Origin of the sequence: Phaeodactylibacter sp. (assembly GCF_040219495.1) — a bacterium.
In the GTDB taxonomy this organism is placed as follows: Bacteria; Bacteroidota; Bacteroidia; order Chitinophagales; family Saprospiraceae; genus Phaeodactylibacter.
The window spans coordinates 1-57,671 of the sequence record NZ_JAVJSK010000020.1 but is presented as its reverse complement, the minus strand read 5'-3'; the positions used below and the strand labels follow the sequence as shown (position 1 = coordinate 57,671).

Sequence of the window (57,671 nt, the reverse complement as noted above, 5' to 3'; positions counted from 1 at the left end):
CAATACCCTGACTCATTTCCAGCAGAGTAGAAAGCATAATCGTAGCATCAGCATCGTGAATGCCCTTGGTGTAGCCCTCGGCGTAGCGCTGCCCGGCGGCCTTAGTTACGAGCGGTAGCAGTGCCTCTGTTTTAACAGGCCAGTCCGGATGCTCCCGGTACAATTGGTAAGCCAGGTACTCGCTGCGGCAGACCTCCGGGTTTTCCGAAATCAGGCTTTGCTGCCAGACGGCTTGGGTGTGCAACAGCGCCTCGTCCTCAATCGGCTCATAAAAGTTGGTGCCGGTGAGGTGGTACAGCAATTGCCCGTCGTCCTGCACCACAGTCAGCTCCAGCGGCTGCACATTTACGGAGAAGCGGTGCTGCCCGAGACGGATGATGTTCTCGCCCTCCTCGAAAAGCTCCTTACGGTCGCGCAGGCTGCGCAGGGTATCTTCCTTCAGCGTTTTCAGTTGGGTCTGCACAGCATTGGCCTTGTTGCTGTCGTCCAGCTCCTGCAGTTGGCGGATGAGGCCGCGTACTTTTTCCACCATCAGGTCGGCAGCGAAGAAGCTGTTGACCTCGGCTTCCTCCTTAAAGGCAGCGGCGCGCTTTTGCATGCCGGCCAGGATGCGGTCGGCGGCTTTCGCCAAATTAGCGGTACGGCTGTTGCGCGCTTCCACCAGGCTGTTCTTGCGGCTCTCCAGGGCGGCGTAGACCTCTTCCCGCTTGACGGACAGCTCAGTGACAAAGGCATCGACCTCCGCGAATTTCCCTTCCAGCTCTTCCAGCTGTACCATCAGCCTGGTGAGGTAGTCGTCGCACTTCTCCGGCGTATCGGCCAGGTCGAGGTAGTTGATGATGCTCTGATCCAGCAGCTTGAGCTGTGCATCGAACTCGGCTTTGGACTCCTGCGTACGGAACTGCTTCCCGCGCTGCTTCACCGCTGCTTTATGCTGATTGAGCAAAGTAAACAGGGCAGAGATGCCGTCAATAATACGGGTGGTCTGCGTGGCGTCTTCGATTTTGAGGTTGCTGACGATCTCGATGAGCAATTCCAGCGCTTGCCCGATCTTATCAAAGACGGCCTCGAGTTCTTCGGCCTGCCGGGCCGTTTCCAACTGTGGAATATGCGCTGCTTCGGCCTCAATCTGCTTGCGATAAGGCTGTAGCGCATTGTCTTCCAACAAGAAGGTTATACAGTCTTCTGCCAGTTGCGACTGTGCTTTTTGGGCTTGCTCTTCTAAAGCGTCGACCTGCTCCAGGTCGGCATACCGTAGTTCACGCATTCCGGCGATTTCCCCCCGCAGTGCCCGTAGCCCGCCCAGATTGTCCACAAAGTCCTCAATGCTATCAAAGGAGGCACGGCGGATGTTGTCGAAGCGGGCTTGGGAGGCTTGAGCTACGCGCTCCATTTCGGCTTTGTCGCGGCGCTCGGCGCTCCGTTTTTTCTCATACTCTTCGATGGCGGTGTTGGCGGTCTGCCGTAGTGTTTTTAAGGGTTCGTCAATCTGAAAGGCATCAGGCTGATCGATCCAGTAGTAGCGGTCGAGCACATCGGTGGTGCGCTTTACCAGCTCATCGTAGAGGTTGGCGTAGGCGTCTTCTTTTCCCGTGAGAGTGAGGACCTCCTGGCACTCGGCCATGGCGCGCACGATGTCTTTGTTGCCTACTTTGTACAGGTAGGCGTCGGTATGCCCGGAAGGGATGGCCTCACCTTCCAGAAAGGGCGTTTGCCAAATCTGCAGCACGTGGTGCTTGGTGGGCTCTTCCTCGGCTTTGAAATAGACCAGCTCCCCGTTCGGGAACAAGGTGAAGCCCTGGCAGAGAATGGGCGTAGCGACTTCCTGACTGATGATGTTGTAGTGCAGCAGCAGGTAGGTGCCGCTGTCCGCTCCGTAGAATACAAACAGGAAGTCCTCCCCATTGGGCGAAGCAACCCGCTTTTTGAACAGCAGCCCGGTCGGAGAGTGGTCGAAAAGCTTGTACTCCCCCGTTTGCAGGTAGTAGCCATTGGCAAAGATGAGGCCCTGCTGATCGGGGAGCAGCACGCCGGAGTCCGCCAGGGCAGCTACGCGCTCTACGGTCTGCATCTTCTCGTTGAAGACGAAGTAGCGGTAGTCTTCCTGATAAGGCTTGATGCGCAAGGCGATAAGATGGCCCAGATCGGCGTAGGCAAATTCCGCATCATCCAGGGTTTGGTCTTTGTACTCCACGGCCTCCTGATAGATGCCGCGGCCATCATCGGTATTGTCCTCTACCTTGATGGTCAGGTCGCCTCCGGTCGTCTCCACAAAGACACGGTCGAGGATAGAGACATGCGGGTGCCGTCCGTGGCGCTGCTCATCCCGGCCGGCCTGCTGCCAGCGGAATTCGTATTGGTTAGGGAAGCGCACCTCCTGATCGGAGCGGTTGTCCACATACTGCAGGCCATCGTCCGTGCGCAACCACTTGAAGGCTTTGAAGTCAGGGCTGCCCGGCTTGAGTTGGAAGACCATGTAGAGGTAGCGGCCCCGCTGTGCAAAGCGGGCGAAGCAGGCCTCTTTATAGTAGCGGTACAGGTTCAGGAAGTCGGTTTGGAAGCCCTCGTTTTGGAGGAGAGAAAAGTCCTGTGCTTCAAAACCCTTACCGGTAAAACGGTACACGCTAAATACATCCGGCAGTGCGATACCGCTACGTAGCCCGAGGTGTACGTTGTAGCCCAGGATGCAGTGCTCGCCTACCGCCACGATATCGCGCGCCGTACAGTAATTGCCGGTCGTGATGCGGTCGTTGGCAATCAGTGCGCTCTCCACCGCGCCGAAGACGTCCTTACGGGCGGTATTGAGCTGCTGTAGCCGGTTGCGCAGCTCGTCGGCTTGCTGCTGCAGGCGGTTGCGGATGATATCGTAGGTGGTGGTTTGCGTCATTGCTTTGAGGTTTTGTTGGTTTGGAATGGGACTTGGGGATGAGGCTGAGGTTAAGGCTGAGGTTGAGGTTGAGGCGAGCGGTGACGTGTACGCCTGGCACGGCAGCTAGCTGCCGCGGCTGGAGAACATGCCGTGTATGCCTCAACCTTATCCTCAACCTCAACCTCCCCCGGCCTACTCTAGAGCAATTGCCCCGCACTAAGCCCCCCCAGCCCCAACTCCTCCACTTTGGTGGTCAGGCGCTTGAGCAGGCTTTTCTCCTCCACGTTGCCGGACTGCTCGCCGAGGCGCAGCAGCAGAGCGGTGAGGGTGAGGTCCTTGATGTCGTCCATCGTCAGGCCGGCACGGCGGATGAGGCTGCCCAGTTGGGAGAGCAGGCCATCACCATTTGAGCCGGATGCTGGCAGCAGGTTTTGGCTGAGGTTGCTCAGGTGGCTGCTGTTGTTGATCAAACCGTCGATACTCTTGCCCCGCTGTACGGAGTTGAGGATACTGTTGACAAACTGCATTTCACCGCCTACGATGTCGATGTTGGCGTGCTTCATGGCCTCACCGAGGACGCCTGCCTGTGCGTTAGCGATATCCTTGGAGACATTGATATTGGCCAGCTGAATCTCCTTGTCGGTTTCCAGTCGGATCTTGAACTCCTCGTGCTCGCGGCCCACACCGTCCAGCTCTTTCATAGCGTTTGCTTTCTGCTCAATGCCCTTGGCTTCGGCAGCAAACTTCAGCTCCAGCACACGGGCATCAGCCTGTCCTTTCTCGTCGGCTACTTCGGCCTCGGCACGGCCCTGCTTGCGCAGTGCTTCGGCTTTAGCTTCAATGCCGATGGCTTCGGCCTGAGCTTTGCGCTCCAACACGCTGGCTTCCAGTTTGCCTTCCAGCTCCCTGGCTTTTGCTTTGGCCTCGATCACCTGTGCTTCCGACAATCCGATAGTGGCTTCTTCGGCGGCAGTTGCTTCGGCCTGAATCTTGCGGGCTTCGGCTTCCTTCTCAGCGGCATTTTTCTGCGCCTCGGCGTCGATCAGGAGCTTCTCGGCCTGCATTTCGGCGGCGAGCTTAGCTGCTTCAGCATTCTTCTGCTGCTCAATCACGGTGGCTTCGCCTTTGGCCTGCGCCTGAATGACTTCCTTCTGCCGCAAGCGCTCGGCCTCAGCCAGTACCTTGGTGTCTTTGATGATCTCTTCCTGCTCGACCACCTTCTTCTCCACCATGATGCGGTCGCGGATGACGTCCTGAATGTTCTTCTTCTCTTCTTCCACCGCGCGCTGCTTCTCGATTTCGGCCAGGGTGACAATCTTCTCGCGCTCGGTGCGCTCCAGCATACGGTCTTTCTCTACGCGCTCCTGCTCGATGGCTTCGGTCCGCTCCTTGTTTTTCAGGGCGACAATCACCTGCCGCATACGGTTTTCTTCGGCGACCTGAAGCTCCTCCTCCGTTTTGATGCGGACCATTTCGGAACGCAGGCGCTCTTCTTCATTGATTTTGGCGATTTCGGCGGTTTCCCGGGCTCTGATGTTGGCCACTTCCCGCTTCTGCCGCTCTTCTTTCTCGATGAGTTGGCGCTCGTATTCCAGTATAGCTTCCTTGGCTTCCGCATTCTGCTCGGTGATGGTCTTCTCCTCCTCACGGCGGATGAAGTTGGCTTTCACCTTCTGCTGTGCGGTCAGCTCGGTGATCTTTTTGATACCCTCGGCATCGAGGATGTTGTTTTCCTTAAGGTAGCTGATGTCGGTCTGCTCCAGGTAGTCGATGGAAGCATCCTCCAGGATGTAGCCATTGAGGTTGAGCCCGATGGCGTTCTGTATTTCAGAGTTGAATTTCTCGCGGCTGTCGTAGAGCTCCACAAAGTCGAAGCGCTTACCTACCGTTTTGATGGCTTCTGAGAATTTGGCTTCAAACAGCTCCCGCAGGGTGGCGGTATCTGAGGCCCGCTCACAGCCGATAGACTGTGCGACCTTTTTGATGTCAGCCACTTCTTTATTGATACGCACAAAGAAAACGACTTTGGTGTCCGCGCGGATATTGTCTTTGCAGATCAGGCCATCTTCCTTCATGCGGCTGATTTCGATGGTGCGCACGGAGAGGTCCATCACTTCGTGCATCTGAATACCAGGCACTACAATGATGCCGTTTTCGATGGCGACTTTGGTGCCGCCTACGCCAGTACGGATGATGGCTTTGCCCTGTGGCACTTTCTTGTACCAGCTAATGAGCATGACGATGAGGCCGAAGACCACCAACAGGCTGATGCCCAGTACGGTCCAGCCCAATGGGCCGGCCAGGTTTTGGAGTAAGATCATGGATTGAGAATTTAAGGGTTTGTCAATTTATGTGTTCAGGAGCAGCGTACTGCGCCGTGTATGTTGTGATTACAGAAGGGGTTCGTCTTCCGGATAGGGCCGTATGAGGTAGTGGCTGCCATCAGGGGCAGTACGGGAGACCACCCCCTTGGCCCCGCTTGGCAGTTGCAGTTCAGGCGTTGCTGTTTTGACATAGATGAGTAGCTCGTCGTCTTCTACCTGTACCCGGGCCTGCCCCATTTGCGTAAAGCTGGCCGGCAGGATCAGCTCACAGGCTTGCCCGATGTAGTCCATGGGTTGTGCTTCCTTGCTGATTTGCTCAAAGATCGGCACAAATGGCGTTGTAACCACTTTGGACACCAGTAGCCCAATGAACAAGATGGGGACGGCAGTGGCCAGCGCGTAGGCAGGGCTGTAATGCCCCAGATAGTGGTTGCCCAAAATGGCGAGTACCCAGGCAGTAAGCACCGTCGCGGTGAGGACCAGCATAAAGGGCACACGCCCGAAGTTGAAAAAATGCAAGGCCCCGGCGAACCAGCCGCTCATACCGCCTGCGTCTACATCGGTATCGATATCGGCGTCTACATCAAGATCAACCTCCGCATCGACATCAAAGTCGAAAGCGCTGAGGTCTACTGCCCCGAGTATGACCGACAGCCAGTACAGGATGACGAGGCCTAGCAGCAAAGTGAAGGGCAGGTTGACGCCCGCTATTGCAGCATTCAGAAGGTCTTGCATTGGCAAAGGTTTTTAAGCTTGCAGCGGGGGCACAGCAAGCAAGGGTTATACAGTAATTTGTTGATGTTGTGTCGGGGAGGCGCTAGCGCGGAGCGTTGCTCGGTTGGCTAATCCTCAGTATATCATTTCAGGAATGGGTACTTTCTTACCCTGTTATTCTGAATACGATCTTAAAATGTGTTAAAATTCACTGATTCTTCCATTTTCCTCGTCGAAGCTGTACAGAATTCCGACGAAAATGAGCTGTGGCGAGGGTAACCACTTAGCTGCTGTTCAAATATGCAGGGCTACTGGAGATTACTTAACTTTACATTTATGAAGCGATTTTTCAACACAGCGGGCTTGTGTGATCCCCGGAAGCACTATATGGTGGATCCTTTTCGGGGGCTATTTGATGGGTTAACCGGCTGCTTCTGACCTTCCTGCAAAGGGTAGTGAACGGCGGTGGCCGGATTGAGCGGGAAATGGCCACTGGCAATGACCGCACAGACCTGGCTGTTTTTTGGAAAGGCCAGCTGGTCCCCATTGAGTTGAAAATTCGCTACGATAGCTATACCTTGTCCGATGGTCTGCGCCAACTCGGCCGCTACATGGACAAGCTGGGTCAACAGCACGGCTATCTCATGATCTTTGAGGCCAAGCCCTACATCCATTGAGCAGCCTTGGGAGGAACGCATTCGGCGAGAGGAGCAGGAGTATGAGCAGAAGGCGATTACGGTGCTTTGGATGTAGGTCGTTTTTTTTAGTGCAGCTGGCAGGCCGCTATAGTCCTCCAGGTCAGGATAACTACATAAACACAGAATAGAAGATTAGAAAATCAATGGCTAAAAAGAAAGCAGAAAAGAAGCAGAAGAAGCCCAAAAAGGTAAGCTACTACCGGCAGCCGGAAGAAATGACCCTCCGGGACTGGCAGGTCAACCTTAGAAAGCAATATGGCAAAGAGCAGGCTTTTCAGTTGGTCAACGAAGGTGAGCACCCGGTCTGGTCCGATTTCACGGTGATCAATCCAGAGCGGAACAGCCACTACCGGGTAGCGCTCAGAGGGCAGGAGCCCGGGGGGAACTTTTGTGAATGCATGGATTTTAAAACTAATGCGCTAGGCACCTGCAAGCATATCGAATGGGCACTTCACAAGCTATACAATACCCATGGCAATAAGCAGCACTTTCGTAAGCCACCGCCAGCCCGCAATTACAGTTCTGTTTATCTGGAGTATGGGGAAGAGCGGCGTTTGCGCCTGCGCCTCGGAGGAGAGGAAGCGGAAGCGCTGCAAAAACTGGCCCAAGACTACTTTGATGAGGCTGGGGTGCTCTATGAGTATGCCTATCCGGATTTTGACCAGTTTTTAGAAAAAGCCCGGGGACTTGCTCCGGCTTTTCGTTGCTATCCGGATGTGCTGGATTTCGTTATTCAAAAGCGGGCTGATACACAGCGGAGCGGCAGGGCTGCAACATTAGCGAAAGCGCCCGGTGGACTCGACGGCCTGGTCCAAACTACCCTATATCCTTATCAGGAGGAAGGCATCCTGTTTGCCTTCAGAGCCGGTCGTTGCCTTATTGCTGATGAGATGGGCCTGGGCAAAACCATTCAGGCGATAGCCGCTGCAGAGCTTTACCGGCGCGAGATGGGCATCAGCAGTGTTTTTATCATTTGTCCTACTTCGCTCAAGTATCAGTGGCGTTCTGAAATCGAACGGTTTACCGGACAGCAGGCACACGTGGTGGAAGGGCCTGCCCACAAACGCAGAGCGCAGTATGACGACTTTGAGCCGGTCTATAAAATACTGACCTATAATGTGGTGGCCAGGGATTACCCTCATCTGAATGCCGCAAATCCGGATTTATTAGTCATTGACGAAGCCCAGCGGATCAAAAACTGGGACACAAAAATTGCCCGGGCAGTAAAGCGGTTGGAAGCACCCTACCGGATCGCACTCACCGGCACCCCTCTGGAAAATAAGTTGGAAGACCTTTATTCTATTGTTCAGTTTCTGGACCAATACCTGATGGGGCCACTTTATTTATTGCTTTACCGGCATCAGGTGAAAGACGAAAACGGCATCGTGCGGGGCTACCGTAACCTGGATGCTATCTACAACAAATTGAATAAGGTGATGATCCGACGCCGAAAGCGGGAAGTACTCAAGCAGTTGCCTCCGCGGCGGGATCAGCAGCTATTGGTGCCGATGACGCCCCGGCAGATGGAAATGCACAACAGTTATGATGCTGACGTAGCACAGTTGGTGGCTAAATGGCAGCGTATGGGCTTTCTCACCGAAAAAGACCGCAGGCGTTTGCTGAGCTGCCTCAATCTCATGCGCATGTCCTGCAACAGTACCTACCTGATTGATCAGCAAACCCGTCACGATACCAAGCTCGACGAGCTGTTTTACATTCTGGAGGAGCACCTTGCAGAAGCAGGCGAAAGCGCGGTGGTGTTTAGCCAATGGGAGCGCATGACACGCCTTGTCGCTCAGGAGCTGGAAGCCCGCGAGATCCCCTTCGCCTATCTGCACGGCAGCATTCCGGGCAGTAAGCGTGGTGCATTGCTGGACCGCTTTCGGGAAGACCCCGAATGCCGGGTGTTCCTGTCGACAGACGCGGGGGGCGTAGGGCTCAACTTGCAGAAAGCCGCGCTTGTCATTAACCTGGACCTGCCCTGGAACCCGGCAGTGCTGGAGCAGCGTATTGGGCGCGTATTCCGCATTGGGCAGGAGCGGCAGGTACAAGTCATCAACCTCATCGCAGAAGGCACCATAGAGCACCGCATGTTACAGACCCTGCAGTTCAAGTCGTCATTGGCGGAAGCCGTTCTGGACACGGCACAGGATAGCGTCTTCATGAGTGACCGCAAGTTTAAGGACTTTATGGAAGAGCTGGAACGCGTGAAAACCGCAAAAATGCCTGATCACGAACCAGCGGAAGCCAGCAGTGACGAAGACCTGGAGAAGGTGTCTGCCAACCGCGGAAGTGAAACGGTAGAGCCCTCCGAAGCTACACTCGAAGCCTGGTGGGAAGATGAAGAACCAACACCGGAACCAACGCCCAAGCCCAGTCAGGGATCGCCTGCACAGGCAAGGCAGCCTCAGTCCTCCTCCGGAGCAGGGCTGTTGTCAGAGGGGCTAAGCTTTCTGGGTCGGCTTTCAGAAACGCTTGCTGATGAGCGGGCGACTCAGGCACTTGTGGATGAAATTGTAGAAAAGGACGAACAAACCGGGCAGTCGTATCTGAAAATCCCGGTAGAGGGTTCTGATGTAGTCAAAAATGCGGCGAAGTTGCTGGGCGGCCTGCTCAGCAAGCTGGGGTAAAAGAGGTAATTATGGCAGACCGGTTTTCGAATATCGAGGAGGTAGGCAGGTTGTTGGAAGAGCACAGGGCAGTCCGGCTTTTGCGCAAAACGCATGCCCCGATGATTGCTGCATTCCTCTGGCGTGCCTTCCGCGAAGAACGCCGGCAGGCCTACGGCAGTCAGGAGCTCAACACGATGTTGTCTGATTTTCTGTTTGCCGCCAATGAAGGGGCAGAAGAGGGAGGGAAACCTTACCCACGGACTGCACGGGCGTACCTGGAAGAATGGACACAGGAAGGCTTCCTGCGGCAGTACTACGAGGTAGGTGCACCGGAGGCTACCTTCGAGCTCACCCCGGCTACGGAGCAAGCCCTGGTTTGGATGGCAGAACTCGACAAGCGCGAGTTTGTCGGCGCTGAATCCAGGCTGTTACAGCTCTTCAACATGTTGCAGGATTTGACCTATGGCAGCTCCACGGATGCACAGGCACGCCTTGATCAACTCCTGGCTCAGCGCCTGGAACTGGACCGGCAAATTATGGAATTGGAAGAAGGCGAAGTCAGCCGTCTTGACCCCACCCGCATGCGCGAACAGCTGGGGCTGATCGAAGAAACCGCAGCCAAGTTGCTGGCAGATTTCCGGCAGATTGAAGAGAACTTCCGGCAGCTCAATACCAAAGCGCGGGAAGAGCAGATCAACCGGCAGCACAGCCGGGGGCAGGTACTGGACGAGATTTTCTCTGCACAGGATGCCATCATGGAGACGGATCAGGGGAAGACCTTCACGGCTTTCTGGGCTTTTTTGATGGACCAGGAGCGGCAGGACCGCCTCGACCAAATGGCGGAGCAGCTGTTTGAGCAGCCGGAGCTGGAAGCCTACCGCGCCTACTCTGTACTTCCGCGCCTTAAAATCCTGCTGGTTGAGGCCGGCGAGCGGGTAGACCGGACCACGACCCGCCTCATAGAACAATTGCGCCGTTTTCTGGCCTCCCGTACTTTTTTGGAAAACCGCCGTGCCGGGCAGGTGATTGAAGAAATTGAGCAGTTGGCTCTACAGGTCAAAAGCCATCCGCCCCCTCAACGCTTCTTTAGCGATATCGCCGGGAAGCCTGCCGTGAACCTCGTGATGGAGCGCCGCCTTTTTCAACCTGCCGATGAGCTTCAGCTGGCAACTGATCAGCCAGTACCGGGCAATGCTATAAAGGTATTGGCAGAGGGGCTCTACAATCAACTCTACATCGATCCGGAGGAGCTGAAGGGGCGAATCCAAAAAATGCTGCGCGGCAAAAAGCAGGTGAGCCTTAAAGAAATAGTGGCGCATACGCCGGTAGAGAAAGGGTTGAGCGAGGTGGTTGCCTATTTCAGCCTGGCTACGCAGTGGGAGCTCAGGCAAAAAGCAGTAGTCAATACCAAACAGCAGGAAAAATTATTTTATGAAAGCGAGGGGCGTACCTATGCCGTAGAGCTGCCCCAAATCTTGTTTCTGAAATGAGTGAACCATCTGTAAAAGCCGAAATCCGTTCCCCGGCGGTCTATCTGCTGAAGGGCATCCTGTACCGGGAGCAGCACCTCGATGCCTGGAACCTCCTCCTGCGATACCGGGAGCGTCTGCGTACCTATTTTGAGGTGCTGGGGCTGGAATTGATCGTTGAGGAAGGGGATGGTTATGCCTATCTGCGCCAGCAACCGGAAGAAGAGGAGGCCGAACCACAGCCCCGCCTGATGACCCGCCGTCGGTTGAGTTATCACCAAACGCTACTCATTGTGCTTTTGCGTAAGCGCCTCCTTGAATTTGAGTCAGAAGGTAGCGAAGTCAGGTTGGTCTTGCGCTACAGCGATATCGCAGAAATGATGCGGCTGTACTGGGATGATACCACCGCCAATGAGCGCAAACAGGAAGATAAGCTCCGGGCCGACATCAAAAAAATGATCAACTTTGGCTTCCTGCAGACCGTGCGGGAAGAAGACCGCTACGAAGTGAGCCGTATCCTGAAAGCCTACGTCCCTATCGAAAAACTGAACGAAATCCTCGGGCAGCTCCAAGCCTACGCTGAAGCCCAAAAAGAATACTGATGCCAGCTCAACCTGAAACACAAATGCCCTCAGCCGGTTACCGCCTGCAACGCCTGGAAGTCCTCAACTGGGGAACCTTCGACAAGCACATTTGGGAAATCAGCCCCAACGGTCAGAATGCCTTGCTTACCGGCGATATTGGTTCCGGAAAATCTACGTTGGTAGATGCCATTACAACCTTACTGGTACCTCAGCAAAAGATCACCTACAACAAAGCTGCCGGAGCAGAAAGCCGGGAACGCAACCTCCTTAGCTACGTCCGGGGTGCTTATAAAAACGAAAAAGTCAATACGGCTAGTAAAGGGCGTGATGTGTACCTGCGGCCCGATAATAAACACCTGACCTTGCTGCTAGCGGTGTTTGCCAACGCGGCTCAAGACGCCTTCGCCACTCTGGCACAGGTGTACTGGATGCAGGACGACAGCGTCAAACGCTTCTATCTGCTGTCAGAGGAGGCTTTGCAGATCGACCCGGACTTCAGCAACTTCGGAACGGATATCCGGCAGCTCAAAAAACAACTGCGCAAGCAGCGGGGTGCAGAGCTGTTCAATAGCTTTAGTGCCTATGCCGACCGCTTCCGGCAGGTTTTTGGCATCCGGCAGCCCGAAGCACTGGACCTGTTTTACCAGACGGTATCTATGAAATCGGTCGGCAACCTCACCGAGTTCGTCCGGGAGCAGATGCTGGGGCAAACCAACATTCAGGAGGACATCAACGAGCTGGTGGCGAAGTATGCCGACCTCACTATGGCTCACCGGTTGGTGGCGCAGGCAAGGCAGCAGCGCGATCTCCTGCAGCCCATGATAGAAGAAGCGGATGAGCGGGAAAAGGTGCTCGAGCAAATCCATCGTCTGGAAGCGCTGCTGGATGAACTACCTGGCTATTTTGCGAAAGCTAAGCTTCAGGCGGCGATCCGCAGCATGGATCGTCTAAAACAAGACTGGGAAACCCTGGAGGCCGAAATTCTTGATTTGCAGCAGCAAGAGCAACAGTCACGGGAAGAGCTCGCCCGGCTGAAGGCAGCCCGCGACAACCTGAGTGTCAATCAGCAGTTGGCTCAAATTAAGCTGAAAATCAAAGAGCAAAGCGCAGAAAGTGAGCGCCGGCGAGCGCAAGCCCGTAAGTACGAAGATCAGCTTACTGAATTGGGCCAATTCCTGGCAGGCAGTCATGGGATTAGCTTAAGCATGCCAACAGCAGTGGCCGGCTTTGTGGAGCAGCAGCACCGCTTCGTAGCCCAACAAGAGCAAGCTTTGGCACAATTGGAGGAGCTGCAGGAAGCCCGCGACCCTTTAGCTGTCCGTATTGACAAGCACCGGGCGCGGCTGGAGGAGCTGGACAAGGAGCTACACTCCCTGCGGCAGCGGCCTACTCAAATCCCGCAGCGCAACCTAAAGCTCCGGCAAAAGCTGCTCACCGGGCTGAACCTGACGGAAGAAGACCTGCCTTTTGCCGGCGAACTCCTACAGGTGCTCCCGGAAGAGGCCCACTGGGAGGGAGCGATCGAGCGGCAACTGCGGGGCTTTGGCCTTAGCCTGCTGGTCCCTGACCAACACTATGAAGCCGTCAGCAATTTCTTGGACCGGAACCATCTCGGGGGCAAACTGGTGTACCTGCGCACTTTGCCACACCGGGGCAGCCAAAATAGTGAGCCGGATGCCAATTCGCTGGTACGGAAAGTACAGATCAAAACCGATACCCCGTTTTACGAATGGCTGGAAATGGAGTTGGCCAACCGGTATGATTACACCTGCTGCAATACGATGGCCGAGTTCCGCCGGGCTGCCCGCGCCCTTACACCGGGTGGCCAAAGCAAGGACAGCCGGGTGCGGCATACCAAAGACGACCGCTATGATGTGAACGACCGGCGGCAATATATTCTGGGCTGGAGCAACAAGCCGAAAATCAAGGCGCTGGAGGAAGAACAACGCGAGGTACAGGGCGAGCTATCAGGCGCACAGGCTGAGCAGAAGGTATTACGCAATACAGAACGGGCTTTGGACGAACAGCGGCGCATACTTGAGCGGCTACTGGAGTGCCCATCATTTGAATCCCTGGATTTTAAGCCGCTTGTCATCCGTATTGCTCAGCTGCAGGAAGAACAACAGCGCCTTGAATCGGGATCGGAAGAATTGAGGGATTTGCAGGCGAAAATCGTGGAGGCGGAAGCGCTCGAACGCAAGTTGCGCGCTCAGGTAGGCAAGCAGTACGAGCGTAAGGGCGTACAAAAGGATACGCTTTCCAAATTGCTGGGTTTAATCACGGCCTTTCTTCAGCAAACCGGGCTACCACCGCTCCCCATAAGCGCGGTGGGCAAAGAAGTGACGAATGAGGTGGCCGGCAGCGTGTTCAATGCCTGTAAAGAGATCACAATACCCGAACCGGAGCCCTCGGCCCAATTGCGAAAGCACCTGCCGGATCTGAGTGGGGCAGAGCCGGCAGAGGCATTGGCAAAAACCGAACAGCAGCTGAGGGATAAAATTGAAGGCAATAAGGGGATGATCCGCAAATTCCGCGATCAGGAAAGCCGGCTGGCGCAGCGCATCGTTCAAAAAATGACCACCTTCAAACAGCAATTCCCCGAAGAAGTAGTGGATGTGGATGCTGATATCCGGTCGGTGGGCGAATTCCGCGAGCGGTATGAGCGGCTGCAAAAGGATGACATCCCCCGGCATGAAGAACGCTTCCGGGAGCTGTTGCGCACCAAGACCATACAAAGCATCCTAATGTTCAAGTCCAAGCTCGATAACTTCGAGCAGGACATCAACCGTAAAATTAACGAAATCAATCAGCACCTGCGGGAGATTGACTACAACCCCGGGCGGTACATCAGTATCTCCAAAGAGCAGGTACATAGTGAAGACATCACTACGTTCAAACAGGATCTACGGGCCTGTCTGTCCAATACTTACGGTGATGTTGCAGACGAAGAGCTGTACACCGAAGAAAAATTTGAGCACGTCAAGCGGCTACTCGACCGCTTTGGTGGTCATACCGAAGAGGATAGCCGCTGGACGAAGAAGGTAACTGATGTAAGGCAATGGTACACCTTTGGTGCCGAAGAGCGCTACCGGGAGACCAATGAGCTGCATGAATATTTCAGTGACTCCTCCGGTAAATCCGGTGGGCAAAAGGAAAAACTGGCCTATACGATCCTAGCTTCCGCCATTGCCTTTCAGTTTGGGCTGGAATGGGGGCGCTCCCGGTCGAGATCCTTCCGCTTTGTCGTAATCGATGAGGCCTTCGGGCGTGGCTCGGATGAGAGTACGAGGTACGGGCTGCAGCTATTCGAGCGGCTCAATTTGCAGTTGCTTATCGTGACGCCTTTGCAAAAAATCAACGTCATCGAAAAGCATATCTCGACGGTGCACTACGTGTCCAACCCCACCGGGCAGTCGTCTATGGTGCGCAATATCAGTATTGCGGAATACCAGGCAGAGAAAGCAGCCCGGGAGAAAGCCGTTAATACTTCAAAGTCATGATTACCGAAAAAGCAGCCCTTCAGCAGCTGGAAAAGTGGTGGCCAAAGGTGTTGCGGGCCGGATTGGAGCAGGTAGATTACTTTCCGCGCTCCCTGAGCCGTATCGGCAAGCCCAAACCAAAGGAGTGGATAGAAAACTTTGATGAGGTACGCTCGAGTCAGGAACAATGGTTAAAGCGCAGCCGCCCCTACAAGCCTAAGGGCTGGAGCCTAAGCTGGGAAGAGCGGGATTACCGCAGCATTGGCCGCAACCGCTTTATCCACAGTATTTATGTGGCAACCCTTGAAGATTATTTGTACTTGCTGAAGCGCGAGCAGGCTTATGCTCAGGTCATGGCAGATGCCGCTATGATCGCCGGAGCAATCCCTGGTCTGCAGCTCTGGTGCATCGCTTCCCCCCTTGATGTGGAAAGCCATCACACCCAATGGAATGAGCTGTTAAAAGTAGTCCGTTACTTCATGGAGGAGCACAGGCCGGGGCAATATTACATCCGGGAGCTGCCCCTGGATATCCCCACCAAGTTTATTGAAACCCATAAACGGCTACTCATCAGCTTGCTGGATGAAGTGCTGCCGGGGTCCCGCATCAATGATCAATTTCGGGGTGTGCGCCATTTTGAACAGCGCTACGGGCTAAAATACCGGCAGCCGATGGTCCGCCTCAGGCTGATGGATGTCTCCCTGGCGGATCAGTATTTCTCCGGGGTACAGGATTTGGCGCTGCCCCTTGATGCACTTGCACAGCTGAAGTTGACAGTGCGTCGGGCCATTATTTTGGAAAACAAGACCAACTATACCAACCTGATGAATTTGCTAACGCTTCCTCAGGCAAAGGAGACGATTGGTATTTTCGGAAGTGGCTTTGGGGTGGGGGCGCTATCGGAAGTGGCCTGGCTATCAGAAGTTGAGCTGTTCTACTGGGGAGACATTGACGCACACGGTCTGCAAATCCTCTCCCGGTTGAGGGCCCACCATCCTCATGTCCGGCCTTTCCTGATGGATGAGCAGACGCTGAAGGTATTCGCGGAATACGTTCATTACGATGCCCCATACAGTCCGGCCGCGAACTTGCCAGGGCTTAATAATAAGGAGAAAGCCTTGTTTGAGGAGCTCAATGCCCGACGGATGAGGCTGGAGCAAGAGCATATTCCCCTGGACTATGTCAAACAGATACTTGAGGCGTTGTTTTAGACTATGTTGGGAATTCGCTTTTGGAGCGAATGTAGTCAAATTTTATTCTGAACAAGGCGGGATGAAGGAGCTTAGCCTGAGTTAAGCGACTGAAGAGCAACGAAGTTCAGGATAAAATTTGGCAAATGCAGCCCAAAGGGTGAAATCCCAACATAGTCTTAATGGTTCTACCCGGTTTTAAGACCACAGTGGTGGAATAATAATTGAGAATCATCTGCCAGGTTATTCTGCATTAATACCGGCTTCTGAAAAAACTGCTATTTTGAGCACCAGTAAATACACCAGGCTCATTATGGCAAAACGGAAAACGAAAAAGCTGTCATCAAAGACGGATAAGATCAAAACCAAGCCTTCCGGCTTTTGGCGCCGCTATGCGCTGCCCGGGCTGCTGTTATTCGCCCTGCCTTTTTTACTGTACGCCACTACGCGTACGTTCGGCTATGTCCTGGACGATGTCCTGGTGTTGTCTGAGAACAACTTCGTGAAAAAGGGACTGGACGGGATCGGCGATATTTTCACAACGGATAGTTTCACCGGCTACCTGGGCGAGCAACAAGAACTGGTAGCCGGCGCCCGCTACCGGCCTTTGTCTATTGCCACCTTTGCGGTGGAGTATGGATGGTACGGTTTGAATCCGGGCAACAGCCACCTGATCAATGTCCTTTTGTACAGTCTGACCGGGCTGCTGATCTTCCGGTTGCTGGCTATCCTGATCCCGGGGAAAAAAGGGCAGGCCTGGTACGAAAGGCTTCCGTTTTGGATTGCGCTGCTGTTTGTGCTCCACCCCATTCATACCGAGGTGGTTGCGAATATCAAGGGTCGGGATGAAATACTGGTGCTGCTGCTTTCCCTTAGCACGTTGTACTACAGCCTCCGCTATGCCAAACAACAGTCCTGGTTTGCGCTGCTGCTATCAGGCGGGCTCTTTTTACTGGCTCTACTAGCCAAGGAAAATGCCGTAACCTTCCTCGCGGTTATTCCGCTGAGTATCTACCTGTTTACCAAAGCTGAACTGAAAACCGTGGCCATTAGTGTGCTGCCGTTATTGCTCTCTTTTGGGCTCTATTTAGGGATCCGGATCAATGCAGTGGGGTATTTGTACAATCCGGATCTGGTGGTTTCGGGCATTATGAACGACCCTTTTATCGGGATTGGCTTTGCCGAAAAGTATGCCACGATCACTTACACCCTTGGGCAATACCTGAAGCTATTGGTTTTTCCGCACCCGCTCACGCACGATTACTACCCTTATCAGGTACCCATTCTCAGCTGGGGGGACTGGCGGGTCCTGGTTTCACTTGCCGCCAATCTGGCACTGTTGGTCTGGGGCATCCGGTCGTTCCGGAAGCGATCCATTCCAGCCTGGAGTATCCTGTTTTACTTTTCTACCCTGTCCATTGTGTCTAATATTGTCATTTCAGTGGGCGCTCCGATGAACGAGCGGTTTGTGTATGTTTCTTCCCTGGGTTTTTGTGTTTTATGGGCCTATCTGTTCCTCATCAAACTACCTGGCTGGCAAAGCCAATATTCATGGATCAAACAAGCAGGGCTGAGCATTTTAGTACTTACCGCCTTAGCCTACGCTGGCAAAACCTACGAACGACTCCCCGCCTGGAAAGACGCCATGAGCCTCAATCGGGCTGCAATTAAAGTGTCAACGAACAGTGCGCGGGCAAACAGTTATATGGCCTATTCCCTGTACCAGCGAGGTCTGCAAGAGCAGGGCGCTCAACAGTTGGCGACCTTCGAAGAGGCGCTCCCACTCGTGAACCGGGCGCTGGAAATCTATCCGGCATATTCTGATGCTTTGACTTGTAAGGGAGGTTTGCTTGGTGGGTTGTATCAGCAGAACAGGGACCTGGATAAGCTGTTGGAAGGGTTCTACGAGATACTAAGTGCCCGACATGTCAACTTCATTGATCAATACATGGTCTACCTGAATGGCCGGGAGGATGGACAGCGACTGGCGCGGTTTTACCATCGGGCGGGGTATGAATTAATGGCTAAGCAGCAGAAGCAATATGCTTTGGCGCTGCAGTACCTGAATTACGGGCTAGAGGTAAGCTCGGACAATGTGACCCTTCTTGAAGATTTGGCAGAAGTTCATGCGCTGGCTGGCAATACCGGGCAGGCACAACAGATGGCGCGGCGGGCATTGCAGCTCAATCCGCAGTCTGAACGGGCGGGGGCCATTGCTCAGTAAGGATCTAAGGCTTCTTCTGGCCTACGCTGTCGCTAAAAGCCAAAGGTTTTTGCCTGTTCTCTTTCATAAAAAAGGGCAGCACGGGCTTTTAAGTGCTGAGAAGTTGAGTTGTAAATATCCTTTAAAGAACATCAGCTATGCAGATAAATCAGCATGTCAGAATGGTGCCGGTTGTGAAAGCAGCCCTTCGTAATCAACAACCCATAGTCGCCCTCGAATCCACCATCATCTCCCACGGTATGCCCTACCCGAAAAATGTAGAAACCGCCCTGCGCGTGGAAGCAGCCGTGCGGGAAAGCGGTGCAGTGCCCGCGACCATAGCGGTCATCGGCGGGCAGTTGCGGGCCGGGCTTTCCGAAGCAGAGATTGAATATTTGGGCAAAAAGGGGACGGCCGTGGCTAAAGTCAGCCGCAGGGATTTGCCGGTGCTGGTCGCGCGGAAAGGAGATGGTGCGACCACCGTAGCCGCCACCATGATCATCGCAGCGCTGGCGGGCATCCGCGTATTTGCCACCGGTGGCATAGGGGGGGTGCACCGGGGGGCGGAAAGAACGATGGATATCTCCGCCGACCTTCAGGAACTGGCCCGGACGGATGTAGCAGTGATCTGTGCCGGTGCCAAGTCCATCCTCGATTTGCGCCTGACGCTGGAATACCTGGAAACCATGGGCGTGCCGGTGCTGGGTTTTCAAACGGATGAATTGCCGGCTTTTTACACCCGTACAAGTGGTTTGCCGGTTGATTACCGGATGGAAACGGCATCGGAAATTGCGAAGGTATTACACGCCAAATGGCAGCTCGGGCTACATGGCGGTGCCGTTATTGCCAATCCCATCCCGGAGGCCTTTGCCATGCCGCAGGAGGAGATGGACCGGGTCATTGAGCAGGCTATCATGGATGCTGAGCGGCAGGCTATCGTTGGTAAAGCGCTGACGCCCTTTTTACTCTCCCGCATCGAGCAGTTAACCCAGGGAGATAGCCTGGAAGCTAATATTGAGCTGGTGCTGAATAATGCGCGTTTGGCGGGGGCGGTGAGTGGCGCGCTGGGTAGCTTGTCCGGATAAATGCACCCTGTATTTTTCAGAAACTGTCTTACCAGAATGGGGAATTTAACAATGTTTATTAGCTTTAAGCAAATATTAAGTTGAATACACTTATCTGAAACTCCATCCACCCGGCTGACTAAATCCTTAACGGTCTAAACCCAAGATTATGAATAGTAGGAAAATACTGCTGTTGGCAGCAGTGATAGTATGGTTTTGTGGTCCTGTGTGGGGGCAGGTGGATAGTTTAAGGCAAGTTGCCGAAATAGCTGTGGATAAAGAGTATGGAACCCTTACCGAAAGAGAAACAAGGCTTATTATCAGTTTTGCTGACACACTACTGAGTTTAAATAACCAACAGGCTCTTGATTTTGTCGAGAAGGTTATTCCTCATACTCAGGCGGTTGATGATAATGGGGTTAGTGAAATGCGGGCAATAATAGTCTATGCAAGTGGGTTGATAGCGGCGAATGAGCTGGATAGCTGTATTTTGATTTTAAAGCGATCAATTGCCAGGTTCGAAAAACCAGATGAGGAAAAATCATACCTTGATCTAATTGGAAACCTGTATCAGTACCTGGGCTTTGCGTACAGAGATAAAAGCGATTTTGTAAAGGCATCTGAAAGTTTTAACACCGCAGCTAAATACTTCGGTAAAAGCAATAACCAAAAGAATCAGATGTCATCGAAATATAATCAGGCCAATTTGTTGACCCGGCTGGAGAATTATAGAAGGGCTGAGAAGAGTTATAAGGAGTTGCTCGATATTACCGACAATCCGGTAGTTCATGGCGTAGTATTTTCCAGCTTGGGGATCTTGAATATGAAGCAGGGGAGACATTCAGAGGCTTTAGATTTTTTACTGAAGAGCAAAGCGCTGATTGATTATGCCAGTGAGCCCGAACTTACTTATCTGAACCTGGGTATTGCTTATATGAAACTTGAGCGTCATCAGTTGGCGGAGGACGCATTGGCGCAAGCAGCAGCAATCTGTAAGGAGCGGGGGTTAAAAAGGAGTTTTTTACTGGTCTGGAATAACTTTGTTAAGCTGTATTACAGATCGGGTGACCTCGGCCGGGCGCGGGAATTTCTGGATTTGGCAGAAGATCAGGTTGCCCCTTCCAACCTGACGGAGCAGGCTGTGATTTACGAGATGAAAGCTAAAATTTATGAAGAAGAGAAAGACTGGGAGAATGCGCTGGCTTTTTTGAAGCTGAAGCAAATTTATATGGACAGTATTGAGTCCATGGAAAAGCTTGAAGCGATAACTGAAATCGAAACTAAATACCAAACCGAAAAAAAAGAACTCGAAATTCAAACCCTACAGCGTAAAAAAGAACTACAAGCCCAAATCAACCGCAATCAGCGTCTAGGGCTGGGCGGGTTGAGTCTGGGGCTGATTATCCTGACCGGGTTATCGGCCTTTCTGTACCGGCAGCGGCAGCGAATCCAAGCCCAGAAATTCGAGATCGAGCTCCTCCACGGCGAGCAGCGCCACCGCATGATGAACAACCTTGTCTTCGCCAACAGCCTGATGAGCCTGCAGGTCCGCCGCCTTGAAGAGCAGCCCGAGGCGCAACAGGCCGTCAGGGAGGCCGAAGGGCGCCTTAACGCCATGTCGGCCCTGCACCGCCGCCTGCACCACGATGGGGAAGGGCAGAAAAGCATTGCCATACATGACTATCTTCAGGAAGTGACTCATGCCCTGCAGCGCAGCTTCAGCAGTCCGGAGCACCCTGTCGCTATTCAACTGCACTGCCCGGAGCAGGAGCAGGTAGACGGGGATGCGGCCATGCGCATTGGCCTCATCGTCAACGAGCTGGCGACCAACTCCTGCAAGCACGCCTTTGCCGAACAGCCGAACCCTGAAATTAATGTAGAGTTGCAGCCCGAAACAGAAGGGCATTACCGCCTCATCTACACCGACAACGGCAGTGGCCTGCCCGCCGACTTCCAGGTGGACACTAAACAGTCAATGGGCCTGTTCCTGATCCACAACCTGGTCAAACAGCTCAACGGGCGCATTGCCTTTTCCGGTGAGAAAGGCACCCGCGTGGAGTGTGAACTTAATTTAAAAGCCGCATAAAAAACCCTTTGCCAAAATGAAAGCCGCAAGTATTTTACTCGTCGAAGACGACCTCATTATCGCCGCCAGTCTGCAGGAGCAACTGGAGCAACAGGGCTATCGCATCACCGGCCACGCCACCAACAGCGATGAGGCTATGGCGCTCTTCCAAAAAGAGCGCCCCGATATCGCCCTGCTGGACATCGAGCTTAATGGCAGCAAGCTCGACGGCATTGAACTCTCCATCGCCCTGCACAGCATTTCCCCCCTGCCCATCCTTTTCCTCAGTAGCCACGACAAGCGCGAGTTTGTAGAGCGGGCCAAGCAGGCGCCAATGGTGCAGTACGTCCTCAAATCTGCCCCCATTGAGCAGCTTTTGATTGCATTGGATACGGCCTTTGCCACCTTCTACAGCCGCCGTCCCGCCGTTGTGGCATCTATACCGGCTTCCTCCGGCAGCGGCTGCGCCCTGTACGCCGCCCAGGATTTCTTCTTCGTCCGGCAGGACTACCGCCACGTGCGCGTGGAAGTCGCCGACATCCGCTGGATAGAAGCCAAGGAACACGCCGTGAAAATCGTGACCGACGCCAAAGCCATTGCCTTCTCCGTCCGCCTTAACAGTTTTCTGGAGCAGGTACCTCATCCCGCCCTAATGCGCACTCACCGCTCCTGGGCCGTCAATACCCGTCATGTAGTGGCCTACCACCGCGGCCGCGTGATGGTTCGCTACCGGGAGGCTACACAGGAAATCCCGCTGAGCGACAAGTGGCGGGAGTCGTTTTTGAGCGGGCTGCCTAATTTGCGGGCGGATTGAAACTTTGCCAAAAAAAAGTATTTTTACAAAACAACAATAGACATTATGAATATCGGTTGTATAGAGGATAGACGCCGCAATTTTTTGTCCTGTCAAGGCGAGAAACGTAGGCATAGCCGGGGCTACGGCGAGGCTTCTCAACGCGGAGAGGGCGAAAAAGGGCAAGTCTATACCTATATCAATTGGTGTTCATAATGTCTAATATCCTGATCATGGAATCTTACCGCTTAGACCGGCAGGCATTTAGTGTTCAATCCTTTGAGGAAGCATCAAAGCAGCGTGATTATTGGATGCAAAAAACAGCTATGGAGCGGCTTGCGGCTGCCTGGTACCTGGTTTGTACCGCTTACCAGTTAGATTACCACGGTCAACACCGGTTGGATCGTACAGCCTTCAGTATAAGAACACGTTCAGATGGCTAATATCTTCAATCGGGATTTCCAGGATTTCATCCAGGCGCTCAATCAAAGTCAGGTAGACTACATCCTTGTTGGAGGCTATGCTGTGATCCTCCATGGATATGCTAGAACAACCGGAGACATGGATATTTGGGTGAAAGCGGTTGGCAGTAATTACCAAAAGCTATCAAGGGCATTCGAAGTATTTGGGATGTCCGTTTTTGACATGACCGAAGCGCGGTTCCTGAATACTAGCGAGAATGAGGTATTTAGTTTTGGCCGGCCTCCTGTCTCAATTGATATTATCACCAAAATCAAAGGTTTAGAGTTTGATGAAGCGCTGGCATCTGCTGAATGGTTTGACATTGAAGGCGATTTCCGGGTCAGAGTGTTAAACCTTAATAGTTTGATAGCCGCCAAAAAGGCATCCGGTCGTAATAAGGACTTGGATGATATAGAAAACCTGCAAGCATAAGTAGCGCTCCGCACCGTCCTGATGCACACCCACCGCTCCTGGGCCGTCAATACCCGTCATGTAGTGGCCTACCACCGCGGCCGCGTGATGGTCCGCTACCGGGAGGGTACACAGGAAATCCCGCTGAGCGACAAGTGGCGGGAGTCGTTTTTGAGCGGGCTGCCTAATTTGCGGGCGGATTAGTGGGGAAGGATTGGGGGTTGGTGGGGATAGAGTGAAGGTTATTGTAAATGGTGCCATTTTACAGGATACCCAAAAGTCGGGAAGGTAAAATAAAAGGATCAATTTTATAAGCTAAAACATTGACTCATGAAAACCTCCATCATCAAAGTCTACAACGCCCGCTACGGTAAGTGGGAGCAAAACGCCAAAGTCGTGCTGTTCTGGAATGGTCTGCTCAACTCCGGCTTCAGCAAAGCGGTATACACCAATGCACAGGGCGTTGCCGAAGTGCAGCATGCCTCTACCGGTATGGCAGATGTGCATGTGAATGGCAAGTTCAGGGACAAGCTGCGTACGCCGGGGGCGATTACGATCACGATATGAATGGATAACCTTTGCACCGCTGAAATGACAAATATGCCTTTTAATATTCGGAGATAAGAACCTTAGCAACCATGCAACCCCAAATCTACACCACCCTTGTAAGCATCTTCCTGCTCACCTGTTCGGGCCTCACCGCCCAGCAAGCCCAGCTACAGCCCCCCGGCAACCTTAGCGTTTGCGAAGATCAGACCTTCCAATACACCATCACCGGCGGCACCAACGGGCTGCAAGATGCCACCCTGACGCTTGGGCTACCCTGCGGTATCACCTATCAGGCCGGCAGCATTAGCGGCGGCACCGAGGAAGCGATTGGCAACCTGTCGGAGCCCGTCTTTACCTTGCCGGAAGTGCCTGCGGGCGACACCCTCAGCCTCACCTTGCAAGCCGATGTCAGCTGTCAGGCATTGTCCTGTATTGATGCGGGGGAGCTGTTCTTCATTACCGCAGAACTGGAACACGCCAATGGCAGTCAGGGCTTCGCCTCCGACCCCTTCAATGTGGAGACGGCCAACCTGCTCATCACCAACGGCGAAAACCTGTACTGGCAGGGTACGCTCAACGGTGTGGTATTCCGTACCCTCACCGTCCGCAATACCCGGCCGGGCAGAGTCTCAAGTTTTGAATTTTTGGATACCCACGTCAGCAGCATCGCGGTGAGCAGCAACGATGGGGAGACCCTTGTCGAAAACGCGGACACCCTGCTCCTGCGCTTCGGCCCGCAGGACTTTGCTCAAATTGGCAATGGCGACGGCTGGTTTGACTTCAACGAACAAATCACCATCACCGAGCGCGTACAAGTGGTAGACTGTGCGTATGAAACCCGGGATGCCCTCTCGGAGCTTTGGGTGCGCTGGGGCTGCGGGGGCAGCTTCTGTCAGTCGCGGCGGGCGAATGCGAAGGTGGAGATTGTGGATGTGGTGGAAAATGGAGATGTATTAGGTTTTCTGGAAATCGTGGAGGAGCCGACCTGTTTTGATGGCGGTACAGCAGCGCAAACCCTTCGCGTACGGCGCAATAACCAATCCACCGGTCTAATGGATTTTGTGCTCAACATCCGACAGCCGGGCGAGGGACGGGGTATTTTGCTGGGCAGCCTGAATAGTCCCTTTCTGGATTCTGTCGTCTACCACGAGCCTTTGCTGAATACCTGTGGGGATAGTGTAGCCCATGCCGTTACTTTGCACTTTATCAATCCTTTGGCACCACCAAGTTTCGGTTCGCAATTTGACATCACATGGACGACCAGTATTTGTGAGCCCGGACAGTGCAATTCTGCGGCTTCTAACTGGACCTACGATTACGAATACATCAAGGAATGTGCAGCGCCGGATGATCGCTTCGTTGACGGGGAGGGAGAGGCTGGAAGCGGTGATCCTTTGATTACCGGAGCCCTTTCCATAAGCGGCGTTTTGCAGAATAACAACCCGGTAGACATCGTCTATGAGATTAATAACATCGACCTTGACGATGTGGCAGGTGAGCTAAGGGTGCAGTTGGCCTTCCCGGCTTTTTTGGTGCTGCAGTCTACTGATTTTGCCCTGGAGGGTGTTTTGCCGGTCAGCGAGACTGTAATTACGGATACCATTAATGTCGTAGAGCTGGTTTATCCCCTACCTATTGCATCAGGGGCTCCGTATACGCTTGAGGTACCTACCGTTTTGGACTGTAGCGTTGCATCAGATTTATTATGCCTGCCCGGAATTCTCTCAGACTGTGCAGAGTCTTGTCCTATTGGGACTGGTAAGCTTTATGGGTTATTGGCAGAAGCGGTAGTGGTGGCAGACGAGAACTGCAGCAACATCGGGCAATTGCGCACCTGTAGTGATATACTTGTGCCCCTGCCTTGCTATGAAGGTATCTGTTATGATACGCTGGCCGGCTACCTCGATTATACTTTTGAGGCCCTCCGCACAACCTTGGGCTGGCCGGATAAGGATGGCGATGGGCAACCCGATGAAGATGGGCTCTACGATTTTAGCCAAATGCGTCTGGACTACCTTGCACCCGGGGATACTTTCGAACTGCGCGTCGATGGTGTAGTGCAAACAGACGTACCCGGTACGGAGCTGGAGTACTTTACGCTGGAAGTCGGCCACAAAGGGTTTGAAGTGAGGAACATTGGGACCGGAAACAGTCTGCTCACTGGCCCAACGGTCAACCACATGATAGGTGAGCAAAAAAAGATTGCCGAATTAAGCAATACCCTCCTCCTTTTTGATGCCTCCGAATCGGTGTGGTATGAGGTCAATGGCCTCGACCGTATTTTCTGGTCTCCCCGTGATGTCTTTTTGTACGACCTTTCTGTTCCTGTATTACGGACATTGAATCCCGCCATACCGCAAGGGTTTAAATATGCAGCGGGCGACTCTGTCAAAATGGTGGTGCAGCAGCGGGTAGATGCTAATTTAAATTTGGTTGGAAGTAATATTTCTTCACCAAGCTCTTCCCCATTATATCCTTTTTCGTCAATACGTTTTGCCTTCGACTACGATACCCGTACGTACTTTGACCATAGCCCTATCGATGCAACCCGCATCCTGCCCACTTGTAACTGCCAGTCGCAGCGGGTGGAAATTGCGAATGTAACATTACGGGACCAGCCAGGTGGAGGTGGAGCCCGTAGTGGCAACTGTCAGGTCGCGTCACCTGCCTCTGTCGCACGTAGTCTTCGCTCAACCCTCTCTTTCCCTTTTCCTGGTGAAATCAAACCTTTTCACCGGGCCGCTCAGTTCCGGGTGCCCAAGGTGGCAGGCATAGTGGTTGATTCCCTGGAGTTAAGGCAACACAATACGCCTCCTGTATTCTTACTTCCCTATGATTCTGCAGAATATGTGCTTTTTGATGTGCCAGAGACGTTCCCTTTTGTTGGTGTGAATAGTAATTATCACTTTCAGCTATCGCTGCACCGCCATTTTACCGCTTGTATAGCGGAATGGCCTTCTCAGAATGGTCGCTTGCCTGTTGAAGCCAGGCTGGAACGGACCCCGATTGGCACTCGGTTCTTCCCAGCTTCTTACACATTAGCGGTGAGCTTGGTTGGGCCACTTTATGATGCCATCGACATTTGTGACCTGCCACTCCTTCAATCCACTGTTACCTCCTTCGCTGCAGATTTCGAATTAGAGGTTCCCTTCGTAGTCAGAGCGGGCAACAATACTTTTCTCCCCTACGACAACCTCTACCTCCGCCCCGTCTACCCGGCCTCCGTCTTCGACTCCATCCAAGTCGTCAATGCAGAGACCGGGGAAGTGTACCCCGAAGTCAACGGCATCTTCCAGCTCGGCTCCGTAGTCACGCCGGATACGCTAAACCTGCTGCTCCGCGGCCGCTCCAGCAGCTGCGGCACCGAGACCATCCGCCTCGACTACGGCTTCGACTGCTCGCCCTTTACCGACCCAGCGCAGACGCCCTGTGCCCTGGAAAGCGAAACCCTGACCATCGACTTCCCGCCCGGGCTCATCGATTTGCAGGCGGAATCAGAAAACCTCAGCGCGGACCTCTGCGATACCATGCCCCGTACGCAGGCGCTGCTGTTTAATGCAGGGCTGGGCGCGGTCTACGAGTTGCAGGCGGAGGTCACCCTGCCGGTGGGCATGGATATACTGCCGGGCTCCTGTGCAGTGGAGTACCCGGCGGGGAGTGGGCAAACTTCCCCATTGCCTGACCCCGAGCTGCTACAGGGGCGCACCTTTATCTGGGATTTTGCAACGGTCTGGTCACTCATTCAGGAACAGGGGCTGTCTGGCGTCAACAGTACGCCGGGCAATAGCTTCTACCTGCAGTTTGATACCGAGACCAACTGCGATTTCATCTCCGGTACCCGCATTATTTACCGTATGCGGGCGGAGCAGACTTGTAAAGAGCCCACCAATACCGTAGCCAAGGTCACCGGGCGCTACCAAATCGAAGGGGTGGAGCCGCCCTATGCCTCCAATCTCAACGTCAACTTCTCGGGCAGCCTCAACTGTGGGGATACGCTGGCGCTGAATGCCACTTTCCAGTACCCTGCCAATACGGATGCCAACCTCTACGTCACCCTCCCGGTGGGCATGGCCTATGTGCCGGGCTCCACAGCAGGCAATACCGACCACCCGGAGCCTGCTTTTCAGGACGGGCAGCTCAAGTGGACCATCAACAGCCCTTCATCGGATGTCACGCTGTCCTTCAGCATCGTAGCGGAGGAGGGCATCGAATGCGCCGTGCCCGTCCTAAGCCACTTCACCACCACCAAGGTGCCCGCCATTTGCGTAAGCGAAGGACAGCCCTGCGAGATCGAGGTAGTCACGGGTGATGCCAACCTGCCGCTTTCGGTGGACAAGGCGGCCTATGAAATAACCGACATCTCTGCCACGGCACCTTCCAGCATCTCCAATGACTTACAGCTGGAGGCCACCATTACCAATACCGCTGACCCCAACGGACTGCCCCTTCAGGCGGCCCTTTACCTCGACCTCGACGGGGATGGCGCACTGAGCCTGCCGGATTCAATGCTGCAAATGCTGACATTGAACGGGATCGATCAGGCCGGCGGCAGCACACAGTTGAGCGCCTTCCTTCCTAATCTGCCCCGTCAATACTGGTGCCGGCTCTTGCTGGTCCTCGAAGCGGAGGCCAACTGCGCCTGTCAGACGCTGACGGTCCCCATTTCAGGGGTGCCGGTCATCAAGCCCACGACCGTCAGCCTGTGCTGGGACCAATCCGCTGAGCTGGGCGTCGACCCGCTGACGGGCTATACCTATCAATGGTCAGATGCTGATGGGTTGAGCTGTACCCAATGCCCGCAAACGGTTTTCTTCCCACCGGAAACGACTAGTAACCAGGTACTCTATACCTTCGAATTGCAGGAGACAGTCGGTAATTGCACCATCAGCCACCCCTTTGAGGTTACGGTTAATCCGGAGCCCTTCATATTTTCTGAAAACATCACGATTTGTCAGGGCGATACGGCTTCGCTCATCGCTTCTTTGGGCGAGGCCTTCGCCTGGTCGGGCCCGAATCTGGTCATCGACGATGAGCAGGCCGCTCTTGCCGCCCCTGACAACTCCGCGGTATACACCGTCAGCATTACGGATAATCTGGGGTGCATGGGTATGGATTCTGTGATGGTCGAGGTGCTCCCTGCCCCGGCCCTGCAGGCCGATCCGGCACAAAGCTTCTGTTTTGGACCGCCGGCGCAGTTGCAGGTCAGCGCGGAGCCCGGCACGGCCTACGACTGGGTCAATGCTGATGACCGCCTGAGCGATATTTACAGTCTGAGCCCGGTGGTGGAAGTGCAGGAGGATTATACCTTTCAGCTGCAGGCCGATAACGGGGCCTGCACCCGGCTGCTTGCCGTATCCGTGGATTTCTTCGAGGCTTTTGAAATCGGGGGCGTACCGGACACTTTGCAAGCCTGCCTGGGCGACACCCTTTCCGTAAACCTTACCGGTGGGGTGCAGTATGATTGGTCCGGGGCTGAAGAGGTGATCTGCGCAGGCAGCAACTGCGCGGAAGTGAGCATCCCGGTACCATTTAGCGAAAGCAGCTTCCTGATTGCTGCCACCGATAGTGCTCAATGTGAAGCAGAGCGTCTGCTCACTGTGCAGAGCCAAACCGATACCATTCTGCCAACGCAAACCGAAAGCATCTGCACGGGCGACAGCATCAATATCTTTGGGGCCTGGGTCAGTGCCGCCGGGCTGTACTGCGATACCACGCCTACGGTTGGTTCCTGCGTCCGGGTGGAATGTCTGGACCTGGAACTGCGGCCTACCTGGTCCACCGATGAAAGCGCCGCCATCTGCCAGGGCGAGACCTACGACTTCTACGGTACCGTACTAACCGAGCCAGGCCTGTACACAGAGCCCCTCACCACCAGCAACGGCTGCGACAGCCTCATTACGCTCGACCTGAGTGTGCTGCCTGCCGTTTCTGAAAGCCTCCAATCCACCATTTGCCAAAACGATACCCTCTTCTTCAACGGGCAGCCCCTGACCGAGCCCGGCACTTATTTGGCCGATTATCAGACCACTTTAGGGTGCGATAGTATCGTGGAGCTCGAGCTTACTGTGCTGCCGGAGTTTGAAACTGAGCTGGCCGAAGTGATTTGTGAGGGCGAGTCCTATCTGTTTAACGGACAGGAGGTAAGTACACCGGGCACCTATGAAGCCGAACTGCAATCCCAGGCCGGCTGTGATTCCCTGGTGGTGCTGCAGCTGTCGGTGGAAGCCCTTTCAGAGTCCTTTTTCGATAGCACCCTATGCCTGGGCGAAGTGCTGGATATAGGCGGAGCGACTTTTGAATCCGCGGGCGACTACACCCTGCAGCTCACCGATGCCAACGGCTGCGACTCCACGGTCTACCTGATGCTGGATTACTACCCGCCGCCCCTGTACGAGGTGGAGGCTGCGCCCGACTTTGGCTACGGAGACGGAAGCCTGTCTCTTATCCTGGCGGACAGTACACACACCCTGATCTGGGAAGACGGTAGCACCACTCCGGAGCGCAATAACCTGCAGGCGGGCTTTTACTACGCCAGTATTGAAGACGAATGGGGCTGTGTGGCGGAGATCGAGGCAGAAGTCCCGGGCGGTGAACTCCTGCTGGCTATGCCCAATACCTTTACACCCAATGGCGATGGGACAAACGATTTCTTCAATGTAGTAGGCAATGCCGAAGCGCGGGTGGCCGCCTTCCGCATTTTCAACCGCTGGGGGCAGCAGGTGTACGACAACGAAAATCCTGCTCAGGGCTGGGACGGCACTGCTAATGGGCAGCCGCAGCCTACGGAGGTCTACTACTATCAAATTGAGGTACAAACGCCAGACGGAGTGTGGACAAGGCAAGGTGATGTGACGTTGGTGCGGTAAGGGGGATTTTTACTACCCCCACGTCACCTCCGCCCCCGGCAGCACATCATAGCAGCCCCGGCTACGCCGCACGAACAGCTTACGGTTATACGGGTCATCCCGGTCCACCTCATGTTTAGAGAGGATACTGTTGACATACTGCCGCTTTCGGCGGTAGTCGGGTAGCAGGGACGGCGGCATTTCTTCAATAAACTGCATGAAGTCGTCCATCAGCAGGCAGCGCCTGGGCAGAGGGTCATTGGGCGCAAATACATCAAGGCGTATAGCGTTGAGCACATTGTAGAGGAAGAACGCCATACTCTTGTGGTTGATGATGTACAAGCGGCCATCATAGCGGCACTGACCGGCAGAGGGGGCAAGCTTAGGGTACCAGGTTTCCAGCAAAAACTTATTGAGCTGCCGACGGTCGTAGCCCAAAATCAGATGCTGCAGAGCCGTGCGCCCCAGGTTGTCTTGCCGGTTGCGGTCTGCATCCTGATCCAGGAAGTAATATAGCATATCGATTTTGCCGTATTGCGCAGCAATCATCAGCCCGGTCATGCCCTCTGTAGCATCAGGGATATCCACTCCGAATTTACCGATGAGGCGCTCTGCTTTTTTCCGGTTGTTGTTGCGGACATGGCCCGCCAATTGCTGCTGCGCCTTCTTGTATTCGCCCAGGTATTGCTTGGCGGGCCCATAGTTCAACGCTTCGTGCAGCCGCTGTACCAACCCAATACGGTGCCGGGTGCGGGCAAACAAAAAGAGGCGCTCCACATCCTTATCAGTATGGCTGACTTCCGGGTCGAAAATCCGCTCTTCCAACAACTCCGCTTCGTCTGACCCCACAAACTCAATCCCGCGCAGGCGGGCCCGTATCGCTTCTGCCTGCTCAAACTTGCCCTGTAGCTCCAAACGGCGGGCTTCTTCCAGCCATTCTTCCTCATCGCTGGCCTGCTGCTCAATCTTGACTTCCTCTTCTGTTTCCATCACACCGAGGAGCTGCAGCAGTTCGTTCTTGGTTTTGGTTTCTACAATATGTACGTTCTGTACAGCCCGGGTGAAAGCCACATATAGGGAATTGATGTAGAATTTGTAAGCTTCCTGGTCTTTATTGGTTTTGTCCTTAGCACGGGAGTACTGCAGATTTTCGTCTAAAAGGTCCGCTTCGGTTACGCCTTTCGCGATGGTGCGGAATTCGCTGTCGTGATCACTGATAAAGTTGACCAGAATAATATTCTCGTACTCCAGCCCTTTGGCCTCCTGAATGGTAAACACAAGGGGTGTTTTGAAATCCTTCGCGACTTGTGCTTTCTGTAGCTTGTCCAGTACCAGTACGGCAAATTTTGCGGAGTCCTGCGTACGTTTGTTGAGCTCCTTGCGTACCTTGGCACTGTCTGGATAAAAGTGAATCTTCCCTTCCGTATCGGCCACGGTATTGATCAGGTAGGTACTCTCTTTGTCAATAGACCCAAAGCGGGCGTTTTTGATCTTGAGTAGGTCGTTGGACAGCTTGGTCACCTGCCGGGAGTTGCGGTAGTTGGTTTTGAGAATGCGCAGCGCACTGCCTTTCAGGTCCTGATTGAAGAACAAGCTTTTTATCTTTGACCAGGAGAAAAAGTTGGGGTGCACAATCTGATTGGCATCCCCGCTGAGCAAAAAGTTGCCGGGCGTCTTCAGCGCTTTCAAAATCAGCAGCAACTGAATATTGGTAACATCCTGCACCTCATCTACAATGATGAAGTCGTACTTCGGGGCTACCTGATCCATGTACTGGTAAGCGACCATGTTGCTGTCGTAGTAGTCATTTTCTTTCAGGAAGCGCAGGTAGCGTTCAAAGAGGTCGTAAACCTTACCACGCTCATTGCCCAGGAAAATAGACTGCTTGACGCCCAATTCCTCATAACGCTTCCGGCTGAGGTAAGGCGCATCCGTAACGGAGCCGGTCAGTACGCCCTTAAACTCTTCAAAAAGCTTGTAAGGCTCCTTGAATTTAAAACGTTGCCGGGGCCCGCGCTCGTACCAACGTTCAAAGCTGCGGTAATCCAGTTCCCTGCCTTCGGGGATTTGTATCCCTTCCAGGTATTCCCGGAAAGAGAGGAAGTCAATTTCCTGCTTTTGGTTCTCGTACCCGAATGATTCGTAAATGCGCTGCGCATTTTCCACCAGGTAAGGCGAGAGCGATACATAGGCAACGTTACCAGGATAGCCTTTCATCTTTTCCAGGGTGAGCGCGGTCTTGCCACTGCCTGCCGAGCCGATGATAATGAGGGGAGCAGGCAGGTTGTAAATTTCTTCCTGATCGCGATCTAAAGAAATGACCTTATCCAGTAAATGGAACCGTTTGCTCGCTTGGTTAATATACCGTATCGGCTCTACGGTATCCTCTTCGACATCCCCCGGGCCCGCGACCTCACTAAAATGGTTCTCTTTAACAGAAGCGCCTCTCAGAAATCGGGATTTGTCGTACTCGTGGTTAGGGATAACCTCCAGAAGCAGGATATAGGTCTCCCCCTGATGCTTCGCAAATTTGAACAACAGCCGGTTCTCACGGTCGAGTTTAGCCCGAAAGTAGCCCAGGTGCTTCATTTTTTTGACCTCCGCCGATTTGAAGTCGCCGGCGCGCAGCATCTGCTCCACCTTTTTTAATTTACTGCTCATCCCTTTGGCAGAAAATTCGTTATACCTTAATAATTCCATGTAGGAGTGGGTCTGTTTTTGAAAAACGATGAAGTTGATTAAGAGCGTGTTGGGATTTCGGTCTTCTAGTCTGAAACGAGCATTTTTTTGGTTAGACGAGGTGCGGAAGCCGGAGTTTAGCCTGAGCTAAATAAGGATTTCCGGGACGAAGTATAAGCAGACCGATTACTAAAGTCCCAACAAGCTCTAAATCGCTTCACAGCCAAATAAAACCAAAAAATTGATATTAAATGGCAGAAATCAACCTTAACTTTGTAAAAAAAATATAGAGCGATGCCTAATGCTCACATGCCGCCCGATTTCCTGCAGCCCTGCCTGTTTAGCATTGAAGAAGCCGTGCTGAAGGTCTATAAAGATCACCCAAGGCTGGAAGATAAAGACATCGAGGTAGTCTATGAACAGCTGCAGCGATTTTTCAAAAAGCTCGCCGGAGGTGCAGAGCTGGAGGAGCCTCATTCTACGATTACCCGCAAGCAGGCCCTGATTGAGTCGATTCTCCTGGCACTTGCTGTCCGTGAAGAGTTTGGAGCAGATGAGCATTTGCTCCAAAATGACCAATATACCCTGGGAGGCAGAACCATTCCGTATCTGGAAATACTTTACGCCACTGCTTTAACTTACCTGCAACGCTCCGCCCGCTTTTGGCGTAAGGAAAGAGGGAAAAGAGGCTACCTCAGTTTTATTGCTCAGCAAGTACCGGGAGAGGAGCTGTAGGCGTGCTACTCCAATGCTCCCAAAACCTCCTGTGCCTGCCCGTAAAATGTTGTCCCCGCTTCGATCTGCTCCAGTACGCTGCGGGCCGCCTCCTTATCGCCTTCTTTCAAATAGCTCAGTGCTGTATACCACTGCGCATAATCTGAAAGGCCAGGGGCTTTGGTGGCCACGATGGCAAACAAAAGACGGGCATTGGTCAGTTGCCCGGTCTCCATCCTGGAAATGCCGAGGTACAGACGGGCTTGCTGATCATTAGGAAAAGCCTGCAGATAGTCTTCCAGCTGTTCAACAGCTTCGGTGTAGTCACCGGTGTTGAAGGTTTGCTCGGTGGCGGCCCAATTCGTGGTAGCTGTGCCCTTTTCGGAAAGGGCCAGTGGCGGAAACTCGGCGTACTGTTGGTATAAATCCGGCTGAACAAAAACGGGCCAAAGCACGAAGAGCAGAATCGCCGCTGCTGCTGCGGTAGCAGCCCACCCTATCCATCGGATCCGGGCCTTCGGGCGGGAAGAAGGGGCTTCCGCAAAGAAATCCGCTCCGGTTTGTTCCATTTGGGCCTTGAGGGCAGCTCTGTCCTTTTGGTGGCTAAGGAGAAAAGCCATGTCCCGCTGCAGGTCCACTTGCCTGCGGAGCTCCGGGTCGCGGTTCAGTTCCTCTTCAAAAGCCTGTTGATCTGCTGCACTCAGCTGGTCGCTCAAATACTCATCTATGCGTTTGGACTCCTCCATGGCTTAATCGTTGTACTGTTCAAAATAAAGCTGACGCCAGCGGGAAAGACAGCGGTGCTTATTCTGGTAGACTGTATTGGCCGAGCTGATCCCTAAGTGTTCAGCAGTTTCCTCAACAGTCAGCCCTTCCGTCATCAGCAGCGTCAGCACTCTGCGGCATTGCTCGCTCAGGTATTGGAACACCTGCTCCAACCGCTGCTGCCGTTGCTGCTGCTGAATAGTTGCTCCGGCAGTTTCCCACGCTTCGGCTTCATCTTCATATCGGCTGGCTTCCGCATTTCTTATGCCTTCGTCCTGCTTTTTTCCGGACAACCGGTCGTACCACCGTCTTTTGCAGATGGTCATCAACAAGCCCCCAAAGGAGCCCTGAAAGGCTGCTCCGCGCAGGCAGTACCGGTCGTAAATAGCCATGAGCGCTTCCTGGAAAAGGTCCTGAGCATCGGAGGGCGTGCCGCTGTTGTTGCACACCCACTGACGAACGGCGGGCGCAAAGGCCTCATAAATCTCCCGGATGCCCCGGTCGTCCCGTTCCCGTAATGCTTTTAGATAAGGTTGTGCGGCTGCCATGAATGGGCTTTTTGACAAGATAGTGGTTTTCAGCTAATGGGAAATCATTTTCCTTAACAAAATCTTAACATTTCAGGGCATAAGATTCTTCTTTACGTGCGGATAAGGGGATGAAAACAGACAACAATCAATTAAAAATCAGAAGTCATGAAAACGTTATTTCAAATCATCCCTATCCTTGCTTTTGCAGCCACCATCACTTTTTCCAGCTGTGATAAAGAAGAACCGGCCACTGTAGCTGGCCCTAATCCGGAAGACTTCCATCAGTTGCGGGAAGCAGCCATTCAGGCCCGCACTCAAACGGCAACTTTCCAGGCCGAAGACGGGCTTAACTTCCTATCCGAAGGGGGTGCAGAGCTCAATATCGCTCCCGGCTGCCTTACCGATGGCGACGGTGTGGCAACCGGAACCGTAGAACTGGCTTTTGTCGAACTCTATGGCCGGGGCAATATGCTGGCCACTAATAAGCCTACCATGGGTATTACAGCAACCGGAGCACTTGCCCCCCTCGTTTCCGGTGGCGAATTCTTTGTGGAGGTCACTCAAAACGGTGAAGCGTTGACGCCTGGCTGCCCCATGATGCTGCGAGTGCCTTCCAGCCTGACAGGAGGTGGAGACCCGGCTATGACCCTTTGGGAAGGGCAGATTGACGCGGACGGCGACATCGCCTGGGAAGAGGAAAAAGAAGATGCCGATGGGCAGGGCGACCGCGTATTCGTGGAAGGCGAAGGGCAGCAGGCGCAGTACTATATATCCTTCGGCGACTTTGGCTGGACCAACGTGGACCGGTTCTTCAACGACCCTCGCCCCAAAACCACTCTTCAGGTAGCGGTTCCCGATGGCTACGATGCCGATAACAGCGCCGTGTACCTGTCTTACGATGGAGAACCGAACACCCTGGCCAAGCTCGATACCTACGACAGCGCCACCGGCTACTTCTCCGAGCACTACGGGCAGATTCCGGTCGGGCTGGAAATGCACGTCATCTTTGTCACCGAGGACGCAGGTCAGTACCGCTATGCCATAAAGGGCGTGACAGTTGCCGAAAACGATATTTACAGTTTCACCATAGGCGAGACGACTACCGGTACCGAGCAAAACCTGGTGGACGCCATTGACGCACTGCCGTAGACTTGACTTGTATTTATAATCCCTGAACTTCGCTCCCGGGTAATCAGCCCGGGGGCTTTTTGCGTGTAAACGCTTATCTTTAGACTATACTGGCAAAGCGCCTCTTTAGCTTCAGACTGAAAAACCTTTCACCATGCGATGCTTACCGATTTTGCTTATTTCTATGTTATGGGGTTGTCATCTACTTGCACAGAATGAGGCCCGACAGGCTGATTTTCTAATCCGGATGAGCGGAAACAGGCTGGAAGTTCAGCCTCAGTTGCCCCCTTTGCAACAAATAGCAGGGGCACCCCCCGCTTTCTATGACTACTATTGGGAATTCGGGGACGGTCAGTTCAGCTTCGAAGAGGCCCCTGTCCATTTCTATCAGGATACCACCGAGAAGGAAGTCCTCCTGCTGGCTACCGGCAAATACGATAACGGGAAGGCACCGCGGTCGCGTAAACGGCGTACCAAACCTGATACAAAGCCAAAAAACGAGCAAATGGCATCAACCGCCCCCTCTATCAATGTCCTGGAACGGGAATCCGATTGGTTGGGGATGAAAGCCGTGCGCAATCCGAGCCCCGGAGAGGAGCTTATACTGGTGGTGTCTTACGCCAATCAAAGCCCGGTTCTTCAATCCGGTCAGCTACAACTGGCCTTCAATCAAAGGGTTTACCCCCAAACTCACTTTGAATGGGGAGAAGCCCGCACCCACTTTGGAGAGCAGCCTTTAGGCCCCTTGCTTTCGAAAAATGAACTTTCCCTTCCGGCTGAAGCATGGGCCGGAGAGACCCCTCCATCAGACTGGTACAGCTTACTACTGCCTGCTTTAAGCTCCAATCTGGCAGACGCTGCGGAACACTTCCGGGAACAGCGCCACTGGACTTTTGACGAGCTGGCGCCGGGGGAGACTCGTAATTTCTTCGTTTCCCTGCAGGTCACTGAGGCTATGCTGGCAGACACCAACGCCATTATCACCCTGCAGGCCCGCCTCACCACTGACGATGGGCGGGTCGATGAGGTGTACCCATTGGAGTTGGAAATTGTCGCCTCCCATGACCCCAACTACATCGCCGTTTCCCAAAAGCGGATGGGTTTCCGCCGGATGCGGCAAAATGATCTGACTTACAAGGTGCATTTCCAAAATACCGGCGAAGGCCCCGCCAGCCGGGTGGAAATCAAAACCGATCTTCCTCCCGGCTACGACTCTAAAAGCTTACGGGTTATTGAGACCCAACCGGCAGTCCCGAATTGCCCGGAGCCTTCGGCATCCTGGAGTTGCCTGGATACCACCTTTCAGGACGGGCAGCTGGTTTTTACGTTCCGGGACATCTATTTGCCGGGCACCCGGCAGGAAGGTGTGGGGAAGCGGGACTCGACAAAGGGTTACATCAAGTATCGGTTATCTCCGGGGAAGCAGGTGGAGAAGCGCCCCTTCAGTGCCCGGGCGGCCATTGTTTTTGATCAAAACCCACCCATTAAGACGGGTAGCGCGGCCACCCGCTTTCGGCCCGGTTGGTCGCCAGGTGTGATGGCTGGCAGAATACTGGGCCTGGGCAACGGCAATACCTGGTCGGTTGGGTTGAGTATTGCTCCTTTTAGCCCCTATCGCCTGTTTTGGCAGGGGGAGGTTTGGGCAGGTTTGCCTACGGAGTTCGAAACTACGGAGTCCAGCCGGGATACGATCCGGACCCAAACTGACCTGTTAGGGCTGCCTTTCGTTGCCACCGTAGACACCATTACTTCCCGAACCCTGGACCGGACACAACGGGAGCAGCGATTCGGGGTCGTCCCGCTTCAGTTGCGCTACAATTTCTCGGACTGGCTGGCTGGAGGTACCGGGCTGTTGCTGGAAATCACCTACCGGGAGCAAATCACCAACCGGCAAGAGCAACGAACGGTGCAAGTGTACGATCCGGACGGGCAATTCATACAGGACTTCTCTCAAACTTTCGATCCGGTCATGCAATCGTTCGACCTTTCTTCCTTCAACTACAGCGGCAGCTGGTTTGCAGAATTGCAGATTGGAAAAGTCCGCAAGGGGCCGGCACTGGGGTTGCGGGGCGTGCTCCCCTTTGATGGGCGACCGGCCTACGGGCTCGCCTTTTTGCATTGGCGGTTTTAAACACTTAGCTTTAGGGAAAAAGGGCAATGGTGAAAAGGGGCTGCGTGTTAGGAATGTTACTTTTGCTCAGTGCGGGCGTGGCAGCACAAGACAGCCTTTCGTACTGGCAGGACCGTACCTGGTTTTTTTCCGAACCACTCCAACCCGACAGCCTTACTTTTTACTACAACCGGATCGCTTCCCACCAACGCAATACTGACGATCTGGAGGGCTTCCTTTATACTTACTGGGACTGGCAGGCCGCCCATTTTGATGAACCGGAGATTGCGCTGGCATTGCTGGATACCGCCGTGCAGCAAATTTGGCGAAAGCCCAAAATACCCACCGAAATGGAAGCCCTGCTTTGGGTGGAAGTCAACCGCGGCTTCCACCGGTTTCAACTGGGGCGGGTTACCGGTGCGGTCCGTGCCTACGAGCGTGCCCTGGGGCTTTACGAAGCCCACCGTTTTGAAGGATTTGAAGCCCTGGACTACCTCTACCTGCCACTTGGTGCCCATTACACCCGACTGGGGGATAACGAGAAAGCCCGCACCCTCTACGAAGAGGCAATTGCTGCATTTTCCAATGAGGCAGACGCCGGCACCCTGGCCGGGCTGTACAACAACATCGGGCTAACCTACTGGAATGCAGGATTACAGGGCGGAGCTATTGCGGCTTATGAAAAAGGCCTGGCACTGGAAGGGCTACCCCCTGAACAAGCCGGGTTGCTCTATCTTTCTGCGGGTCGCAGCTACCGTGCGTTAGAGCAACAGGAACAAGCCATGGTTTTCGCCGAAAAGGCATTGTCAATGCTGGAGCCATTGCAGCAGTCGGGCCATCCACCCGAAGGGCTGCAGGATTACCTTTCCGGTGCTTACCTTTTAAAAGGGCAGCTCATGAGTACATCAGAAGCCGGGCTGACCGCTCTGCCTATTCTGGAAAAAGCCCGGAGCTATGCCCTGGAAGCCCGGTCAACCCGCTACCATCGTACCATCGCTAAAGTAGAAGTAGCGATAGGGGAGGCGTGGCTGAGGGCGCAGCAGCCCGGGCAAGCTCTGGAGGCTTACCATGCTGCCCTCTGCAGTTTGTTCCCTAATCTGCCGGAAGCGGATGCCTTCGCACTACCGGATACCGCACAGCTGTACGGCGAAAATACGATTTATGAAGCCTTGGCAGGCAAAGCAAATGCCTGGTGGAGGCAGTACAGGAAAAGTCGGGACCTTAACCTCCTTGAGGCGGCACTGCAATCGCATCAACTGGCCAGTCGGGCAGAATGGCAGCTACGGCAATGGCTGCAGTATGAGTCTTCCAAAATCACGCTGTTGTCGCAGAGCCGTTCCCGGGTCGGCCGGGCGATTGAGGTTGCGCGGGAATTGTATGAGCGGACTGGCGATGAGCAATACCTGCATACCGCCTGGGCGTTTTCCGGTCAGGTGAAAGCTGCCGTACTGCTGGATGCGGTACGCCGCAACCACCGCACAAGCCCCTCCGGACAGGCCCTCCGGCAGCAGCTGGCTTATTTTGAACGGCAGCTGCTGCTCCACCCGCAGCACGATAACCACCTGGCCTGGCTGAAGGAGCGCGATGATTTACAGGAAAAACTACAGGCGGCCTTTGCCGAATCGGGACAGAATGGGAGTTGGGCCCGCACATTGGCATATCGATCAGGTGCAGTTGAAGCCGCAGCGAAGCATTCCGCTGTGGTGGTGGAGTACTTTGTCGGGGACCGCACAGTGGAGATCTTCGCGCAGATGCCGGGGCAGGAAGCCGTTTGGGTACAATTGCCTGACGCAAGCCATTTGCAAAATAAAGTGGTGGCGTTTCAGCAATTGGTGCAGTCGCGGCAGGCGCTGGAAAACTCTGGAGCCTATCCGGAGCTTGCGTTTGCATTGTACGAGTCGCTCCTGGGAACCATCTTGGAAAAGGTCCCAGGGCGGTTGCTGATTGTGCCTGATGCCTGGCTGTCTGCCTTGCCCTTTGAGGCTTTGTATACACAACCGGGCGATAGCCGCTGGTCTACAGCGCCCTTTCTGGTACAGCAGACGGATCTCCATTATGCTTTTTCTTTGCGGGTGCTGGAACAACAACAGCAGTTGCACGTCCGCGCCCCTGAAGGCTTGCTACACTTCTCCCCCCGGTTTGCAGCGGGCGAGCGGGGGCTGCCGCCCCTGCTCAGCAGCGGTACGGAAATTCCGGCCTCCTGGAAGAAAACCACTTACACAGGGCCTAATGCCGATTGGGCTCAGCTACAACAGTATGCAGGGCAATACCGTATCCTGCACCTGTCTACACATGGTACCGCAGCAGACAGCCTCCCGCGCATAGAGTGCTACGACCGGGCGGCTTACCTGCCAGACATTTATGCCTTGCCTTTGAATGCAGAGCTGGTCGTGCTTAGCGCTTGTGAGACGGGCCTTGGTACCTTTGAAGAAGGCGAGGGCGTTATGAGTTTGTCCCGTGCTTTTACCTATGCAGGCAGCCGCGGATTGGTGGCGAGCCTTTGGGCGATCAATGAATCGGCTACCGGGCATCTGCTGAGCCAAATGTACGGGTATTTGGAGGAGGGTAGGAATAAAGGGCTGGCACTCGCGCAGGCGAAACGGGCTTATTTGGCCGATGGGCAGGTACCTGCTTTCCGGAAGTCGCCTTACTATTGGGCAGGGATGGTATATGTTGGGGAAGCAGGAGCTTTGCAGTATCCACCCGAAAAACGGTTAGCCTACCGGTACGGAGTATGGGGCGGACTGGGTCTCTTAACTTTGCTGTTTCTTATTTTCTGGCTAAAGCAAAAGCCCTCATCAACCCATAGGTAGATGAGGGCTTCTGTGGACTTAGAGCAGGGCGAGATTTGGTAAGAGCAGTCCGAAGTGTAAAATCCCGAAGCTCCTAATCCACCCGCTCAAAAACAAGCGCGCCCCCGGCAGCACCAAGAGCAGTGTACTCTAGAGTGGTGGCATTCGCTGTGATGAGCACATTGCACTGTGCGTCATACTCGTCTTTTTCGATAAAGCAAAAACCATTGGGAGTTGTGCCAGTGACGGCGCAGGCTTCAGACTGGCAGCCGGGGTCCGCTTCGATGCTGACCGTGTAGGTCAGGCGCTGATTGTTGTAGTGGCGCATCTGATCGCCTTCGATGATGATTTCGTAGCCTTCATCGGTTGTTGAGCGCCAGCCACCCTGCATCATCGCCATGGGGTCCGGATTGGGAGCACTGAGCGATAACTCACTAATGAATGGCTTGGCATTACGCACAGCAGGGGCATCGCTGCTGATATTCACTTCGCCAAAGAGCTCAGTTGAGGTTGTTGCGTCAGCATCGGGCTCAAACCGGATGCTGAATCCTTTGCCTTCCAGCTGGCCGCCGTTCCAGTTGTTGACGTAGCCGCCATAATCCCACCCAAAGCCATAAATGTCAAAGGGTTTACCGTTCAGGCGTTGCACTTCTTCCATTGACGTACCGATGGATATGCCATCATCGGTCTTCCAGTCGGTCTGCCGGTTTTCACCGTAGATGCTGACAAAAGAAGGGCGGTCGGTGCCCATAAAAGGGTCCCAGTAAAGGTAAACCCGGTTTTCAGGCGTGTTTTTGAAAAGCACCACACCTTGCTCAAAGATGCCTTCACCCAGATAGACACTGTCTTTTTGTGCCAGGTCACCGTAGGCTTGCAGCACATCTGCTTCGGTAGCCTGTTTCAAATCGACAAGCCCTACGCGCTCACCTGGCAGAATGGTGTAGTCGAGCCGCGGATCAGTTGGGGTTGAGGTAGCGGTAGTGTCCTGCGTGTCCGTTCCCGGGTTGCCGGAGGCTCCCGATTGACAGTTGGTAAGTAGGAAGGCGAGCAGCCCGCCAAATAAGAAGATCTGTAATTGGTTTTTCATAGGTATTCAATTTGAAAGGTGATACTACGGCGTGGTAGAGCATGTTGAACCTTTGTTCTTCTAGTCGGAAACCAGCAATTTTTGGTCAGACGAGACTCGAAAACCGGAGACCTCTCCCGATTTTTGAATTCAAAAAGCGGGAAGGGTTTCCGGGACGAAGTATAAGCTGAAAATTACAGTTTACAGACCGATTGTTAAAGTCCCAAGACGCTCTAAAGCTAAGCCGCACCCAAAAATACACCACCTTGTCTTTGAGAACCCTATTTGTGCTGCTTAAATTTTTCCAGCAATTCGGGAGCAAGGTTACCCGTGCCATACATCCCATCTTCTTCGATGAGGGTGCCGTTATCGTTGCTCTTGGTGGAGATCAGGAAGAGTGTAGACCGGGTATTTGGGCTGCTATCTGCGCCTTCGAAGTGGAAAACCTGTTCGACCTTAAAGTCGTTAGCAGTAAAGCCTTTGTCGAGGTCTTTACAGTAAATCTGGTCGTGCTTCAGGCTGAAGTCGTGGATGTATCCTTTCTTTTTCAAGGTTTGAGTGGCTTCAACCAGGTTGTCGAAATGTTGCATTAACTTTTCTATTCAACTCTGACAGGCAGTGGCATGTTCAGATTAATTCAGGGCATCTATATAAATGGCTTTGAGGTAGGCCCCTTCCGGAAAACCGATAGGGTGGTCGATATCGTGGTAGGTACGGTCGCTTTCGCGGAAATGCCGGGGGTGCCCGTCGAGTACTCGCAGAACCGCCTCAAAAAAATCAGGCGCGGTGACCCGACTGGAGCAGGAGGCAAGCAACAACAAGCCTTTGGGCGCAAGGATATCGGCGGCTAACTGAGCGAGTTGCTGATAGGCCTCAAGAGCGCGGCTTCGCTCACTGCGCTGCTTGGCAAAGGAAGGCGGGTCTACAATGATGAGGTCAAATTGAGCACCTGCCTTTTTCAGTTGGGTCATTTGTTCAAAAGCATCACCGGCCAGTACCCGGTGGCGCCCCTCAAGTTGGTTGAGGGCCACGTTTTTAGCGGCCATCTCCAGGGCTTGTGCGCTAATGTCAAGGCTGGTAACGGATAAAGCGCCACCTGCCAAAGCGTGCACCGAAAAGCCGCCGGCGTAAGCAAAGACATCCAGCACGGTTTTCCCTTGTGCCAGTTCCCCGACGCGCTTGCGGTTGTGCCGATGGTCTAGGAAGTAGCCTGTTTTATGGCCTTTTACCACATTAGCAGAGAACCTTAGCCCGTGCTCCCGAAAAATCACTTCCTCCTGTGGCAGTGTCCCCACGATGACCTGCCCGTCGGACAGCCCGTGGCAAAGCTCTGGTAAGGCTTGAAGATTGCGGCTCAGGCGCAGGACTACCGTGGCGCATCGGCTCAGCTGCAGCAGGGGTGGGAGTACCCACTTCAGATAGGGTAGCCATATAAAGGAGTACAGCTTGATCACCAGCACCTGATCATATACATCGGCAACGAAGCCCGGCAGTCCGTCATTCTCCCCGTAGAGTAAGCGGTAGCTGTTGGTGTCGGTAGCAAGCAGGGGCTTGCGCTTTTCGAAGGCTTGTGCAATTTTGCCGGCAAACCAAGAGGCCTCAATTTTGGCAGGTTTTCCAAACTGCAGTGCCTTGATCCGGATAGGGGAGTGGGGGTCATAAAACCCTGCCGCGAGGAATTTGTCCTTCTTGCGGTCGAAGATGATCGCCAGGCTGCCGGCTTCCCCCGTAGCATTTTGCTTAGCGATAGCCTCTTCGAAGATCCAGGGGTGCTCCCGGCGGAGGGCACGCTCGGCAGCGGGCTTCACGTGGATAGCCAGGCGCTTGCCAGGAGGAGCAGGTAGGTTGGCGAATGTTTCCATGCTACAAAGGTAAAAACTGGCAGCTGCTTTTGGGCAACGCTGATTTCTTAACAATTTTAAGACCTGGGCCAGGCTTTCTGTTAGTAGGGTATTAAATTGCATGGCTTTCCGTTAACCCTCCGTTAAAGATCAGCACGGTATGCGTAAAGCCCTTATATTTGAAGTGTAATCAAAAAAGAAAAACCATGAAAAAGCAACTGCTCGCATTAACCCTCGCCCTGTCCTTCGGACTTAGCTTGTCTGCACAATCTGCTGACCAGAACCCGCGGGCACAGTTGGCTCACGAAGCATACCAAACAGAAAACCCCACTGACCACGCCAACACTATGGGTGTGACGATGGATCAGACCTACGAAGCCTACGACCCTATCCTGATAAAAGAAGCACGCCGCCAGGAACGCCGCGACTTCCGCCGGCAGCTCCGCCTCGAACGGGCGCGCCGCCCACAGGTGATTGTGCCCCGCCGCCCCTGGGGCTGGAACCGCTGGTAAATTCCGGTAAACCTTCTGAAATTAACAAAACGAAACAGGTGTATGCCAGATCCTTCGAACAATCTGGCATACACCCCACACCAAAACACAATCTACATGAAACCCTTCCTCCCTCTTTTGTTCCTAGCCATCCTCATTGGGACTTCCTGCAACCGTAAAGTACAGCGTATCGAAACCGATACGACAGTAGACCTTAGCGGCCGCTGGAATGATACTGATGCCCGCCTGACAGCCGCCGAGCTGGTCTCCGAAATTATGGGGCAGCCCTGGCTGGAGCGCCACAAACGCAACAACGGTGGCGAAGAGCCGGTGGTTATCGTCGGTATGGTAGAGAACAAATCCCATGAACATATCGAAGCGGAGGTCTTTACCAAGGAGCTTGAAAAAGCCTTCGTGAAAAGTGGCCGGGTACGCCTGGTGCAGGGCGGTACCAAGCGCGAGCAAATCCGCCGTGAGCGGGCCGATCAGCAAAATAACGCCTCCCAGTCTACCATGAAAAGCTGGGGGCTGGAAGTTGGTGCTGACTACATGATGCAAGGCTCCATCAATTCTATTATGGATGCTTACAAGCGCAAGAAGGTCATCTACTACCAAATTGATATGATCCTTACCAATATGGAGACCAACGAGGTCGTCTGGATCGGCGATAAGAAGATCAAGAAGTTTGTGAAAAATTAACAGAAGGACTGAAATCTGTTAATTGGGGCGCTCCTCTTCCGGAGGAGTGCCCTGTTTCCCTGCTTTTCTCGCCCCAACCCGACACCCATGAAATACCTTTACCTACTGTCATTATTGGCTTTGGCCGGTGGGCTGACCTCTTGCGCTTCCTTTGAGCGCTACCGGGTGCTGTACAACGACCGCATCGAGACCGGGAACTTCGAAGAGGCAACCCGCCTAATCGAAAACAAGCGATTCTATAAGAAAGACCGCAACGAGGTGCTGCGTTACCTGGAGCTGGGCGCCCTGGCCCGTATGCAGGGTGATCTGGAAAAGAGCAACGAATACCTTAATAAAGCGGACTACCTGATTGAAGACCGCAGTGCTTCACTGGGCGCTCAGGGTCTGGCCGTGATGAGCAATCAAAGGGTGCTGCCTTACCGGACCGAGTATTTTGAGAATATCGCGGTGCACTACCTCAAGAGCCTTAACTATCTACAGCTGAATGACGTATCTGCTGCACGGGTAGAAGCCCGGCGGACAAACATCCGCCTGCAGGAGTTGAACGATGCAGTGCCGGATAAACCCTTGAAATACCACGACGATGTGCTGGGTCACATTACGATGGGGCTAAGCTACGAAATGAATGGGGAGTGGAATAACGCTTTTATCGCCTTCCGCAATGCGGCAGAGTTGTTCCTGGAGGAGGACAAGGAGCAGCCTTACATGGGGGTCCGTATGCCTGAACAGCTCAAGTGCGACCTGGTAGGCATGGCTGACCGTCTCGGCTTTGCAAACGAAGCCTCCCGCTACCGTCGCCTGTTCAATCCGCGTTGTAAAGAAGATGCAGGCGAAGGCGGTAGTCTTGTCTTGTTTTGGGAAAACGGACAAGGGCCTATCAAGGAAGAAAATATCATTGGCTTTGATGTCGTGCGCCGGGGCGACCGCTCCCAAGTGCGTTTTGTCAATAACCGCATGGGCATGGAGTACGATTTTGGACAAGACGTCTACAACGAGTACAACGGCTTTGAAGGCATCAACAACATCCGTCTGGCTTTGCCTGCCTTCCGCCCGCGCCAGTATCCTTTGCACCGGGCCGACATTAAATACCCGGGAGGATTGCAACGTATGGAAATGCTCGAAGACCTCAATGTGGTAGCCGAGCAGTCCCTTCGCGACCGCTTTGGGCGGGAGCTGGCGACCGCCCTTATCCGGCTGGCGGCCAAAGAAGCGGTAGAGGCCGGGCTGCGTTCTATTAAAACCAAGAAAAAAGACGACGACGAAGAGGGGGAGGGTAGTGAGGAAGAAAAGAAGCAAGCCAAAAAAGAGGAAGCTAAGGAAGAAGAATACGATGAAACCCTGGGCCTCATTCTGGGTACGACTATGAGCCTCGTCAATGCCGCTACCGAGCGGGCTGATATCCGGTCCTGGCAGACCCTGCCTGCGGAAATCTACTATCAGCGTGTGCCGCTGAAGCGGGGCTTTAATGAAATCCGGGTTACCTTTTATAATCAATACAATCAACGCCTGGACGAGCACCGCCTGCGCATCAATGGTGATGGCGGACTGGTGGTCAGGCATGTCATTACACCCGATAGCCGTGTGGTTCAGCCGGCTACATCACAAAATCAAAAAACTATACAGCCATGAGAACGATACTACTGACTTGCATTATGGCCCTGATGGCCACCGTTGCTTTCGGGCAAGACAAAATGGATGTCATTTACCTTAAAAACGGGCAGGTGATCAAGGGCTCAATCATCAAGCCAATGGACGCGGATGGCGTGCAGATTATGACCACCGAAAGTGATGTGTATACCTTTTCTCCGGATGAGGTGCGCCGTATCGTCCGGGAGGAAGTCCCACATGACAACCTCAAAAATAAAATCATCGTCCACGATGGCGAAGGCTTTACCAATATTACTACCCTGGGGTACGGCTTTGGTATAGGAACAATAGGGGATGAACGCTCTATGGACAACGACGAGGATTACTTTGCCATACATACGGTGAATGGGTATCATCTCAACCGGAACATCAGCCTGGGCGTGGGCGTAGGCGTGGAATGGTACGGCAATTACGAGCTTGTGCCCCTCTACGCTGACGTACGCTACTACCCGAGCTTAACTGAGTGGGCACCGTTTTTCTACGGTGACCTGGGCTACGGTCTTGGCTTTTTGGATGAAGCTACGGATGGGGGTATTCTCTTTGGGCTCGGCGGGGGGATTCAGCGCTCTGTCAATTCCAATATGGCTTATGTGGCCTCCTTCGGCTACCGCTATCAGGAGAATACACTGGGGACGCTGAATGCCGATGGGCACTTTCTACAGTTTAGCGTAGGGCTGAAGTTCTAAAACTTCTTATCTTCAGCCCCATGGGGCTACTCCAGAATATATCACTGCAATGGGATCTGTGGATCGGTAAATACCGGGCATTTTTTGTCACAGAGGCCCAAGACCGGGAAGCTTGCGAGCAACTGTTGAATTACGATGGTAACCGCAAGCTTCCCGTGTCCGGGCAGTGGGTGGCCTGCCAGGATACCCGCCGTGGGGAAATCATTGCCTGCCTGGTACTGAGTGATGCTGAAGACCGCGCCGCAGCAACAGCGGATGCCTTCGGCTACGTGGAGGCCGGGTATATGCCCCGGCTTGCAGTAATTACGCACCTGTCCTTCGATAGTACTTATCTCAATACGCCAGCGGTACCAGTATTATTAAGCCACTGCTTTGTGGAAGTGTTAAAGGCAGATGGGCTGGCGCTGCTGATGCACTGTGACCCGGGGCATTACTCTATCTACAAACGATTGGGGATGCGCCCCATCGGGCCCCTGCAAATGGGGGAGGGGGGCGATTACCAAATCCCTATGATTGGGCTGCCGGATATGGAATACCTTTCCGTGATTCACTCGCCCATGCTGCCTATGCTGCGCGGGGTTTCCTTTGACCGTTATCAGGATATTTGCGATTGGTACTATCAGGTGGTTCGTGAGCATAAAGAATTGCAGACCGGTACAGCCTTTTATCCGGAAGACGATCAGGACTTTCAGGGGCACCATGCTATTACGGAAGGGCTGAGCGAGGACGGGAAAGCGGCTTTTCTGAAAGATGCCATGATCATTACCTGCCGGCAAGACGAGGTGCTGTTTGCTGAGAATGACACCGGGAAGTCTATCGGTTACGTGCGCAAAGGGCTACTGCGGGTGGAAATCGGCGGCCAAACGGTGGTGATGCTGGGCGAAGGGGACCTGTTTGGCGAGATTGCCTACATTCTCAATACCAAACGTACGGCTAAGATTGTCTCCGCGAGTCCGGAGACAGAGGTAGTCCTCTTTCAGGAGAAGGCTATTGACCTTTTGGTCAAAGAATCGGACCGTACGGTGATTTGGCGCAACCTTGCGAAAGTGCTGGCCCAGCGGGTAGTGGTGACCAGTAAATTGCTGAAGTAAGCCTATTTGACTTCTTCCACCTTATAGATGAAGTAATTGGTGTCGCCCTGCCAGGGCATCGCTTTATACTTTTCGCGGTAGTGGAGCTTGATTTGTTTACCCTCATAATTTTGCAGTTCCCGATAGACTTCATCTTCCCAGACAGAGAATTCCCAGACATTGCCGGAAACCCCATCTGCTGCATTCTGTTGGAAACCGCCGAGGTTAAGCTGCCCTTCGTACGTTTTTAAAACCACGCCCTTGTGAGAGATTTTAATCAGTGTGCCGGCACGGGTGCCGGTACTGTAGGTCCAGTTGCAGACCCACAGGTAGCCTGCTCCCCCGATGATAGCCAGGGTGAGGATGATGAGGAAGAAACGCTTGATCCAGTTGCCCACGGTGCCTGCCCCTTCTTTGATGACTTGCTTGAATTCGCTCATAGTCGTTTTGCTTTGAGTACAATATTGCAGAAAGTTGGCGGTATTATCAACTATCGTTTGCTCCAAACATGCACTAAGGATTAAAAAAAACGCCTGGAAACCAACGGTTGGGTGTCCAGGCGTCTTTTCTGAGAGGTGCTTTACCTACGGCTTTCTATACTGACTCTTCAGCAGCTCCGGGTGGGCTTTGACGAACTTCTCGATCTTAGGCATGGAAACCCCGACCACGTAGGGCTGATTAGGGTTGTGCACGATGTAGTCCTGATGATAACCTTCGGCCGTGTAGAACGTCCCGAGCGGGCTCAGTTTGGTGACAATCGGCTTGTCGTATTTGCCAGATGCACCGAGCTTTTCTACGAAGGCTGCCGCCTGCTCTTTTTCATGGGTATTGGCATAGAAAATAGCAGACCGGTATTGTGGGCCAACGTCGGGACCCTGCCGGTTGAGCTGTGTGGGGTTGTGACCGGAGAAAAAGGCGGTGAGTAGCTCCTCATAGCTGACTACGGTAGAGTCGTAATAGACAATTACAGACTCTGCATAGTCTGTCATGCCAGAGGCCACCTTTTTGTAAGTGGGGTCAGGTGTTGTACCGCCTGCGTACCCCGAGATGGCCTCCTCTACGCCCTCAACGCGCTCGAATACCGCTTCGACACACCAAAAACAGCCACCAGCAAATACCGCTTTGGATAAATCTTGGTAAGGCGCATCAATTTCACTGACAGGAACGACACCTTCAGGATAATCTACTTTTGAGCTTTTTTCAGCCATGCTGTCACCGGTCTTCTGCGAATTGGCGCAACTCAACACAAGGGTGCTCATAGCCAGGAAAAGAAATATGCGTTTCATTTTTTTATTTTGGTAACAGGAAATCCGGGTGTTTTGTTAACCGAAATACCTGCTCAATAGCGGGGGGGCGACAACTCGGCTGTTACTCCACCATTTTTACGGAGTTGAGGTGGCCATATCGGTCATACTCCCTGATTGGGTTCGCAGGATCGGTGATCCATTCACCATCAATAATAAACTTGTAAAGGTGCTTCCCTCCAGTCAGCGGAAGGCTCACTACCCAGGATTTGCCCTCGCGGTGCATGCGCAGGGCTCCCCCTTCCCAATTCGTAAAAGACCCGGCGAGCCTGACTTCTGCGGCCTCATCAAAGCCCGACAGTCGAAACTGAACCTCCCGCCTGATCTCATAGACAGAGTTCAGGGTTGCATATTGGTTCTTCACGGTTTTGGGGTTATTGGGGTCATGCATCCACGTTCCATCGACGATGAATTTGTACTCATACCGGCCGGCATCAAGGTCCAGGCAGGTTTCCCAACCACCGTCTACTTTTTGCATGGTGAATGCTGATTCATTCCAGGCATTGAAATTGCCACTCAGTACGACATCCTCTGCATCGGGGTAGCCGGGCAGGAAAAAACAATCGCTGGCAGAGGAATCCGGGCGGACAGTGTAGAGCTCCATATTATACACCGGTCTCCAAAAAGAACCCACATGGGTGGTTTTACCTTTGTTACGAATCTCTTCAGAAGGCTCAGCCCAATATTTGCCATTAACGACAAACTTAAATTCCCACCGGAAGTCATCATCGAAGGCCTCAATGCGCTTTCGGAGCTGATAGCGGCCTTCTCCGACCTTATTCATCCGCCATCCATCTGTAGACCAGTTATTGAAGTCGCCGGCTACGGCAACAGACTCCACGTCAATATCTTCAAAATCGGTTCGCCAAAAGGCACCGTGGCGGGTAGCTTCCCGGAAGTATTGTATATCGAACTCAAAAACCACATCATCGCCTTCAAAAAAGTAGGCATGATAAGGCACTTGCCCTGTCAGCCACAGCTGCAGAATGCTCCATAAACAGAGCGTCAGGTATAATCGTACGGTTTTCATTCCTGTTAGGGTTGGTACCATTGAAAGAAGTACATTTTTTTCTTTTTATAGTTGATCAGAGTGCGGCGGACACACAAAAATTCGTACCCGATGAGCCCGTCGAGCCTGGTACGGTAGGCCCGGTTGAAGGTATGCATATTGGTCAGTAAGGTACGCATGCCTGAGCATCTTTGTTGCCCGGACCGGAACCGGTAGAGCTTGCCGGCAATTACTTCCAGCTCTTCTTCACCAGACATGCCGGTAAGGTGGGTGCGCTGACTGATCTTAAAGTGATCGAGTATGTCTCTCTTGACCCGGTTGTGCAGTAGATTGAGCTCCGCTCCGGAATCCAGTCCCAGCTTTAGTTTCTCCCCCGCTACTTCACCGCTGATCACTAGAAAATGCTGATCCCGCGTCACACTCAGGCTGTCGGTCGGTTGCTCGTAAAAGGCCAGGGTGTCTAAACGGTTGCCCTTCCTGTCGAGGGTGGTAAGGGTGAGCTGTTTGAGCTGGAAATCGATCATCAGCTCGAAATTTTCTACTACATTATAGCCTAAAAGGCCCAGCAGGCGGATATTTTTTTTACGCTCAATGTGGTTGAGGTCGATGATGTCGGCCTCCAGGCGCGGGTACTGAAGGGCATCAATGGCTAAATCGCGTATCGTTGCTGCCCGGAGATCTTCCACTTCCCCGGTCATCCCAATACCGGTCAGACCTTGTATGGTTTGGCCGCCTTCGTAGTGGCGCGCATTTAGTATCAGTTTGCTTGAGCCGGTGTCAAGGATGAAGTTGCCAGACTGCCCTGCGACTTCTGCCTGTACAATAATAAGGTGGCCGGCCAGTTTAAAGGGGATCCTGATCGTAAGGGGCGAGAGCTGCTCTGCATTCGGGAATTGAGGAGGGGCTACATGCCTTTGCCCAAGTACCGGATAAGGAGAGGTTGATGCATTTCCTGTAGCCGGCAAGGCTGCAAGCGCCATCGCTAGTAGGAACAGTCGGGATAACATAGTGTGTGGTGGTGATTTCTACCTAAAAGATGCGCAAGATTTCAATAAGCTGCATCTGACTTCTACGAAATCCGGCAAATTCCCGACAAGGCTGTAGAGGAGAGCAAAGGGCAAAAAAAAACTGCCCGACTAATCGGGCAGCACCATACTACTGCATACTGAAAGCACAACTTTAATGCCCTAAGTGCTTTTCTTGATGGTTCTTTATGATAAAGGCTGAGTAGCCAATACTAATGATCAAAAACAAGGCACAGTTGCTGTACATTCCGTACAAATAACAGCCCAGACCAGATACAACTGCAATCAGGCTAAGTAAAAAGAGCCAAACGTCTGCTTTTAGTGCCATGAGCTTTTTTTATTTTAATACTTACCAGATTGAAACCGATCTGATAGATATCAACGTTGGTAGCTTTACTATTAGACAAATGGTTTTTAGTTGTGTTCGTGAAAAGGTGAATTTTTTTCAAGCTTTCCTTATCCTCCGGAAGACACCTTGATCATCATAATGCTGTCGGGTTTGGAGTTTGCGTAAGATAGAGGAGCGTTCCATATAGGATGTTGCCGGGCATTTAGCTTTTACTTTAGGCTTGCTGCCGCGCAGATTAGGAGGTTTATAGAATATTTCAGGCTATTAGATGTGGAAGTAAAGCTATTTTATTAATTTAGATGTCGGAATAGCGGGCAGAGGCTCGAAAAAGAGTTGTCCTTCAAATCCGGAAAATAATTTAACGTTAATGCTGCAAGTGAATGTAAATCTGGACATCAACGAGAAGCTGTTTATTAAGAACCCTCAGGAGACTGCTCTGGGGCGCCGTATTATTGAATATTCCGTTGTTTTAATTGACGAAGTGGGTTTTGATAATTTTACCTTCCGTAAGCTGGCGGACCGGATACACTCTACGGAAGCATCCATCTACCGCTATTTTGAAAATAAGCACTATCTCTTTATTTATCTGGTAAACTGGTACTGGGAATGGATGCGCTTCCGGGTGACTTTCTTCACTATGAATATCCCCGCTCCGGAGGACAAATTGAAGTCTGCGTTGCGGGCGATAGTTGATACTTCCCGGAAAAGTACAAGTGTCGATTTTATTGATACGGAAGTGCTTCACCGCATTGTGGTCACGGAAGGCCCAAAGGCTTACCATAAGAAAAATGTAGACGAGGAAAACGACTATGGCTTTTTTCTGGCGTATAAAATGCTCTGCGCTAAAATTGCAGATATTATTAAAGAAATAAAGCCATCCTATCCTTTTCCCCGGGCACTTGGGAGTATGTTACTCGAGTCTGCGAACAACAACATTTACTTTGCTGAGCATTTACCCCGCCTGACGGATATCAAATTTGAGGCGGACTACCTGGACAGAGTCGTTGAAATGCTTTATTCTTTTGCTTTCGGGTGTATTCAATCAGAGGTTACAGGGCAACCGGAAGAAGGTTAAGAGCTTGGTGGGGTTTTACACTTCGGACTGCTTCTGCCAAATTCCGCCCTGTTATTCTGCCGAGTAGATAATAATATGCTATATAGTCGCGCCTATAGTAGAATAAATTTTGGCGACGTTCGAGCCTAAAGCAAAGTCCCAACACATTATTAGCCCCGTACCGTGTCAGGATGCTTGTTTTTACTCACGAGTCCGTATATCACGCCAATCAGCAATAACACGGAAGCGATGATCAAGGTGGTTTGGAGTATCCCCCCTTCTGCCTGCCGGGCATAGATCCCATAAAAAGCCCACAGCAATACACCATTATATAGGAGATCCCTGAAACGGGTGGCGAAAAACAATCCGGCAATTGTAGCAACCCCAACCATTACCGCCGCCCAGGTTGTTTCGGAAAAAGGGCCTCCCTGCCAGCCTGAGTCCACCAATACTGCCGTTGTGTTCGCAATCGTAGCAACAGAAATCCACCCCAGGTAAAGCTGAAAAGGCACTTTGGCAGCCCAATTGGCTGATAAGTCAAAAGGCTTTACGTGGATGTAAATTTTTATCAAACTAAAGAGCAGGACTAACATCAGGGCTAGGGCGATCAGTGTTAGCTGATAATGCCAGGCCAGGATCCAACTCGCATTGGCCAGGCAGGAAATAAAGAACCATACGCCAATCGCCTCCGTAACCGGTCGGGCCTTCCGGAAGAATTGGAAAATGATAAACCCGAGCAGCGCAAGATAGATCACGCCCCATATACCGAATGTAAAACCCGCCGGGACAAAACGGTTGGGGTAAAGTGCGGACAGCTCTCCGGTGGTCATACCATTTATAGGTAATGCATTCGCAAGTACATTTAAGGTAATGACCAAAATAAAACCCAGTAGATTCAAAGATCGGATTGCAATGATTGACATTTTGGTTTTTTTTAAGGGTTAATCGTTTGTTTTTTTTTAAAACAATTGAGGAGGCGGGGAAGTTGGCAAACGAAGGCGCGCATCAGGGATAGCAATGCTTTCATTTTTTTCTGAAAAAATCGTATCGAACTTCCTGTAAATACCCCATCGGATTAGTCAGATAAATTCCAAATACCCATCGAACTGAATTTAACTTTTATTGTTGATAGTAAAACTTTAAAAAAATAACAATTGTCCACTTTATGAAAGAACAATGGAATGCTGACAACAGCTTAATGGGCAATGCTTCGAGCCCTCAGTCACAAGAATCCAAACCAGAATCTAACACTTTGTCCAACCGTATTGCTGTGGCATACGGAGATGGCATCGGTCCGGAAATCATGCGCGCGACCCTCGACATTCTCGAGGCTTCCGGCGCCGGACTGGAATACGAAGAAGTAAAGATTGGCAAGGAAATGTACCTCAGCGGGCACCAATCCGGAATTGCTCCTGATGCCTGGGATATCCTTCGCCGCAACCGGGTATTTTTGAAAGGCCCGATCACAACACCACAGGGCGGTGGTTACAAAAGCCTTAATGTAACGATCCGCAAGACGCTGGGCCTTTTTGCCAACGTTCGGCCCTGCCGGGCTTTCACCCCCTACGTGGATAGCAATTTCCCGGATATGGACCTTATCGTCGTCCGGGAAAACGAAGAAGACCTGTATGCAGGCATTGAGCACCAACAAACCTCTGAGGTTATTCAGTGCCTGAAGTTGGTTTCCCGCCCCGGCTGTGAACGGGTAATCCGCTACGCTTTTGAGTACGCCCGTGCCAACGGCCGTAAGAAGGTCACCTGCATGAGCAAGGACAACATCATGAAGCATACCGATGGGTTGTTCCATAGTGTGTTTAATGAAGTAGCCAAAGAGTACCCGGAGATTGAAAACGAACACCATATTATAGATATCGGCTCTGCCCTGCTCGCCGACCGTCCGGAGCAATTTGATGTCATCGTAACGCTCAACCTTTACGGAGACATCGTTTCTGATATTACGGCTCAGGTGGCGGGTTCAGTTGGCCTTGGTGGCTCTGCGAATATTGGCGACCCCATTTCTATGTTTGAAGCCATCCACGGTTCTGCTCCTGATATTGCAGGTAAAGGGATTGCAAACCCTTCCGGTTTGATTCATGCAGCCTGTATGATGCTTGCTCACATCGGCAAGAATGACATCGCAGTGCGGATTCAGAATGCACTTCTGTGTACCCTTGAAGATGGTATTCACACCGGCGATTTGTACAGCGAGGCTTACACTCGTCAGCGTGTGGGCACGAAAGACTTCGCTAAGGCTGTCATCGAACGCCTTGGCCGGGTGCCCAAGCACCTGAAAGAAGTTGAGCAGTCCGCTGCACAAAAACCAATCGAAGTCAAAATCAAGCCATTCGTTCCAGCGAATAAGAAATTGGTTGGTGTGGATGTGTTCATCGACTGGGCAGTAGGAGACCGGGACCCTGACGTACTGGGCAAAGCGCTGGAAGAGATAGCCAAGGATGATTTTAAGCTCAAGATGATCACCAACCGGGGGGTCAAGGTTTATCCAAACGGCTTTCCTGAGACGTTCTGCACCGATCATTGGCGATGCCGGTTTATCGCAGCAGCTGATGGTGGAACAGAAGCAGGCGGGAAACCCCGTATAGAAGCTGTGACGTATGAGCAGATTACAGGGCTCCTGCAGCGGCTAACCGTCGAGGGGCTCAACTTTATCAAGATTGAAAACCTCTACGAGATCAACGGAGCGCGGGCATATTCCCTCGGGCAAGGAGAATAAAGAAGATTAGATTCATCGTATCTAGTCGCAAAAGCGGAAGCCGGGCACTTGTGGCCTGGCTTCTCTACTTTTATAGCCTGCCAGGTCAGTATTCATATATCTGGGGTTGGCAGACTATATATAAAGGTGTCCCTGAAAAACCTCCACTGCAGGGCCACATAACCATATATTATGGAATCTGCTGCCCTGCTTCTCTAAGCGGACATCCAACTGCCCGCCTTTAGTTTGTATCGTAACCGTCTGCCCGGATGCTGTTGCTGGCTCACTTTGGATTAAATAAGCAATAGCTGCTGCCGTGACGCCTGTGCCGCAGGAAAGGGTTTCTGCTTCCACTCCTCTTTCGTAAGTGTTGACCTTGAGCGGGAGATTCTGGGCTGCGGAAACGAAATTCACGTTGGTACCTTGCCCGGCAAACCGGTCACCGTACCGTATGCGCTTCCCTTCTGCTTCCACGTCAAGGCCATCCAGGTTGTCGACAAACTGCACATAGTGCGGCGATCCGGTATCCAGAAAGAAGTAGTCTATGCCTTGCTCTACGTGCTCAACATCTGTCATTTCTATTTCGATCCATCCATCTTTATGCGGGCTCAACCTGCCACGGTGCGGCCCATCCGGGGCATAAAAATAGTACTCTTTTTGGTCAAGCCCCAATGTTCGGGCGAAGGCAATAGTACATCTTGCGCCATTACCACACATTGACCCACGACGCCCATCTGCATTGAAGTAATCCATCTCAAAATCATACCCTGTCTTTGACTGAAGGAGAATCAGACCATCAGCCCCAATGCCAAAACGGCGGTCACAAAGCTGCTGAATTATAGCTGTTTCGCTCCCATCCAGAAACTTCCGGGTCAGTTGGTTGATCATGATGAAGTCGTTGCCCGTACCCTGGAATTTGGAAAATTGGATGCGCTTCATCGTTCCTGAGGCGTTGAGGTTGTACTGCTATCGATCACAGGCTGTTCTTTGGCCTGCTCGGGATCTTCCAGCCCAAAAGGCACACCAAGGGAGTGATGCCGGTAAGCGGCAAAGGCAGAGAGTAAAACAATGACGGCTGCACCGATGAGGGAAATGCGCCACCCCCAGATATTACCGATGTATTCTCCATCAAAAGGGTCTTTTTTTTCGGGTTTTTCTGACATTTTTGTTGCTTTTGAAGAACAAAGATAAGAGATAGATTATCTGGATCTCAATATTTCAATCTGCTGTCAGGACTTTTTTTACAGCATGAGGTTTCCGATCCGTTATGCTACACACTGACAACCAGTATATTTAGGATTCTGTCCTAATATCAGAATGCGAATTCTCCCGTCTTTATGTTCGCAATGTTGCTTTTGGATGTAAAATATTATTATCTTTACCCCCGCTGTAAAGGGCATATGGAGGTTGCACCTTATATTTAGTACGCTTTCACTTATTCCTCTTATGTTCAGCTTCTTGATAAGACGACCAGATACCTACAAAACATAAGTCATCATTAATACTGATGGTTTTACTATTTAACGACCTTTTTTTTAACCTAATTTTTTTCTAAACAAATCGTGATCTTATGGAAAAAACGAAATTTACATTCGTTTCTCCATCTCAGCTACTGAGCACACTGGCGTTCGCGCTGTTGACTTTCCTGGGCCTACCACAGGCTTTTGCACA

The 57,671-nt window shown here is 52.8% G+C and carries 42 protein-coding genes (1 of these 42 running past the window's edge); 26 read left to right on the top strand and 16 right to left on the bottom strand.

The genetic code is table 11. The features are described from left to right. From RIC19_RS03720 to RIC19_RS03710, 3 genes are all read right to left on the bottom strand, one after another. A protein-coding gene (locus tag RIC19_RS03720; RefSeq protein WP_350176944.1) for a DNA repair ATPase crosses the window boundary here: on the bottom strand, nt 1-2,887 show its 5' portion. It extends 1,940 nt beyond the left edge of the window; 2,887 of the gene's 4,827 nt are visible here — the first part of the coding sequence; its start codon is at nt 2,885-2,887; the stop codon falls past the left edge of the window. A 179-nt stretch (nt 2,888-3,066) separates the two neighbouring features. Beyond that, a complete protein-coding gene (locus RIC19_RS03715) occupies nt 3,067-5,190 on the bottom strand; it encodes a flotillin family protein (RefSeq protein WP_350176943.1) in 2,124 nt (707 codons plus the stop codon). Between the two features lie 69 nt (nt 5,191-5,259). Then, nucleotides 5,260-5,928 carry a hypothetical protein gene (locus RIC19_RS03710; RefSeq protein ID WP_350176942.1) on the bottom strand — a complete coding sequence of 223 codons (669 nt, stop codon included), beginning with the start codon at nt 5,926-5,928 and terminating at the stop codon, nt 5,260-5,262. A gap of 434 nt (nt 5,929-6,362) precedes the next feature. On the opposite strand from RIC19_RS03710, the gene RIC19_RS03705 reads away from it, so the two are divergent. The 15 genes from RIC19_RS03705 to RIC19_RS03635 all read left to right on the top strand — a co-directional run bounded on the left by RIC19_RS03705 (nt 6,363) and on the right by RIC19_RS03635 (nt 30,352). Further along, on the top strand, nt 6,363-6,584 hold the full coding sequence (locus tag RIC19_RS03705) for a hypothetical protein (protein ID WP_350176941.1): 222 nt from the start codon (nt 6,363-6,365) through the stop codon (nt 6,582-6,584). 164 nt (nt 6,585-6,748) lie between these two features. Continuing rightward, a complete protein-coding gene (locus tag RIC19_RS03700; protein WP_350176940.1) occupies nt 6,749-9,235 on the top strand; it encodes a DEAD/DEAH box helicase in 2,487 nt (828 codons plus the stop codon). An 11-nt stretch (nt 9,236-9,246) separates the two neighbouring features. Then, nucleotides 9,247-10,707, top strand: a complete 1,461-nt coding sequence (locus tag RIC19_RS03695) for a DUF3375 domain-containing protein (RefSeq protein WP_350176939.1) — start codon at nt 9,247-9,249, stop codon at nt 10,705-10,707. After that, nucleotides 10,704-11,288 carry a DUF4194 domain-containing protein gene (locus tag RIC19_RS03690; protein WP_350176938.1) on the top strand — a complete coding sequence of 195 codons (585 nt, stop codon included), beginning with the start codon at nt 10,704-10,706 and terminating at the stop codon, nt 11,286-11,288. The genes RIC19_RS03695 and RIC19_RS03690 overlap by 4 nt, the downstream gene beginning before the upstream one ends. Continuing rightward, a complete protein-coding gene (locus RIC19_RS03685) occupies nt 11,288-14,770 on the top strand; it encodes an ATP-binding protein (RefSeq protein WP_350176937.1) in 3,483 nt (1,160 codons plus the stop codon). Before RIC19_RS03690 ends, RIC19_RS03685 begins: the two co-directional genes overlap by 1 nt. Then, the gene (locus tag RIC19_RS03680; RefSeq protein ID WP_350176936.1) at nt 14,767-15,960 is read left to right on the top strand and encodes a Wadjet anti-phage system protein JetD domain-containing protein; all 1,194 of its coding nucleotides are present in this window, start codon (nt 14,767-14,769) and stop codon (nt 15,958-15,960) included. Before RIC19_RS03685 ends, RIC19_RS03680 begins: the two co-directional genes overlap by 4 nt. A 292-nt stretch (nt 15,961-16,252) precedes the next feature. Continuing rightward, on the top strand, nt 16,253-18,163 hold the full coding sequence (locus RIC19_RS03675; protein ID WP_350176935.1) for a tetratricopeptide repeat protein: 1,911 nt from the start codon (nt 16,253-16,255) through the stop codon (nt 18,161-18,163). 137 nt (nt 18,164-18,300) lie between these two features. Then, nucleotides 18,301-19,227 carry a pseudouridine-5'-phosphate glycosidase gene (locus tag RIC19_RS03670; protein ID WP_350176934.1) on the top strand — a complete coding sequence of 309 codons (927 nt, stop codon included), beginning with the start codon at nt 18,301-18,303 and terminating at the stop codon, nt 19,225-19,227. 658 nt (nt 19,228-19,885) lie between these two features. Continuing rightward, a complete protein-coding gene (locus tag RIC19_RS03665) occupies nt 19,886-21,292 on the top strand; it encodes a tetratricopeptide repeat-containing sensor histidine kinase (RefSeq protein ID WP_350176933.1) in 1,407 nt (468 codons plus the stop codon). 16 nt (nt 21,293-21,308) lie between these two features. Then, nucleotides 21,309-22,085, top strand: coding sequence for a LytR/AlgR family response regulator transcription factor (locus tag RIC19_RS03660; RefSeq protein WP_350176932.1), 777 nt, complete (start codon nt 21,309-21,311; stop codon nt 22,083-22,085). Nucleotides 22,086-22,279: 194 nt separating this feature from the next. Next, nucleotides 22,280-22,507: a hypothetical protein gene (locus RIC19_RS03655; RefSeq protein WP_350176931.1), complete on the top strand. Its 228-nt coding sequence runs from the start codon at nt 22,280-22,282 to the stop codon at nt 22,505-22,507. Then, complete coding sequence (locus RIC19_RS03650; RefSeq protein WP_350176930.1) at nt 22,500-22,958, top strand: nucleotidyltransferase; 459 nt, start codon at nt 22,500-22,502, stop codon at nt 22,956-22,958. The genes RIC19_RS03655 and RIC19_RS03650 overlap by 8 nt, the downstream gene beginning before the upstream one ends. 21 nt (nt 22,959-22,979) lie before the next feature. Then, nucleotides 22,980-23,141: a hypothetical protein gene (locus RIC19_RS03645; RefSeq protein ID WP_350176929.1), complete on the top strand. Its 162-nt coding sequence runs from the start codon at nt 22,980-22,982 to the stop codon at nt 23,139-23,141. Nucleotides 23,142-23,267: 126 nt separating this feature from the next. Further along, nucleotides 23,268-23,504: a hypothetical protein gene (locus RIC19_RS03640; RefSeq protein ID WP_350176928.1), complete on the top strand. Its 237-nt coding sequence runs from the start codon at nt 23,268-23,270 to the stop codon at nt 23,502-23,504. Between the two features lie 71 nt (nt 23,505-23,575). Continuing rightward, a complete protein-coding gene (locus RIC19_RS03635; protein ID WP_350176927.1) occupies nt 23,576-30,352 on the top strand; it encodes a T9SS type B sorting domain-containing protein in 6,777 nt (2,258 codons plus the stop codon). Nucleotides 30,353-30,364: 12 nt separating this feature from the next. Here RIC19_RS03635 and RIC19_RS03630 read toward each other — a convergent pair whose 3' ends face one another. Continuing rightward, entirely contained in the window at nt 30,365-33,031 is a 2,667-nt protein-coding gene (locus RIC19_RS03630) for a UvrD-helicase domain-containing protein (RefSeq protein WP_350176926.1), read from the bottom strand. A gap of 273 nt (nt 33,032-33,304) precedes the next feature. Here RIC19_RS03630 and RIC19_RS03625 point away from each other — a divergent pair, with 273 nt between their 5' ends. Then, nucleotides 33,305-33,745: a hypothetical protein gene (locus tag RIC19_RS03625; protein WP_350176925.1), complete on the top strand. Its 441-nt coding sequence runs from the start codon at nt 33,305-33,307 to the stop codon at nt 33,743-33,745. Nucleotides 33,746-33,750: 5 nt separating this feature from the next. Here RIC19_RS03625 and RIC19_RS03620 read toward each other — a convergent pair whose 3' ends face one another. After that, on the bottom strand, nt 33,751-34,470 hold the full coding sequence (locus tag RIC19_RS03620) for a tetratricopeptide repeat protein (protein WP_350176924.1): 720 nt from the start codon (nt 34,468-34,470) through the stop codon (nt 33,751-33,753). Nucleotides 34,471-34,473: 3 nt separating this feature from the next. Beyond that, nucleotides 34,474-35,037, bottom strand: coding sequence for an RNA polymerase sigma factor (locus tag RIC19_RS03615; protein WP_350176923.1), 564 nt, complete (start codon nt 35,035-35,037; stop codon nt 34,474-34,476). A gap of 147 nt (nt 35,038-35,184) precedes the next feature. On the opposite strand from RIC19_RS03615, the gene RIC19_RS03610 reads away from it, so the two are divergent. From RIC19_RS03610 to RIC19_RS03600, 3 genes are all read left to right on the top strand, one after another. Continuing rightward, entirely contained in the window at nt 35,185-36,168 is a 984-nt protein-coding gene (locus RIC19_RS03610; RefSeq protein ID WP_350176922.1) for a hypothetical protein, read from the top strand. Nucleotides 36,169-36,301: 133 nt separating this feature from the next. Then, nucleotides 36,302-38,278 carry a DUF7849 domain-containing protein gene (locus RIC19_RS03605; protein WP_350176921.1) on the top strand — a complete coding sequence of 659 codons (1,977 nt, stop codon included), beginning with the start codon at nt 36,302-36,304 and terminating at the stop codon, nt 38,276-38,278. 53 nt (nt 38,279-38,331) lie between these two features. Continuing rightward, nucleotides 38,332-41,070, top strand: coding sequence for a CHAT domain-containing protein (locus RIC19_RS03600; RefSeq protein WP_350176972.1), 2,739 nt, complete (start codon nt 38,332-38,334; stop codon nt 41,068-41,070). A 73-nt stretch (nt 41,071-41,143) separates the two neighbouring features. Here the strand turns inward: RIC19_RS03600 and RIC19_RS03595 are convergent, their stop codons facing one another. The 3 genes from RIC19_RS03595 to RIC19_RS03585 form a co-directional block, all read right to left on the bottom strand. After that, on the bottom strand, nt 41,144-42,136 hold the full coding sequence (locus tag RIC19_RS03595; RefSeq protein WP_350176920.1) for a hypothetical protein: 993 nt from the start codon (nt 42,134-42,136) through the stop codon (nt 41,144-41,146). A gap of 260 nt (nt 42,137-42,396) precedes the next feature. Then, complete coding sequence (locus RIC19_RS03590; protein WP_350176919.1) at nt 42,397-42,666, bottom strand: hypothetical protein; 270 nt, start codon at nt 42,664-42,666, stop codon at nt 42,397-42,399. Between the two features lie 81 nt (nt 42,667-42,747). Next, nucleotides 42,748-43,977, bottom strand: a complete 1,230-nt coding sequence (locus tag RIC19_RS03585) for a class I SAM-dependent rRNA methyltransferase (RefSeq protein ID WP_350176918.1) — start codon at nt 43,975-43,977, stop codon at nt 42,748-42,750. A gap of 185 nt (nt 43,978-44,162) precedes the next feature. Between RIC19_RS03585 and RIC19_RS03580 the strand changes: the two genes are divergently transcribed. The 5 genes from RIC19_RS03580 to RIC19_RS03560 all read left to right on the top strand — a co-directional run bounded on the left by RIC19_RS03580 (nt 44,163) and on the right by RIC19_RS03560 (nt 48,570). Further along, nucleotides 44,163-44,468, top strand: a complete 306-nt coding sequence (locus RIC19_RS03580) for a hypothetical protein (RefSeq protein WP_350176917.1) — start codon at nt 44,163-44,165, stop codon at nt 44,466-44,468. A 96-nt stretch (nt 44,469-44,564) separates the two neighbouring features. Beyond that, nucleotides 44,565-45,146 carry a penicillin-binding protein activator LpoB gene (locus RIC19_RS03575; RefSeq protein WP_350176916.1) on the top strand — a complete coding sequence of 194 codons (582 nt, stop codon included), beginning with the start codon at nt 44,565-44,567 and terminating at the stop codon, nt 45,144-45,146. Nucleotides 45,147-45,233: 87 nt separating this feature from the next. Next, nucleotides 45,234-46,775 carry a COG3014 family protein gene (locus RIC19_RS03570; RefSeq protein ID WP_350176915.1) on the top strand — a complete coding sequence of 514 codons (1,542 nt, stop codon included), beginning with the start codon at nt 45,234-45,236 and terminating at the stop codon, nt 46,773-46,775. Further along, nucleotides 46,772-47,479, top strand: a complete 708-nt coding sequence (locus tag RIC19_RS03565; protein WP_350176914.1) for a hypothetical protein — start codon at nt 46,772-46,774, stop codon at nt 47,477-47,479. The genes RIC19_RS03570 and RIC19_RS03565 overlap by 4 nt, the downstream gene beginning before the upstream one ends. 20 nt (nt 47,480-47,499) lie before the next feature. Further along, a complete protein-coding gene (locus tag RIC19_RS03560; protein WP_350176912.1) occupies nt 47,500-48,570 on the top strand; it encodes a Crp/Fnr family transcriptional regulator in 1,071 nt (356 codons plus the stop codon). Nucleotides 48,571-48,572: 2 nt separating this feature from the next. Here the strand turns inward: RIC19_RS03560 and RIC19_RS03555 are convergent, their stop codons facing one another. The 4 genes from RIC19_RS03555 to RIC19_RS03540 all read right to left on the bottom strand — a co-directional run bounded on the left by RIC19_RS03555 (nt 48,573) and on the right by RIC19_RS03540 (nt 51,869). Next, a complete protein-coding gene (locus tag RIC19_RS03555; protein ID WP_350176910.1) occupies nt 48,573-48,989 on the bottom strand; it encodes a DUF8785 domain-containing protein in 417 nt (138 codons plus the stop codon). 144 nt (nt 48,990-49,133) lie between these two features. Then, nucleotides 49,134-49,835 carry a peptide-methionine (S)-S-oxide reductase MsrA gene (msrA, locus tag RIC19_RS03550; RefSeq protein WP_350176908.1) on the bottom strand — a complete coding sequence of 234 codons (702 nt, stop codon included), beginning with the start codon at nt 49,833-49,835 and terminating at the stop codon, nt 49,134-49,136. 82 nt (nt 49,836-49,917) lie between these two features. Then, the gene (locus RIC19_RS03545) at nt 49,918-50,883 is read right to left on the bottom strand and encodes an early set domain-containing protein (RefSeq protein WP_350176906.1); all 966 of its coding nucleotides are present in this window, start codon (nt 50,881-50,883) and stop codon (nt 49,918-49,920) included. A gap of 5 nt (nt 50,884-50,888) precedes the next feature. After that, on the bottom strand, nt 50,889-51,869 hold the full coding sequence (locus RIC19_RS03540) for an aspartyl protease family protein (RefSeq protein ID WP_350176904.1): 981 nt from the start codon (nt 51,867-51,869) through the stop codon (nt 50,889-50,891). Between the two features lie 734 nt (nt 51,870-52,603). Between RIC19_RS03540 and RIC19_RS03535 the strand changes: the two genes are divergently transcribed. Continuing rightward, complete coding sequence (locus RIC19_RS03535; RefSeq protein WP_350176902.1) at nt 52,604-53,311, top strand: TetR/AcrR family transcriptional regulator; 708 nt, start codon at nt 52,604-52,606, stop codon at nt 53,309-53,311. 149 nt (nt 53,312-53,460) lie between these two features. Here the strand turns inward: RIC19_RS03535 and RIC19_RS03530 are convergent, their stop codons facing one another. After that, complete coding sequence (locus RIC19_RS03530) at nt 53,461-54,213, bottom strand: TspO-related membrane protein (RefSeq protein ID WP_350176900.1); 753 nt, start codon at nt 54,211-54,213, stop codon at nt 53,461-53,463. Nucleotides 54,214-54,488: 275 nt separating this feature from the next. Here RIC19_RS03530 and RIC19_RS03525 point away from each other — a divergent pair, with 275 nt between their 5' ends. Further along, the gene (locus RIC19_RS03525; RefSeq protein WP_502930821.1) at nt 54,489-56,021 is read left to right on the top strand and encodes an NADP-dependent isocitrate dehydrogenase; all 1,533 of its coding nucleotides are present in this window, start codon (nt 54,489-54,491) and stop codon (nt 56,019-56,021) included. A 114-nt stretch (nt 56,022-56,135) separates the two neighbouring features. On the opposite strand, the gene dapF is transcribed toward RIC19_RS03525, so the two are convergent. Beyond that, nucleotides 56,136-56,939 (bottom strand): diaminopimelate epimerase, encoded by an 804-nt coding sequence (gene dapF, locus RIC19_RS03520; protein ID WP_350176896.1) that lies wholly within the window; start codon nt 56,937-56,939, stop codon nt 56,136-56,138. After that, complete coding sequence (locus RIC19_RS03515; protein WP_350176894.1) at nt 56,936-57,163, bottom strand: hypothetical protein; 228 nt, start codon at nt 57,161-57,163, stop codon at nt 56,936-56,938. The genes dapF and RIC19_RS03515 overlap by 4 nt, the downstream gene beginning before the upstream one ends. Nucleotides 57,164-57,671 lie beyond the last annotated feature (508 nt).

What these genes read in the sequence shown, in the direction of transcription:
- RIC19_RS03595 (WP_350176920.1), bottom strand. Translation starts at nt 42,136, where the DNA reads ATGAAAAACCAATTACAGATCTTCTTATTTGGCGGGCTGCTCGCCTTC.
- RIC19_RS03535 (WP_350176902.1), top strand. Translation starts at nt 52,604, where the DNA reads ATGCTGCAAGTGAATGTAAATCTGGACATCAACGAGAAGCTGTTTATT.
- RIC19_RS03615 (WP_350176923.1), bottom strand. Translation starts at nt 35,037, where the DNA reads ATGGCAGCCGCACAACCTTATCTAAAAGCATTACGGGAACGGGACGAC.
- RIC19_RS03655 (WP_350176931.1), top strand. Translation starts at nt 22,280, where the DNA reads ATGTCTAATATCCTGATCATGGAATCTTACCGCTTAGACCGGCAGGCA.
- RIC19_RS03650 (WP_350176930.1), top strand. Translation starts at nt 22,500, where the DNA reads ATGGCTAATATCTTCAATCGGGATTTCCAGGATTTCATCCAGGCGCTC.
- RIC19_RS03700 (WP_350176940.1), top strand. Translation starts at nt 6,749, where the DNA reads ATGGCTAAAAAGAAAGCAGAAAAGAAGCAGAAGAAGCCCAAAAAGGTA.
- RIC19_RS03625 (WP_350176925.1), top strand. Translation starts at nt 33,305, where the DNA reads ATGCCTAATGCTCACATGCCGCCCGATTTCCTGCAGCCCTGCCTGTTT.
- RIC19_RS03585 (WP_350176918.1), bottom strand. Translation starts at nt 43,977, where the DNA reads ATGGAAACATTCGCCAACCTACCTGCTCCTCCTGGCAAGCGCCTGGCT.
- RIC19_RS03530 (WP_350176900.1), bottom strand. Translation starts at nt 54,213, where the DNA reads ATGTCAATCATTGCAATCCGATCTTTGAATCTACTGGGTTTTATTTTG.
- RIC19_RS03600 (WP_350176972.1), top strand. Translation starts at nt 38,332, where the DNA reads ATGTTACTTTTGCTCAGTGCGGGCGTGGCAGCACAAGACAGCCTTTCG.
- msrA (WP_350176908.1), bottom strand. Translation starts at nt 49,835, where the DNA reads ATGAAACGCATATTTCTTTTCCTGGCTATGAGCACCCTTGTGTTGAGT.
- dapF (WP_350176896.1), bottom strand. Translation starts at nt 56,939, where the DNA reads ATGAAGCGCATCCAATTTTCCAAATTCCAGGGTACGGGCAACGACTTC.
- RIC19_RS03610 (WP_350176922.1), top strand. Translation starts at nt 35,185, where the DNA reads ATGAAAACGTTATTTCAAATCATCCCTATCCTTGCTTTTGCAGCCACC.
- RIC19_RS03695 (WP_350176939.1), top strand. Translation starts at nt 9,247, where the DNA reads ATGGCAGACCGGTTTTCGAATATCGAGGAGGTAGGCAGGTTGTTGGAA.
- RIC19_RS03665 (WP_350176933.1), top strand. Translation starts at nt 19,886, where the DNA reads ATGTCATCGAAATATAATCAGGCCAATTTGTTGACCCGGCTGGAGAAT.
- RIC19_RS03715 (WP_350176943.1), bottom strand. Translation starts at nt 5,190, where the DNA reads ATGATCTTACTCCAAAACCTGGCCGGCCCATTGGGCTGGACCGTACTG.
- RIC19_RS03555 (WP_350176910.1), bottom strand. Translation starts at nt 48,989, where the DNA reads ATGAGCGAATTCAAGCAAGTCATCAAAGAAGGGGCAGGCACCGTGGGC.
- RIC19_RS03645 (WP_350176929.1), top strand. Translation starts at nt 22,980, where the DNA reads ATGCACACCCACCGCTCCTGGGCCGTCAATACCCGTCATGTAGTGGCC.
- RIC19_RS03710 (WP_350176942.1), bottom strand. Translation starts at nt 5,928, where the DNA reads ATGCAAGACCTTCTGAATGCTGCAATAGCGGGCGTCAACCTGCCCTTC.
- RIC19_RS03605 (WP_350176921.1), top strand. Translation starts at nt 36,302, where the DNA reads ATGCGATGCTTACCGATTTTGCTTATTTCTATGTTATGGGGTTGTCAT.
- RIC19_RS03660 (WP_350176932.1), top strand. Translation starts at nt 21,309, where the DNA reads ATGAAAGCCGCAAGTATTTTACTCGTCGAAGACGACCTCATTATCGCC.
- RIC19_RS03565 (WP_350176914.1), top strand. Translation starts at nt 46,772, where the DNA reads ATGAGAACGATACTACTGACTTGCATTATGGCCCTGATGGCCACCGTT.
- RIC19_RS03540 (WP_350176904.1), bottom strand. Translation starts at nt 51,869, where the DNA reads ATGTTATCCCGACTGTTCCTACTAGCGATGGCGCTTGCAGCCTTGCCG.
- RIC19_RS03680 (WP_350176936.1), top strand. Translation starts at nt 14,767, where the DNA reads ATGATTACCGAAAAAGCAGCCCTTCAGCAGCTGGAAAAGTGGTGGCCA.
- RIC19_RS03670 (WP_350176934.1), top strand. Translation starts at nt 18,301, where the DNA reads ATGCAGATAAATCAGCATGTCAGAATGGTGCCGGTTGTGAAAGCAGCC.
- RIC19_RS03545 (WP_350176906.1), bottom strand. Translation starts at nt 50,883, where the DNA reads ATGAAAACCGTACGATTATACCTGACGCTCTGTTTATGGAGCATTCTG.
- RIC19_RS03635 (WP_350176927.1), top strand. Translation starts at nt 23,576, where the DNA reads ATGCAACCCCAAATCTACACCACCCTTGTAAGCATCTTCCTGCTCACC.
- RIC19_RS03630 (WP_350176926.1), bottom strand. Translation starts at nt 33,031, where the DNA reads ATGGAATTATTAAGGTATAACGAATTTTCTGCCAAAGGGATGAGCAGT.
- RIC19_RS03560 (WP_350176912.1), top strand. Translation starts at nt 47,500, where the DNA reads ATGGGGCTACTCCAGAATATATCACTGCAATGGGATCTGTGGATCGGT.
- RIC19_RS03685 (WP_350176937.1), top strand. Translation starts at nt 11,288, where the DNA reads ATGCCAGCTCAACCTGAAACACAAATGCCCTCAGCCGGTTACCGCCTG.
- RIC19_RS03570 (WP_350176915.1), top strand. Translation starts at nt 45,234, where the DNA reads ATGAAATACCTTTACCTACTGTCATTATTGGCTTTGGCCGGTGGGCTG.
- RIC19_RS03525 (WP_502930821.1), top strand. Translation starts at nt 54,489, where the DNA reads ATGGGCAATGCTTCGAGCCCTCAGTCACAAGAATCCAAACCAGAATCT.
- RIC19_RS03640 (WP_350176928.1), top strand. Translation starts at nt 23,268, where the DNA reads ATGAAAACCTCCATCATCAAAGTCTACAACGCCCGCTACGGTAAGTGG.
- RIC19_RS03575 (WP_350176916.1), top strand. Translation starts at nt 44,565, where the DNA reads ATGAAACCCTTCCTCCCTCTTTTGTTCCTAGCCATCCTCATTGGGACT.
- RIC19_RS03580 (WP_350176917.1), top strand. Translation starts at nt 44,163, where the DNA reads ATGAAAAAGCAACTGCTCGCATTAACCCTCGCCCTGTCCTTCGGACTT.
- RIC19_RS03675 (WP_350176935.1), top strand. Translation starts at nt 16,253, where the DNA reads ATGGCAAAACGGAAAACGAAAAAGCTGTCATCAAAGACGGATAAGATC.
- RIC19_RS03515 (WP_350176894.1), bottom strand. Translation starts at nt 57,163, where the DNA reads ATGTCAGAAAAACCCGAAAAAAAAGACCCTTTTGATGGAGAATACATC.
- RIC19_RS03690 (WP_350176938.1), top strand. Translation starts at nt 10,704, where the DNA reads ATGAGTGAACCATCTGTAAAAGCCGAAATCCGTTCCCCGGCGGTCTAT.
- RIC19_RS03620 (WP_350176924.1), bottom strand. Translation starts at nt 34,470, where the DNA reads ATGGAGGAGTCCAAACGCATAGATGAGTATTTGAGCGACCAGCTGAGT.